The 56,271-nt window shown below is 45.3% G+C and carries 53 protein-coding genes, 1 pseudogene and 1 riboswitch; of the genes and pseudogenes, 1 reads left to right on the top strand and 53 read right to left on the bottom strand.

The annotated features are described in order from the left end of the window. Positions 1-498 (top strand): YDG domain-containing protein (locus tag Q8R38_03765; GenBank protein ID MDP3791144.1); only part of this gene is annotated, 498 nt, incomplete at its 5' end. A gap of 47 nt (positions 499-545) precedes the next feature. On the opposite strand, the gene Q8R38_03760 is transcribed toward Q8R38_03765, so the two are convergent. The 53 genes and pseudogenes from Q8R38_03760 to Q8R38_03500 form a co-directional block, all read right to left on the bottom strand. Continuing rightward, positions 546-1,352 (bottom strand): hypothetical protein, encoded by an 807-nt coding sequence (locus Q8R38_03760; GenBank protein MDP3791143.1) that lies wholly within the window; start codon positions 1,350-1,352, stop codon positions 546-548. A 63-nt stretch (positions 1,353-1,415) separates the two neighbouring features. Next, complete coding sequence (locus Q8R38_03755; GenBank protein ID MDP3791142.1) at positions 1,416-3,533, bottom strand: ShlB/FhaC/HecB family hemolysin secretion/activation protein; 2,118 nt, start codon at positions 3,531-3,533, stop codon at positions 1,416-1,418. Between the two features lie 76 nt (positions 3,534-3,609). Further along, positions 3,610-4,200, bottom strand: coding sequence for a MarC family protein (locus Q8R38_03750; GenBank protein MDP3791141.1), 591 nt, complete (start codon positions 4,198-4,200; stop codon positions 3,610-3,612). Between the two features lie 100 nt (positions 4,201-4,300). Next, a complete protein-coding gene (locus tag Q8R38_03745; protein MDP3791140.1) occupies positions 4,301-4,489 on the bottom strand; it encodes a DUF2934 domain-containing protein in 189 nt (62 codons plus the stop codon). A 53-nt stretch (positions 4,490-4,542) separates the two neighbouring features. Continuing rightward, positions 4,543-6,216: a glycoside hydrolase family 57 protein gene (locus Q8R38_03740; protein ID MDP3791139.1), complete on the bottom strand. Its 1,674-nt coding sequence runs from the start codon at positions 6,214-6,216 to the stop codon at positions 4,543-4,545. After that, entirely contained in the window at positions 6,206-7,795 is a 1,590-nt protein-coding gene (locus tag Q8R38_03735) for a DUF1957 domain-containing protein (protein MDP3791138.1), read from the bottom strand. The genes Q8R38_03740 and Q8R38_03735 overlap by 11 nt, the downstream gene beginning before the upstream one ends. A 6-nt stretch (positions 7,796-7,801) precedes the next feature. After that, positions 7,802-8,626: a DUF4912 domain-containing protein gene (locus tag Q8R38_03730; GenBank protein MDP3791137.1), complete on the bottom strand. Its 825-nt coding sequence runs from the start codon at positions 8,624-8,626 to the stop codon at positions 7,802-7,804. A gap of 17 nt (positions 8,627-8,643) precedes the next feature. Next, complete coding sequence (locus tag Q8R38_03725) at positions 8,644-9,090, bottom strand: hypothetical protein (protein MDP3791136.1); 447 nt, start codon at positions 9,088-9,090, stop codon at positions 8,644-8,646. A gap of 60 nt (positions 9,091-9,150) precedes the next feature. Beyond that, entirely contained in the window at positions 9,151-9,912 is a 762-nt protein-coding gene (locus tag Q8R38_03720; GenBank protein MDP3791135.1) for a glycosyltransferase family 2 protein, read from the bottom strand. A gap of 77 nt (positions 9,913-9,989) precedes the next feature. Continuing rightward, the gene (locus Q8R38_03715) at positions 9,990-10,349 is read right to left on the bottom strand and encodes a hypothetical protein (protein ID MDP3791134.1); all 360 of its coding nucleotides are present in this window, start codon (positions 10,347-10,349) and stop codon (positions 9,990-9,992) included. Between the two features lie 17 nt (positions 10,350-10,366). Continuing rightward, positions 10,367-10,822, bottom strand: a complete 456-nt coding sequence (locus Q8R38_03710) for a peptidoglycan-binding domain-containing protein (GenBank protein MDP3791133.1) — start codon at positions 10,820-10,822, stop codon at positions 10,367-10,369. Between the two features lie 75 nt (positions 10,823-10,897). Further along, the gene (locus Q8R38_03705) at positions 10,898-11,518 is read right to left on the bottom strand and encodes an N-glycosylase/DNA lyase (GenBank protein MDP3791132.1); all 621 of its coding nucleotides are present in this window, start codon (positions 11,516-11,518) and stop codon (positions 10,898-10,900) included. A gap of 26 nt (positions 11,519-11,544) precedes the next feature. Next, a complete protein-coding gene (locus Q8R38_03700; protein ID MDP3791131.1) occupies positions 11,545-12,447 on the bottom strand; it encodes an FAD-dependent oxidoreductase in 903 nt (300 codons plus the stop codon). Between the two features lie 38 nt (positions 12,448-12,485). After that, positions 12,486-12,722 (bottom strand): glutaredoxin domain-containing protein, encoded by a 237-nt coding sequence (locus Q8R38_03695; GenBank protein MDP3791130.1) that lies wholly within the window; start codon positions 12,720-12,722, stop codon positions 12,486-12,488. A gap of 15 nt (positions 12,723-12,737) precedes the next feature. Beyond that, a complete protein-coding gene (locus tag Q8R38_03690) occupies positions 12,738-13,133 on the bottom strand; it encodes a class II SORL domain-containing protein (protein MDP3791129.1) in 396 nt (131 codons plus the stop codon). 41 nt (positions 13,134-13,174) lie between these two features. Further along, positions 13,175-13,651: a ferritin-like domain-containing protein gene (locus tag Q8R38_03685; GenBank protein ID MDP3791128.1), complete on the bottom strand. Its 477-nt coding sequence runs from the start codon at positions 13,649-13,651 to the stop codon at positions 13,175-13,177. Positions 13,652-13,675: 24 nt separating this feature from the next. Then, positions 13,676-14,860 carry a flavodoxin domain-containing protein gene (locus tag Q8R38_03680; protein ID MDP3791127.1) on the bottom strand — a complete coding sequence of 395 codons (1,185 nt, stop codon included), beginning with the start codon at positions 14,858-14,860 and terminating at the stop codon, positions 13,676-13,678. Beyond that, on the bottom strand, positions 14,860-15,348 hold the full coding sequence (locus tag Q8R38_03675) for a flavin reductase family protein (GenBank protein ID MDP3791126.1): 489 nt from the start codon (positions 15,346-15,348) through the stop codon (positions 14,860-14,862). Before Q8R38_03675 ends, Q8R38_03680 begins: the two co-directional genes overlap by 1 nt. 37 nt (positions 15,349-15,385) lie before the next feature. Continuing rightward, positions 15,386-16,231, bottom strand: a complete 846-nt coding sequence (locus Q8R38_03670) for a thiamine pyrophosphate-dependent enzyme (GenBank protein ID MDP3791125.1) — start codon at positions 16,229-16,231, stop codon at positions 15,386-15,388. Continuing rightward, positions 16,228-17,901 carry a 2-oxoacid:acceptor oxidoreductase subunit alpha gene (locus tag Q8R38_03665; protein ID MDP3791124.1) on the bottom strand — a complete coding sequence of 558 codons (1,674 nt, stop codon included), beginning with the start codon at positions 17,899-17,901 and terminating at the stop codon, positions 16,228-16,230. Before Q8R38_03665 ends, Q8R38_03670 begins: the two co-directional genes overlap by 4 nt. Next, positions 17,901-18,086 carry a ferredoxin gene (locus Q8R38_03660; GenBank protein ID MDP3791123.1) on the bottom strand — a complete coding sequence of 62 codons (186 nt, stop codon included), beginning with the start codon at positions 18,084-18,086 and terminating at the stop codon, positions 17,901-17,903. Before Q8R38_03660 ends, Q8R38_03665 begins: the two co-directional genes overlap by 1 nt. 29 nt (positions 18,087-18,115) lie before the next feature. After that, the gene (locus Q8R38_03655; protein ID MDP3791122.1) at positions 18,116-18,274 is read right to left on the bottom strand and encodes a rubredoxin; all 159 of its coding nucleotides are present in this window, start codon (positions 18,272-18,274) and stop codon (positions 18,116-18,118) included. 81 nt (positions 18,275-18,355) lie between these two features. Next, positions 18,356-18,685 carry a 4a-hydroxytetrahydrobiopterin dehydratase gene (locus Q8R38_03650; GenBank protein ID MDP3791121.1) on the bottom strand — a complete coding sequence of 110 codons (330 nt, stop codon included), beginning with the start codon at positions 18,683-18,685 and terminating at the stop codon, positions 18,356-18,358. A gap of 15 nt (positions 18,686-18,700) precedes the next feature. Further along, positions 18,701-19,204: pseudogene (gene tpx, locus Q8R38_03645) on the bottom strand (thiol peroxidase). Positions 19,205-19,225: 21 nt separating this feature from the next. Then, the gene (locus tag Q8R38_03640) at positions 19,226-19,447 is read right to left on the bottom strand and encodes a NifU family protein (GenBank protein MDP3791120.1); all 222 of its coding nucleotides are present in this window, start codon (positions 19,445-19,447) and stop codon (positions 19,226-19,228) included. Between the two features lie 61 nt (positions 19,448-19,508). After that, entirely contained in the window at positions 19,509-20,798 is a 1,290-nt protein-coding gene (hcp, locus tag Q8R38_03635) for a hydroxylamine reductase (protein ID MDP3791119.1), read from the bottom strand. A gap of 1 nt (position 20,799) precedes the next feature. Next, a complete protein-coding gene (locus Q8R38_03630) occupies positions 20,800-21,048 on the bottom strand; it encodes a hypothetical protein (protein MDP3791118.1) in 249 nt (82 codons plus the stop codon). Next, on the bottom strand, positions 21,045-21,881 hold the full coding sequence (locus tag Q8R38_03625; protein ID MDP3791117.1) for a 4Fe-4S binding protein: 837 nt from the start codon (positions 21,879-21,881) through the stop codon (positions 21,045-21,047). Before Q8R38_03625 ends, Q8R38_03630 begins: the two co-directional genes overlap by 4 nt. 3 nt (positions 21,882-21,884) lie before the next feature. Further along, on the bottom strand, positions 21,885-22,289 hold the full coding sequence (locus tag Q8R38_03620; GenBank protein ID MDP3791116.1) for an Rrf2 family transcriptional regulator: 405 nt from the start codon (positions 22,287-22,289) through the stop codon (positions 21,885-21,887). A 144-nt stretch (positions 22,290-22,433) separates the two neighbouring features. After that, positions 22,434-25,331, bottom strand: a complete 2,898-nt coding sequence (locus Q8R38_03615; GenBank protein ID MDP3791115.1) for a hypothetical protein — start codon at positions 25,329-25,331, stop codon at positions 22,434-22,436. Positions 25,332-25,498: 167 nt separating this feature from the next. Then, the gene (gene gspG, locus Q8R38_03610; GenBank protein ID MDP3791114.1) at positions 25,499-25,906 is read right to left on the bottom strand and encodes a type II secretion system major pseudopilin GspG; all 408 of its coding nucleotides are present in this window, start codon (positions 25,904-25,906) and stop codon (positions 25,499-25,501) included. Between the two features lies 1 nt (position 25,907). Beyond that, positions 25,908-26,765 carry a helix-hairpin-helix domain-containing protein gene (locus Q8R38_03605; GenBank protein MDP3791113.1) on the bottom strand — a complete coding sequence of 286 codons (858 nt, stop codon included), beginning with the start codon at positions 26,763-26,765 and terminating at the stop codon, positions 25,908-25,910. Then, positions 26,722-27,276, bottom strand: coding sequence for a type II secretion system protein (locus Q8R38_03600; GenBank protein MDP3791112.1), 555 nt, complete (start codon positions 27,274-27,276; stop codon positions 26,722-26,724). The genes Q8R38_03605 and Q8R38_03600 overlap by 44 nt, the downstream gene beginning before the upstream one ends. Position 27,277: 1 nt before the next feature. Beyond that, positions 27,278-27,670, bottom strand: coding sequence for a type II secretion system protein (locus Q8R38_03595; GenBank protein ID MDP3791111.1), 393 nt, complete (start codon positions 27,668-27,670; stop codon positions 27,278-27,280). 46 nt (positions 27,671-27,716) lie between these two features. Continuing rightward, positions 27,717-28,250, bottom strand: a complete 534-nt coding sequence (locus Q8R38_03590; GenBank protein ID MDP3791110.1) for a hypothetical protein — start codon at positions 28,248-28,250, stop codon at positions 27,717-27,719. Next, positions 28,247-29,677, bottom strand: a complete 1,431-nt coding sequence (pilM, locus tag Q8R38_03585; GenBank protein ID MDP3791109.1) for a pilus assembly protein PilM — start codon at positions 29,675-29,677, stop codon at positions 28,247-28,249. Before pilM ends, Q8R38_03590 begins: the two co-directional genes overlap by 4 nt. Before the next feature lie 2 nt (positions 29,678-29,679). Next, entirely contained in the window at positions 29,680-30,906 is a 1,227-nt protein-coding gene (locus tag Q8R38_03580; GenBank protein ID MDP3791108.1) for a type II secretion system F family protein, read from the bottom strand. 6 nt (positions 30,907-30,912) lie between these two features. Next, positions 30,913-32,583, bottom strand: coding sequence for a GspE/PulE family protein (locus Q8R38_03575; protein MDP3791107.1), 1,671 nt, complete (start codon positions 32,581-32,583; stop codon positions 30,913-30,915). Further along, on the bottom strand, positions 32,584-33,975 hold the full coding sequence (gene atpD / locus Q8R38_03570) for a F0F1 ATP synthase subunit beta (GenBank protein ID MDP3791106.1): 1,392 nt from the start codon (positions 33,973-33,975) through the stop codon (positions 32,584-32,586). Further along, positions 33,972-34,844, bottom strand: a complete 873-nt coding sequence (locus tag Q8R38_03565; protein MDP3791105.1) for a F0F1 ATP synthase subunit gamma — start codon at positions 34,842-34,844, stop codon at positions 33,972-33,974. The genes atpD and Q8R38_03565 overlap by 4 nt, the downstream gene beginning before the upstream one ends. A 27-nt stretch (positions 34,845-34,871) precedes the next feature. Further along, complete coding sequence (locus Q8R38_03560) at positions 34,872-36,365, bottom strand: F0F1 ATP synthase subunit alpha (GenBank protein ID MDP3791104.1); 1,494 nt, start codon at positions 36,363-36,365, stop codon at positions 34,872-34,874. Positions 36,366-36,399: 34 nt separating this feature from the next. Next, complete coding sequence (locus Q8R38_03555) at positions 36,400-37,119, bottom strand: F0F1 ATP synthase subunit delta (GenBank protein ID MDP3791103.1); 720 nt, start codon at positions 37,117-37,119, stop codon at positions 36,400-36,402. A gap of 14 nt (positions 37,120-37,133) precedes the next feature. After that, complete coding sequence (locus Q8R38_03550) at positions 37,134-37,346, bottom strand: ATP synthase F0 subunit C (protein ID MDP3791102.1); 213 nt, start codon at positions 37,344-37,346, stop codon at positions 37,134-37,136. A 4-nt stretch (positions 37,347-37,350) separates the two neighbouring features. After that, positions 37,351-37,587: a hypothetical protein gene (locus Q8R38_03545; protein MDP3791101.1), complete on the bottom strand. Its 237-nt coding sequence runs from the start codon at positions 37,585-37,587 to the stop codon at positions 37,351-37,353. Beyond that, positions 37,588-38,361: a peptidase MA family metallohydrolase gene (locus Q8R38_03540; protein MDP3791100.1), complete on the bottom strand. Its 774-nt coding sequence runs from the start codon at positions 38,359-38,361 to the stop codon at positions 37,588-37,590. It lies immediately after the preceding gene. A gap of 38 nt (positions 38,362-38,399) precedes the next feature. Continuing rightward, a complete protein-coding gene (locus Q8R38_03535; protein ID MDP3791099.1) occupies positions 38,400-39,194 on the bottom strand; it encodes a hypothetical protein in 795 nt (264 codons plus the stop codon). Positions 39,195-39,269: 75 nt separating this feature from the next. Beyond that, complete coding sequence (locus Q8R38_03530) at positions 39,270-51,596, bottom strand: DUF2341 domain-containing protein (protein ID MDP3791098.1); 12,327 nt, start codon at positions 51,594-51,596, stop codon at positions 39,270-39,272. A 24-nt stretch (positions 51,597-51,620) separates the two neighbouring features. Further along, a complete protein-coding gene (locus Q8R38_03525; GenBank protein ID MDP3791097.1) occupies positions 51,621-52,589 on the bottom strand; it encodes a transposase in 969 nt (322 codons plus the stop codon). A gap of 104 nt (positions 52,590-52,693) precedes the next feature. Beyond that, positions 52,694-52,772, bottom strand: a riboswitch (cyclic di-GMP riboswitch). 62 nt (positions 52,773-52,834) lie between these two features. Beyond that, on the bottom strand, positions 52,835-53,119 hold the full coding sequence (locus tag Q8R38_03520) for a hypothetical protein (protein ID MDP3791096.1): 285 nt from the start codon (positions 53,117-53,119) through the stop codon (positions 52,835-52,837). Next, entirely contained in the window at positions 53,116-53,826 is a 711-nt protein-coding gene (locus Q8R38_03515) for a tetratricopeptide repeat protein (protein MDP3791095.1), read from the bottom strand. Before Q8R38_03515 ends, Q8R38_03520 begins: the two co-directional genes overlap by 4 nt. After that, positions 53,823-54,431 (bottom strand): tetratricopeptide repeat protein, encoded by a 609-nt coding sequence (locus Q8R38_03510; GenBank protein MDP3791094.1) that lies wholly within the window; start codon positions 54,429-54,431, stop codon positions 53,823-53,825. Before Q8R38_03510 ends, Q8R38_03515 begins: the two co-directional genes overlap by 4 nt. Positions 54,432-54,441: 10 nt before the next feature. Then, positions 54,442-54,849, bottom strand: coding sequence for a tetratricopeptide repeat protein (locus Q8R38_03505; protein ID MDP3791093.1), 408 nt, complete (start codon positions 54,847-54,849; stop codon positions 54,442-54,444). Further along, a partial coding sequence (locus Q8R38_03500; GenBank protein ID MDP3791092.1) for a secretin N-terminal domain-containing protein occupies positions 54,846-56,271 on the bottom strand: 1,426 nt, incomplete at its 5' end. The genes Q8R38_03500 and Q8R38_03505, both read right to left, overlap by 4 nt.

Below are 56,271 nucleotides of genomic sequence, written 5' to 3'. Positions count from 1 at the left end.
ATTACCGCTAACAATAAGACATACGACGGCACAACAGCCGCTACCCTTAATACGACACTGGCAGCCTTAAGCGGTGTAGTAGCCGGTGATACAGTTACCCTTGATACTACAGCCGCTACAGGCGCATTTGCAAGTAAAGATGTTGGCACTGATAAACTGGTCACTATATCAGGCCTTACGATTAGTGGAGGCAGTTCAGCCAATTACTCGCTTACGCAGCCCACTACTACAGCTAATATCACGGCTGCGCCTGCACCTAACCCTACACCTACGCCTACCCAGAGCAATGTGAGCCACGCCACCAATGAGAGCAATGTCGTGATAAGTGACTCCATTACAGAGGCTTATTCTACGTTAAGTGTTAATGAGGCAAGGATGGAAAGTGTCCAGACGAGAATAGGTGCCTATGTAACGGCATTACAGAAGATTATGTCTCCCGCATCAGCTACTGGTCTAAGAGTAATGGTTGATGGAGAGAGGGTATATATAGGGCGGTAAAAGCATAAGGGGGCTAAAAAGGTAAATAAGGGCACTGGTTAAAAGTGTTACTTGGATTCTTGCTTGGCTTCTTCTTTTGCCTTGGCCTCTTCTCTTACCTTCTTGTCGGCCTCTATCCTTGCCTGGCGCTCGGATTCTTTTTTGGCCTTTTCTTCCGCTCGTTTGCGCTCACGCTGTTCGGCTTCTTGTTTTCTTTGAGCTTCACGCTCGAGTCTGGCTTGCTCTCTTGCCTTTTCATCAGCTTGGCGCTGTGCTTCGCGCTGTAAACGGGCTTGTTCTCTTTTTTCAGCTTCGAGGCGATCCTGCTGTTCTTCGGCTTTTCTTTCGGCTTCGAGCTTTGCTTTACGCTCGGCTTCTTTTTTGCTTAGCTCTTCCTGGCGTGCTTTTTCTTTTGCTTGGCGTTTGGCCTGATCTTCTTGACGGGCTTTTTTATCGGCCTGGTCGATATAACTGCGCATCTCCGGATCTTTAGTTATATTAAGCGCGTTCTGCCATGCTTCTTTCGCGCCTTTTAAGTCACCTTCTTTATGCAGGGCATTACCCTTATCAAAAAATTCCTTTACCTTTGCCTCGCGTTCCTGATTGCGAACCCTGATCTCTTCTTCCGCCAGCTCCTTATCTATCCTTTTAATACCCTCCTGTGCCTGCTGTATAATATCTTTTAACCGCATACTGTAGGACGGGGCCGCTTTCTCTATAGCCTCTGAAGTAACTACTGCCTTGTCCTTGGTGGTTTCATCTTGTATGGAGGGCTGGGCTATCTCTTCTTTGGATACATCTTCATCGGCAAATACAAACGGGACTGAATATAGGAACAACATCGCTAGTAAAATATAATACTTACGTATGCGCATATTAAAAATCCCTTTCTCTTATATATAAGTATAGTTTACAACACTCACAAAAAATTGCAATGATTAAAATTCAAATTCAAGCGGACGGACCTGTGCCTGGCTTTCAACGTCCCGCCATATCTTTTTAGCCTCTTCAAGCTTTCCCTGTTTATACAGGGCAAGCGCTTCATCGTTCTTCTTATTAAGTTCAGCCTCCAGCGCAACGCGTTGGCTCATATATTCCTGGGCTTGCGTATGCACGGCCCTGCCGATATTTATAACCATAGCGTACATCTTCTTTGATTCTTTCAACTTTCCCTGCTTATACAAATCGTCTCCCATCGAAAGACAGTAAAACAGCTTTTCCTTAAGCGGACTATCGGGCATCGAAAGCGCCTCATTAATAATCGAGCGCAGCTCTTTCTGCTTCTTCTCTTCTCTCATCTCATTCATAATACGCTCTATCTCGCTGGGCAGCTTGTCTTCTATATTCAACGATATATGAAAACGGCCTTTTGTGCTTCCCTCTGTTAAGGCAGGCTGTCCGAATAGCTTAAAGGGAATACCCCATTCCAATCTCAATGATACCTGATTATAAAAATTCATCCTAAGGCCCGCTCCGACAGATGAAAGCCTGCGCGGCTTAGGGTCGCCTTTGTGTTCTCCATAACCATAGTCAAGAAATATCAGGCCGGTTAGCTGGTCCACTAAAGGTTTTTCCGCGTAAGGAAGCTTCCAGCCCTTTGGAAGAAAAAATAGAGGGCTGATCATCTCGGCGTTTACGAGTATCATCTTGTCAGCCAGATAGTCGCTTGGCGGATAGCCTCTCACTGTATCTATGCCGCCGATACCATATTGCTCCTGCGAAAATAATTTTTCCGACGCAAGCTGCGTCCTGAACCTCAAACTCTGTTGAAGCTTAAAGGGCAGGCTGGTCCTGTTCTGGGCGGTGAATAAAAACTTTGTGTAGGTTGGCGTAGCGCCGGCTCTTGAGGCAAGAGGGTTATTCTTTTTACTCGCTCCAAAAACATTCAGGCCCTGGTCTATCTCGGGCGATATATAAGTTACGCTATTTGTACCGCGTATCACAAAATTCCCGGCCAAGTTAATGGGCCTTATTCTGTCTCTGTTTAAAGTGCCCGTACCGCTCGAATACCAAGTGACTTTATCCTTCGCGTCAAAACCTATGGAGACCTCTCCGAGGTACTCATCTTTTTTATATATGTCCTGACGTATCGAGACCGTGGTATTATTCGCTTCAGACTTCAGCGAATAAACATCAAAATCCTTCTTGGGGGTGGACTTGCTGTAACTGTAACCGTAGAGTAATGACGCGCCGTTACCGCTGATGGGTATGCTATGATAGATGTATTCGCCGATAAAGTTTTTCCCGTATGATAACCCCGTAATAAGGGTGTCGTCATAACCAAGCATATTATTGTTTCGTATACCAAAACCATTCCTTTCACGGCCGGTTGTCATTATACCTTCTCTATCGAAAGTGTATTGGCCATGTATCGGAAAACGCGTCTTTGAGGTCAATATAACATTGGTGGTTCCGGGCTTGGCTCCAGCGTGTAAAGACGCCCTCACCTCCCGATCGGGATTCTTATTCATCATCTGAAGGCTCTTCGATATCCTGTCGTAGCGGAGTATCTCGCCTTCTTTGACGCTCCAGTAATATCTAAGCATCTTCTTTCTGAAATGCGGCGACTTTTGAATTTCAAGCTCGCCCATTCTGGACTCCACAACCTGCATCGTGATCGTATTATCTTTTACTTCCTGAGGCGGCAGAAATACCGCGGCTATTATGCCTTTTTTCAGATATTCAGCGGCTATTTCCCTGGCGAGATTATTTAAGTCGGTGAGAGTCTCATCCCTATTCTCATATTTTTCCAAAAGAAAAGCAAAATCTTCAGGCAGAAAAGTTTCGCAGCCAGCAAGGTTTACCTTCTTCACAAAAAACTTCTGTTCGCCTGCTTTTGGTTTTTCTTCTTCTACGGCGGGGGTGGTGGGTTTTTGTGGGATCCTTCTTAACTCTCTTTCTACACGCTTCTCTGTGTCACGGCCGAAGCGATCAGACTCCCTCGTCGCCCTGGACGCGTCCGGCGTCGCGGGCGGCTGGGCATGCGAAAGAGACACAAACGCAATAAAAAGAGATGCTATCCCTATATTCGATATTAGTATACGATGATTGCTCATAATTATATTATATAATCAAATATACCTAACAAAAGTCAGTTTGTCAACGGTTGATTCAATACATTTTGTCGGACATTTATTTGGAAAGTGACGCTGCTATGGTATCGACGAGCCCTTTACGCATCATCATTATGGCTATTGCGGCAAGCAGCAAAGCGGCTATCTTTGAAACTGCTTTCGATCCCGCTTTACCGAGAAAGTTTGATATCGCGCCCGCGTAATAAAACGTTATCCAGGTTATTGCCAGGTTGGTAATAAAAGACAACACTGTCATATATGGACCGTAGGTATCCAAAAGTATTATTATTGTCGTAAGGACTGCCGGGCCGACGACCAGCGGAGTGCCGATAGGCATCGCTCCCATCGTTTCACTGGAAAGCTTGCGATTTTTTTCGTACTGCAAGATATCCTTCAGAGAGATTGCCAGAAGCACCGCGCCGCCCGCTATCTTAAAATCAGATACCTGAACGCCCAATATGCCGAATATCCACTTGCCAAGGAAGAGAAATACTATTCCTATAAGAAAGGCTGTTATTATCGACTGGTTTATTATTCTCTGTTTTTCTTTTTTCTTGAGATGTTCGGTAAAGCCGATGAACATTGGAAGGATACCTATAGCATCCATCGCTACAAATATAGGTATAAATGAAAGCAGAAATATTTTCATAATTATTTGTGATTATACCACGAGTGACAGACTTAAAACAATAAAAAAGGCAGGGTATACCACCCTGCCTTTAAACTTTTAAGATCGCTTAAGAAACCTTTTACTTACAACCGCACTTCCCCTTTACGATCCTCTCCGCTTCTAACCAGTCATCCATTGAATGACCGGACTTGCGGCCCCTCTTTTCGTAAAGCTCATAAGCTTTTTTAGCTACCAACTTGTTCAAATCTTCAGTCGACATAGATGGGTTAGAAGATCTGCCAAGTTTTATGGTCGATGTTCTTGCCATAACTTTCCCCCCCTTCGTTTTTCAGGAAATATTATTATACCCTTTTTGGTGTTTTATGCAATAGAAATCTTTAAAAAGTCCGGCACGGGCTTTTTGAGAAACTTATATATATTCTTAAGATGCGTCCGGTACAATTTATCAAATGGATTATCGGATCCCGAGTGCGCCCTGCCGCCATACCACCAGTTCCAATCACTGCCTTCCGCTATATAAAATTCCCTCCACGCTTTTTCAAGGGCATCTTCATTACCGGGATTTTTTTTCATCTGTTTGGTGAATTTAACAAGATCTTTTCTCACAGCCGAAAGATAGTCCCAAGACAGATTGTCCTGTTCTTCGCCTATCCATATTCTGAAATTATGATTTATCCATGACGCTGGGAATATTGTATCGAGCGACTTGTCAGGCGGCTCTATTCCAAGGTGGCCGCTTATTGTAGTGGCCTCCAGGTCTTTGTCATTATCAAGGCTGGAGTATAGCGCTTGGAAGAACTCTCTTCCGTTATCATGGAAATATTCCCATGCGTTCTCTCCATCCATAGCTATCACTACCATTCTTCTTTGAGTTTCATTGGCCAGTGACGCGGAAATATTTTTAAAGTGCCCGATGAGATCGGCCGCCGCCTCCGATTGGTCCCACGCGTTATAATTAAAACTTATGATATCGGAGAGATTCTTGTCTCTAAAAACTACCGACAACGACTTTGATCCCTTGCTGAATTTATACGGCTGGTATATTATGCGGCGGTCCGCGTGGTGGTGAGCTTTTTGCTTCTTATCCGACATCGCTATGCTTCTGAACAAAATGTCTTCATCGGTTGCCGCCCATTTTATACCGTTTGCCGCCATTATCCCGAGAGCCTCATCCGATACGCTCCCTTCTGAGGGCCACATACCGCGCGGCGGGGTTCCGAATATATCGGCATGATAGCTTATCGCTTCTTTTATATGCCATGCGGCGTCTTCCGGATGCTGAAATCTATTTTTAGGAAGCGGGGCGCCCGGCATTGAAATTTTGGCTATCGATGTATCACATATAAGAGGCGTGATAGGATGGTAAAACGGGGTTGCCGATATTTCTATCCTGCCGGCATCCTGAAGTTTTTTGTATAGGGGTATGATATTGCCTATGATCTCTTTTTGTTTTAATATCACGTAGGCCTTGTCGTCTTCGGTATAAGCACCGCATTTTTTAGACAGGTCTTTTAAATTTTTATCTTTATCTATACTTATAGAGTGAAACCACGCCATATTAAAAAATACCTGCAGGTCCAGAAAATCCTGCGCGGAGAACTTAGCCGCTATCTTTTTCATCGCGCGGTCAGAAACATTCGCAAGGCCCTTCTTCATAAGAAGCTCCGAGTAGCGTTCATTCGGCTCTATGAAATTCTTAAAATTTACCCTGAAGAAATTTTCCAGTATATCCAGCTTATCATCCTCGGTAAGTGAGGACGCCTTCTTTCTCGTAAGGTCCAAAAGCGCGTCGGTAGCATCATTGTGGGCATAATCATGTATCTGCTCCAAAAGGGACGGAACAAGGTTGAATGTCATTCTTATATTATCGAAATCTTCCAATAGCGCGGCCATCGGAAAATAATCTTTGATGGCATGAAACCTTGCCCATGGCATGTAGTATCTGCCTGTTATGGTGTCTTTGTAACAGGGCTGATGCATGTGCCACAGAAAAGCGATCGATAATTTTTTAGCGGGTTTTACATCAGGTGGCATAGACGGAATAATCTATATCCGGAAAGATATTATATTTATATTCGCACTCTTTTATATATGTTTCATCGACAGAATTTTCTTTTACCTCTTCATATAGCTCATTAAAATGCTCGGCATGCTCCCTTAAGCGTTCGACCGCGTAAGGTACGTGAGAACCCGTCTTCATGATAAACGCCCAGTCGCTTGATTGCGCCAGCAACAGCTCCCTGGCCATCTGGTTTAAGGCTCTGCGCACCAAGCCCTTCGCGTTTTTGTAAGTATTCGCGACTTCTACCATACGTTCGGCCATTTTGTGGACATGCCTGTATACCCAGTCATTGGAACCCTCCAGCCACATCTCGGAATAACCCTTCCAGCCCCAGCTGGAAAACGCGGGCGCAAGCACCTGAAATTTCTTGTGCATCTTAAGATAATCGCCGGGCGTGGCTAAAGCTATATTTTTCTGGTCATAATGCATCTTGCGGATAAGAAAATCGAGCCACATAGGGCCTTCATACCACCAGTGACCATAAAGCTCGGCGTCATATGGAGAGACGAGAAGCGGGAGCCTGTCGCCCATCTGGCCCTGCAAATATTCAACCTGCTTTTCCCTGTTGAACATAAAATTTCCGGCATGGCTTGCGGCCGTCTCGCGGGCAATTTCCGGCGAATACGGCTCTTTTGCGTTTGACGTCCCTGTTATTCTGTAATATTTTATACCGGTATTTATTCTGACTCCGTCAGGATTTATATAGGGCTTTATATATTCGTAGTCCAGATCAAAACCTATATCTCTGTAGAATTCCCTGTAGTTACAATCTCCCGGGTAACCCTCTACCGCGCTCCACACGGCTTTGGACGACTCCATGTCGCGCCCTAAAACAGCGACGCCATTTTTACATAGATAAGGATTAAATACTCCAAATCTTGGCCGGGGGTTACCGAATAAAACACCGTGCGTATCAACGAAGAAGTATCTTATGCCCTGCTCTTTTAAGATCTCCTCATCGCCCGGATTATACCCGCATTCCGGAAGCCATATTCCAAGGGGCTTTTTTCCATAAACCTTTTGATAAAGATCCGCCGCGACCTTGACCTGCGCCCTGACAGAGGCTTTTCTTTCCACCTCCATCAGAGGAAAATACCCATGAGTGGCACCGCAGGTGATAACTTCCAGCCTTCCCAAATCCTGAAAACGCCTAAAAGCGTTGTTTAGGTCTTTCTTATACTCATCTACGAATATGCGCCGCGCATCGAGAAAAGAATTGTGATACATATGGGCAAGTTTATTGAACCGGTCATCCCATTTTGTCCTCTCTATCTCTTTCCAGGACAATTCTATCAGCTTATTTAAATGTCTTACATACTTATTCTGAAGGTGTTCGTCCATAAACATGGACATGAGAGTAGGAGAGACCGATACGGTAATCCTGAAATCGACCTTATCTCTTATAAGATCGTCGAATACTTTTATCAGCGGGATATACGTTTCTGTGATGGCTTCAAAAAACCAGTCTTCTTCGAGAAAGTCTTCATGTTCCGGATGGCGGATGAAAGGAAGGTGCGCGTGAAGAACTATCGCTAAATATCCTTTGGGCATAATGGGTTATTCCGTCTTCCTTGTGACGACAGGTGTAATTTTGCGCTTGTCTATTCCGTCGCAGGATGTCGCCTCAACGGGTATAACCTGTTTGCCATCGGGCAGTGCGGATCTTAAAGTGAAGCTGCCATCCGGCCTTAAATCTATGGGTTTGCCCTGGATGGTGACTTTTGCGTCCGGTTCTGTGGCTCCATATACGATAAGCTCCGTATTTACAACGAGCCAGAATTTTCTACCCTCGGGCTTCCTGTAAAACGAGGCGCCGCTGGAGATCTGCGCGCTACTTATCTGCTCTTCCAATTTTTTATTGAACATTTCCCGGACTTCAAGAGAGCCTTTGCCTATACCAAAACCGCCCGACAGGCCGAACATCTTCCAGTATTCATCTTCGGGCATCATCCATTCGGCATCCAGCTTATCCGACATACCATAACGCGGCGTTCTGACGGTATTGGACCTTGCTAATAGATAAAATTTACCTTTTTTAGTTATTATGCCTATATCCACCAGCCATGACCTGTCCGGTGAGCCTACATTTATATACCAGGTATTGGCAAGTCCTTTTAGGTCAATATCGAAATAGGAGTGGGCATTAGAGCCTGTGAAGCTTATATCGGTAACATCGTAGACACGTAGGATGGATTTTAAGACTTCGTCGTCTTCGGACTTTATCCTTTTTATGATGGCATCTTCTTTGCCGCGTTGAATCTCCCAATAGGCGAATATCCACCATGGGTCTCTTACAAGCACTACGATTTTATTATCGCCGTAACCTGAAGGAAACCTGAACTGCTTTCTCTCCCTGATGTGCGGAGCGGAGCTTTTTGCCATAAGAAAAAACCTCCCTGTTAATCTTCGACTTCCGGAGCGTTTTCATCCTGAATGGGCTCTTCTTTTTCCACGCTTATGACTTTCGCGATATTCTTACCGGCGCTTACTATATAGGTGACGTCTACCCAATCGCCCTTCTTTATATCCGCTATGGTCTTGGCATTTTCCAGTTTTGAGGATCCGTCAAGAGTGATCTCTGTGGATTTTTCTTCGTCGTTATCGTAGTCGTAATACTGCACCATCATGGAGAGGGCCTGTACATTAACCGTCTGTACCTCGCCGTATATGGAAAGTTCGCTTAATTTTGGTGCCTCTTCTTTTGCGGGTGTCGCGGCAGCGCTCGTCTGTGCTACTTCTTCCTTTGCGGCAGCCTGGGTATCTTCACTCTGAGCGAAGACCGGCCCCGCCGCGGCAAATGTCATGATTGCGGATATCAGTACTGCATATACCAAATACTTTCTCATCCCACACCTCCTTAAGTAATTTTAAATGTTATCATACCGGCCACATAAAAGTCAATATCTTTAAGCAACTATTTTAGCGCCTCTAATATCGAATATAGGAAATGAACTCAGAGACTTTTTCTGAAGCTTATATTGCAAGGCTCCTCTTAATACACCTATGCCGTACTTAACACTGCGAAAAAAATTTATAGATGATGACTCTTTGGTATATTGCGCCGGACACGCTATCTCTCCTATCCTATACCCGAAATAAAGCGTTTGTAATATTATCTGGCTATCGAATACAAAATCATCTGAATTTTCCAGTATAGGGATATTTAAAAGCACCTCCTTCGAAAATGCCCTGTATCCTGTATGGTATTCCGATAATCTTTCGCCTACAATATTATTTTCCAGAAAAGTGAGCACCCTATTGGCCGCGTATTTATATACCGGCATACCGCTTTTCACGGCCTTACTGCCAAGTACACGCGAGCCCAGCACTACATCGAACATGCCTTCTGATATCAGTCCCGCCATCTGTGTTATGAGTCTGGCAGGGTACTGGTAGTCAGGGTGAAGCATTACTACTATGTCCGCCCCTAATTTAAGCGCTTCCCGATAACATGTCTTCTGATTGCCGCCATAGCCTAAATTCCTGTCGTGAACGATAGTTCTCAAACCAAGTGTTTTTGCGATGCTTACGGTGTTATCGTTTGAGTGATCGTCGGTAAGAATAATATCATCGACCACGCCCCTCGGTATCTCATGGTACGTCTTTTCCAAAGTCTTTGCCGCGTTATACGCCGGCATTACTACGACTATTTTCTTGCCGTTTAACATACTGTTATTCTACCATAAAAAACAAACTGCGGCGGTGTTAGTTACACCGCCGCAGTAAAATAACGCTTACAAATAATCTATTTTTTTGGCGCGGACTTTACCTGGAAATCTTTCGCTGCCTGGGCCGCCATCTTATCATAAGAAGCTTTTAACGCGACTTTTTCGTCAAGCAGCTTATCATATTCGCTCTTCAACGCGCTCTTTTCATTCGCGGCCGTCTCCAGCCCAGCCGCCAAATCCATCTTTTCCTTCAGTAAATTCTCATACTCCGACCTTAAGCCGTCTCTGGACTTGGTAAGTATATTCAATTTTTCCTCAAGCGCGATTTTTTCGTTCAGGAGCGCCTCATACTTATTCTTCGATACTCCGCATCCTGCGACAGAACCCGCGACAAGGGCAACTAAAATGATCAAAGCCGTTATTTTAAAAAACTTCATAGAAATCCATTCTCCCTCTACTGCTTTAAATACTTCTCAAGCTCCGCCCACGTCTTCGGGCCAACTTTACCGTCGGCCTTTAAGCCCCTGGCCTTCTGGAATTCTACTATCGCCCTCTTTGTCTTCGGACCGATCTTACCATCGATATTGCCTGCATACAACCCGGCTGCCTGCAAAGCCGTCTGTATCTGCTTGTTGTGCTCTATCTTATCTGTTGCCGCCGCCTGGCCCATCTCTTGGGATGGAGGAACCGCCGCAGTAGGAGGTATCGTCTCCTGACTTACCATCTGCGCCGGTGCCGGCTCAGTCACGGGAGTTTGCGACACAACAACCTCTTCTGTCATTACCACCGCTTCGGTGGGCTCTGTCTTCACCATATCACCCTCTGTCTGCACTTTGCCTTTACAGCCAAAAACAGCGAGAGGCAGTATTATAAGGCCCGCTACAAAAACCACCATTAAACCTTTTTTCATCTATACCTCCTTCCAGATATATTTTCTTTTTGAATTATAAACCTTTGTTCATTTTATTGTCAAGGAATATCTGGCCTATTTAAATATCTGGCCTGTTTCTTTTTGCCAGAACAAAAGATCGAGTTCGGCAAGCGGTATCTTTATACGTTTCGCGAACGCTTTCGCGCGCTCTTCTATATTAAGGTATAGCCTCGGGGTAAGAGAGGCTGGAATATTATCTATAGCGCCGTATCGCTTTAAATTTTTTAATATGTGCCTGTCTAGGATAGCTATGTCCTGCCCCATGCCAATATTGCGCAGGAAATGGCTGGCTTCCTTATACCCCAGGCCTTTTATTTGGCTTACAAGAAGATCCCGTATCTTTATAGCGTTGCCGCATTCAAAAATACTTTTATCGAAACACGCCCTCGCGCCGACTATATATTCGGCTTTCTTATTATGGAACCTGGCTTTCCCTTTAAGTATATTACGTATAGACGCGGCATTACCTTTAAGAAGAAGGCCTCTTTCTTTTAGTTCCTGTATAGCCTTATCGCAGTGGCGGGCATTTGACTGCGGAGTGAGAAGACAAAAACAAAGCTCGGAAAATATTTCATCTTTTTTCTTTTTACCTATATTCTTAAATTCTTCTAAACGTTCCTTGATGGCCGTTTTTTTGTTTCTATATTCCTCAGTTAATCTTTTATACCTTGACATCGTTCTTATATTCTGCGGCTTAAAATTTATTTACGCTGGTTAAGGTAACGAAAAACTCCCAGCGACGCTTTAGAGCCTTCGCCTGCCGCGATTATTATCTGCTTTTCCGGAACATCGGTCACATCTCCCGCCGCGAATATTCCCGGAACATTTGTATGATTAAAAGAGTCCACCCTTATTTCGCCCAATGAATTTTTAGCTATGTCAGGAGCGAAATGCGAATTCGGTATAAGGCCTATCTCCACAAAAACTCCTTCGACCGGCAGCTCCCGCGCCTTGCCTTCACTCTCTACCTTTATACCCGTAACCATCTTGGCGCCTGTTACACCTAAAACTTTAGTGCTATTCATGATAGATACAACTTTTGATTCCTGGACTTTTTCTATCATTACAGGGTCGCCCGTAAGACGGGCAACTATATTTATAAGATAAACACGGCGCGCGATCTTTATCAACTGCAAAGCCGCGTCCAGCGCGGAATTTCCTCCGCCTATGACGGCGACATCTTTACCGGCAAATAACGGGCCGTCGCATGTCGCGCAGTAGGTAAGGCCCCTGTTCTTAAATTCCTTCTCGCCCGGGATATTCAGCTCTCTCGATCTCTTGCCGGAAGCGATTATGACGGCCTTTGACTCATATGTACCCTTGTCGGTCTTTACAACAATCTTATCGTCTGACTTCCTAACGTCGACAACATCCTCTGTCTCTTTCATTGGGATGTTATACTTGCGCATATGCTCTTCGAATTTTAAGGTAAGCTCGGGCCCCGTGACAAACTGGTAGCCTGTGTAGTTTTCTATGTCGCCCGACCAGGCAGCCTGCCCGCCGATATCCTTACTTATTACAAGCAGGCTTATTCTTTTGCGGATGGCGTAGATAGCGGCTGTAATACCGGCCGGCCCTGCGCCGATTATAATGAGATCATACATAATATTAGGGGGCAAGGGTCAAGAAATATGCGACAAATTTAAAGGCCCAGGCTCTTCTTTATTTTTTCCCTGTCAAATCCGACGATAAGCTCTCCATCGATGTCTACCACGGGAACACCCATTTGGCCGGACATCTTTATCATCTCCTGTGCCGCGTCCTGGTCCCTGGAAACATCTATATCCTCAAAACTGACAGCGCTCTCTTTTAAAAACTGCTTTACCCTTACGCAATACGGGCATGTGGGCGTAGAATAAACTTTCACTTTTTTTGCCACGAGCTCCTCCTGATTTCAAGCAACTTCCAATTTCTTCGAACTCTGCCACAGGCCGTGTATGTTGCAATAAGATGACACGAGGATCATGCCCGGCTTATCGGTCTTGAATACCGCAATACCCTCCGGGTGGGTATAGACGGTGCTCATATTGGGTCCGGCCGCGGATTCGCCGTGCGCGTCAAATTCAAACCTACCTATCTGATACGGGAACTTCTCACCGTCGGGTAAAAAGAATAAGGCTATCCACCTTATATGATGTTCGGTGGTATTAGGATGCGCTATTTCCTTACCTACGGCTAAAGATGCTTTTACCCATTCGCCCTTTTTGCACTTATCGGGCGCGTCGATAACCGGGACGTGTTTCTCCTTCTTCCAGTCCGCGGCCTGAAACAACTCTTTCAACTCTGCCATAAATCACCTCTCTTGTCTACACCGGCCCGGTGTAAATATATCTATCCGAGCAGATCCTCGAATTTTTCTTCGTGACCGACTTCTTCCGCGAGAATGTGGCAGACCAGCTGATAAGTAACGTGGTCTTTGCCTTTTGTCTTTTCAGCTATCTTCTGATAAACGTCTATCGCGCCGGCTTCCGCGTCTGTGACAACTTTTATCATACCTTTATAATCTGATGTGCTCTTGGGCGGCTTCGGATAAGGCGCGTTGCCATGCTTTTCGATATCCGAGAAGTTGGCCAACGGCAATCCGCCGAGCTCCTGAATTCTATTGGCTAGTTCTCCCGCATGCTCCGCTTCGTCTTTCGCTATCTCCTCCATAAATTCACTCATATCCTCATACGCCATGCCTGTGCATGTTCTCGCCATATACAGATACGAATAATGAGCCAGCCATTCATCGGCATAAGCTCTGTTTAAATCATTGATCAACTCCTTAACGTTAACCCCCGCTATCTTCGTTCCTTCTTTACCCATTTTACTACCCTCCCTTTCTATTTTTTACAGTTTACCCGCAAACTCTTTACCATAATCATAACACTTTTTCAGATCATTTTCATCAGGCATATACTTAAAAGAGATCGGCGGCATCACCACATCTATTCCCAACTCCTTCACGCTCTTTTCCATCGACGCTATAGCGCCACCTGCCCAACCATACGAACCAAACAGCCCCGCAACCCTGCCTTTCGGTTTCAGGCCTTTTATAAGCTCCAGGAACCCCGCTATCGATGGGAGCATGTCGTTATCGTGAGTCGATGAGCCGAATAGATACCCTTTAGCGTCAAGCATCTGGCCTATAACTTCGGTCCTATCCGACGATGTAACGTCAGCGAGTTTCACCGATACTCCCGCATCTGATATCCCTTCAATAATTTTGCGAGCCATCTTTTCTGTAGCGCCCCACATAGTCTCATAAACTACAACCACCTTCTTCTTCGTATCGTTCCTTGCCCATGATACATACGCGTTGATAATCTTCGCCGGATCCTTGCGCCATATTATACCGTGGCTCGGCGCTATCATAGTGATAGGGATGTTCATCTTCTCTACTTCTTCTATCTTCTTCGATACAAGGGAGCTTAGCGGCCACAGAATATTCCCGTAATATTTTGTCGCTTCATCCATAAGCTCGGCCTGATCGACTTCATCGTCAAATCTTTCGCTGGTCGCGTAATGCTGCCCAAAAGCGTCGTTTGGCATCAGGAGTTTCTCTTCGGGACAATATGTGAACATGCTGTCGGGCCAGTGGATCATCGGCGCTTCTATAAACTGAAGGGTCCGCTTGCCCAAAGAGAGTTTGTCTGCCGTCTTTACAATCTGAAAATCCCAGTTCTCATAATAATATCTGTAGAGGCCTTCTTTACATTTTGCGGTGCCGAATACTTTTGCCTTAGGACACAGTTTCATAAGTGCCGGCATAGCGCCCGAATGGTCCGTCTCAACGTGATTCGCTATCACGTAATCTATCTTTTCAGGCGGTACAATAGCGCGTATCTTTTCTATCAATTCACCGGCAAATGGCCCGTAGACAGTATCGATAAGGGCTATTTTGTCGTCTACTATAAGATATGAATTATATGTAGTGCCTCTTTGGGTATTATAGGTATGGCCGTGAAACGTCTTTACGTTCCAATCGACCACGCCGACCCAGTAAATCCCTTTTTTAATTTCTAATGGCTTCACTATTTAACCTCTCTCGATTCTCCTCTTATGAACGTCGGTGCCTTAGACGGAGTAGTTCCTTTTTTGACATTGTGGTAGTAGTCGTATGTCATGACTTTACCCTGTTTTAATATCGCCGATTCTTTTACGCATCCCAAAAAAAGCCCATGAGTGCCGCAATCAAAATGATTTATAACATCCGCTTCCAGATAGGCAACGGAATAATCTGTGACCACGGGACAGCCTGATTCGAGCAATTTAAAGCTCGTATCCTTAAATTTATCCTCCTGCCTCCCGGATTTGAAACCGAACTTTCCTATAAAGGCAAGCGGCGTATCTTCTTCCAGCATAGAGACCGCAAAATGTTTACTGGCCTCTATATGCTCATAAGTAAGATTTTTCTTATTTATGCTTATAGCTATCGTTACGGGCACGCTCGTTATCTGGAATACGGTATTGGCTATCTGCCCATTAAGCGCCTTATCCTTATGGGACGATACTACGAACATGCCATAACTTATACTATGTAACGCGTTGGGATCCATATTATATGCAATTATTTTTTAGATATTCTTTTATCTTAGCACATCTATCGAATGTCTTAGTTTCTATACCAAACTGCTCATCGAATGTCGGCTTCTCTTTCTTGTATATGATACCAAGGGGGATCTTGCCGTCATTATTATAATCCCATTCGCGTATCTTTATAAGCGAATCCTGATAATTTGAAGAATCGTGATCCTTAAGTTCATAAACTCTTTTTTCATAGTATTCATAAAGGTTGCTGTATGTGACGCATACCTGCAGGACATCGACAAGAGAAAACCCTTTGTGCAGTATCGCTTCCTTGAATATTTTTTTCAATAATTCTATACCGTGCGAGGTGCCGCGCGCCAAATACGTCGCGCCGCTTGAGAGCATTACCTCTAAAGGATTTATGGGCATCTCCTTAGTGCCAAACGGGGTGGACCTGCCCTTAAATCCTAAAGGTGAAGTCGGTGTATACTGGCCGGTCGTAAGGCCATAAACGCGGTTATTATGTATTATCATCGTTATATCTATATTTCTCTTCGCGGCAAATATCAGATGCTCTATGCCTTCGCCGTAAGTATCGCCGTCACCGGCGAATCCTATGACTTTGAGGCCTGGCCTGGCGAGCTTTATGCCCTCGGCCGCCGGAGCGACCCTGCCATGTATGGAATAAAAACTGTTGGTATTTATATAATCGACTATCTTCGCGTGGCAGCCTATGCCTGATACCAATACCACATTTTCCAAACCCAATCCTTCTTCGGACAAAGACTGTAAAACGGTCTTTATAGCGCCGAGTATCGCGAAATTGCCGCAGCCTATGCACCATGTATTTGGAGCCTGGGTACCTAAATTTATCATAATGTCTTCTTTAACTTACCTTCCAGCTCATCGACCGAGAATGGCCTGCCGTCATACTTTAGTATCTGGGCATCTATATTTATGCCATAACGGTTCAAGAACGTCCTTAACTGCCCTGTAGCGCTATTTTCCACGAGAATTATCTTCTTAGCGCCTTCTATGGCCTTTTTGAATACTTCTATAGGGAAGGGCGACAGCACGACCGGCTGCACGACCTTTAAATTCAATCTTTGCGCGGCCTCTATACACACTCCTTTATTCGAACCCCAGCATAATACCACCGTAGATGAATTTTGGTTGCCGTATGTTTTAATCGTCTCATGCCGCTGAACTTCTTCCAGTAAAAATTTTATTTTCAATAATCTCTTATCCTGCATCCTTGTCGTAATTTCCGGATCTTCGGTAGTCAGCCCATATTCATCATGTTCATAACTATTTACCTTTATCACAGCGTCTTTATCCGGCACTATCGCGAGCGGCGACACGCCCGTATCGGTAATCTGGTATCTTTTGTAAGGCGGCTTGCCTTCCCACAATTCCGAGGAGCCAATATCAAGCTTGTCTACGGAATCCACATCGATATTATATACCCCTTCTCCCATGGTCTTATCCGTAAGTATTATAGAGGGTATTTGAAATCTTCTGGACATATCCATGCTTACCGCGGACCAGAAATACGCTTCTTCCGCGTCGCCGGGCGCGACAATAAACCGGACAAACTCTCCCTGGCCGGCGTGAAGAGCAAAATGAAGTTCTGTCTGTGATGAATAGGTCGGAAGTCCTGTGCTCGGGCCGGGCCTTTGCCCCATAACAATTACGACAGGCAATTCAGCCATTCCCGAAAAACTCAAGCCCTCCGTCATAAGACAAAATCCGCCGCCTGATGTGCCAACAGCAACAGATTCCGCGCAGTAGGAAAAACCGAGCGCCATCAATATCACCGCTATTTCGCTTTCCGGGTGCAGCACTTTAAGATTGAACTCATTTGCGGTATTTGCCAGAAAATGAAGTATTGGAGACGAAGGCGTCATCGGATAAGCTATATATGTCTTCAGTCCGCCCTTTATCAATCCTAAGCCTACTGCCTCGTTGCCCGTTACCAATGGCAGAGGCTTTCTATCCAGAGGTTTTATCGAAGCTAAAGCGTTTACGCTATCGTAACCGCGGCGGGCAACTTTTAAGTTTATTTCTATATCCTTGGTAATCTCTTTTTTCAGGACCTGTTCAACGACATTCCACTCTATGCCGATGGCCTTGGCAAAACCACCGATGGCGCAGGTATTGCGCATTATCTCAGACGCTCCCTCTTCCTTCAATATCTTGCCTACCGGCAAACCTATGGCGTTTTTTACGGGGCAGATGAGCCCGTCGCACTTTACAGTATCGGCGTCATATATTATTATGGAATTTGCCTTCAATTTCGAGGTATGAAAACTGACGGCGTCCTGATTAAGGGCAAGGAGATAATCTATGCCGTTCTCGTGCGCCCATATCCTCTCGGACGAGGCACGAACGATGGAGAATGTGTGACCACCTCTTATCACTGACGGATAGTCGCGATAAATATAAACGCTGTAACCGAGCCTGTTTATCATATAGGATATGATAGAGCCCGACTTATCGATACCGAATCCGGCCGTTCCTGCGACAAGAATGGAAAAGTTTTCCATTAGTCGATAAATATCGCGGTTACGGGACACTCATCAGTAGCTTTCCTGCAAGTGTCTTCCACATTTTTTGGGACTACAGAACCTATTACAACCGCTTTGTCGCCCTGCATCTCGAAAACTTCCGGACATGTCGACACACACAACCCACAGCCTATGCAAATATCAGCATCTACTCTTGCCTTCACTTTTATCTTCCTCCTTAGTTTTTTAAAGACTATACTTTCTCAAACTCACTTTTTCCAGCACCGCATTCGGGACATACCCAGTTATCCGGCAGTGCCGAAAAAGGGGTTCCGGCCTTAACACCATTGTCGGGATCCCCTATCGCGGGATCATAGATATAACCGCATACGGTACATCTGTATTTGTCCATTGCATTCCTCCTTATTCTATAAATTACTTCTTAGGCTTCTTCTTTCCGCATTTTCCGCAACTCATCCCACTCACCCCCTTTTTAACCTATTTCATCGATAATTTTTGCCATTATAAAATCATTTTCTGTCAAGCCGCCCGCCGAGTGGGTCGTAAGCGCTATCCTCACTTTATTATACACTATGGTCATCGTTGGATGGTGGCCCTGATCTTCGGCAATGACGGATACAAGATCGAGAAAATATTTCGCTTCCACGAAATCTTTGAACTTGAACTCTTTGGATATCTTCTTGTCTTCAACCAGTTGCCATCCCCTGGATTGGGCAAGAAGCTTATCGATAACCTCTTTTGGCAGGCTGGGAATACCGCCTTCACAGGGTTTGCAATGGGAAGGGAGCTCATCTTTTGCCAAGCTTTCCGGACTCTTCAGAACATCCTTAAGATTATTAAGAACATCGTTATAATCAGGCGGCGTGGTCAATTCATCCACCACCTGAACGTATCTTATGGCGTCTTTTTTATCGACTATTATCACAGACCGCGCCAATAAATTTAACTCTTTTATCAGCAATCCGTAATTTATACCAAATGAGGAAAATCTATAATCGGATAGGACAGAAATGTTTTTAATCTCGTTATCCTGGCAGAATCTTGCCTGGGCAAAAGGCAGGTCTTTGCTTATCCCGACGATAGCAACATCCCCGGAGAGGCCCGCCGCCTTTTTATTAAATTCTTTCACCTGAAGATCGCAAACCGGAGTATCGAGCGATGGGAACGACGTCAGAATCTTTATCTTGCCACTAAAAGCGGCGAGAGAAATTTCTTTGAGGTCCTGCGATATAACCCTGAAATCCGGAGCCAAGACACCGGCCTTGGCGGGCCTTCCAACAAGTGTAAGCGGACTGCCTTTAAAACGTATTTGCCTAACCATTAGTTACACCCAGCTTTTTGGTTATGCCGCGACCACTTCTTTTATACCGGGCACTTCTTTTTTCAGTCTCTGCTCTACGGCGTTCTTCAGAGTCATCTGGCTCATCGGACAACAGCCGCATGCGCCGGTAAGTTTTACTTTGACAACTCCGTCTTTTGTGACATCGACAAGTTCTATATCGCCACCGTCTGCCTGAAGCATCGGACGTATCTTCTTTAGTGCAGCTTCCACTTTGTCTTTCATTACATTTCTCCTTATATTGAGTCTATCATTCTAACACATAACTAACTTTTAATAAAGAATATTACTTCTTCAGTATTTCTTTCAGATCTTCTTCCGGCGTCTTGATCAATTTAAGGTCAAACTTCTCCTGCAGCACCTTGAATACATTGGGCGTTATAAAGGCCGGGGGCGTAGGGCCTATCCTGATGCCTTTTATCCCTAAAGATAAAAGCGTTAAGAGAATTGCCACCGCTTTCTGCTCAAACCACGAAAGAACAAAAGATAACGGCAGGTCATTCACGTCGCAATTAAAGACTTTCGCAAGCGCCAGCGCTACCTGAACACCTGAATATGCATCATTGCACTGACCTAAATCTATAAGCCTTGGCACTCCCTCGATATTGCCGAAATCTAATTTATTGAAACGGTACTTGCCGCAGGCAACTGTAAGTATTACACAATCCATCGGGACCCTTTCGGCAAATTCTGTGTAATAATTTCTTCCCGGCTTCGCTCCGTCGCATCCGCCTATTAAGAAGAACCTCTTTATCTTACCCGACTTTACCAACCCCACAATCTTATCGGCAAGGCCAAGAATAGCCGTATAGTGGAATCCGGTCAATATCTTCTTGCCCGGCGCTGCCGCAAGCACCGGAAGCTCTTTTGCCTTTTTTATTACGACGGAGAAATCATGACCCTCTATATGCTTGGCGCCCGGCACTCCCGGTATCCCTACGGTAAAGAGCCTGTCAAGATATGAATTAGGCGGGGGTATCATTACGCAATTGGTATTTACTATTACAGGGCCTGAAAAGGCGGCAAATTCCTTCCTCTGATCCTGCCACGCGCCGCCATAGTTTCCCGCAAGATGCTTAAATTTCTTTAACTCGGGATAACCGTGCGCGGGAAGCATCTCTCCGTGGGTATAAATATTTATGCCGGTACCTTCCGTCTGCTCAAGAAGGTCGGACAGCATAAGAAGATCATGTCCTGTAACAAGTATGCCGTGGCCGGCTCTTGTACCAGTATCGACTTCGGTAGGAGTAGGGTTGCCAAATCTATCTGTATGCGCTTTGTCGAGAACTTCCATTATCTTCAAATTCATCTGGCCGCACTTCAATACCATCGCCAGGTGCTGATTAAGATCGAAACTCACGTTTGTAATCGTCTTAAAAAGCGCTTCGTGCATAAACGCGTCGACATCTTCATTGCGCGCGTCCAGCTCTCTGGCATGGTACGCGTAAGCCGCTATCCCTTTTAACCCATACAGAAGCGTATCCTGAAGGCTCTGTATATCCTCATTCTTTCCGCAAACCCCTATCTTAGTGCATCCTGTACCGCCAGCTGCTTGTTCACACTGATAACAAAACATCTTACCCCTCCCTTTCTTTTTTATCACTTGTATACTTATTATAAACATCCTTGCCAATACATTCCTTGGCGTATTTACACCACATAAAACAGCCCTGCTCTATATTTTTAGAGATAATAGCCCCGCAGCTAAAGCAGGTGGTCTTTATCTCATCGCTCCAGATCTCGGCCTCTTGGCCGCATGCGCTGCATCTTATCGCTTCCGGATAAGGCTGCTTAAACCTGCCTGAACCGGGACACTGAAAGATCATTTTAACCTCTCACCTTTTATACTTATTGTAACGTCTTCAAACGGCACCTTTTTACCGGACTCGGCTATCGCGTCTTTTATTGCCGGGAGAAGTCCGAAACAACACGGAACTTCCATGTGCGCGTATGTTATGGACTTTATGTCATTATTGCTTATTATTTGGGTTATCTTCTCCTTATAATATACGACATCATCCAATTTCGGACACCCAACGAGCAAAATCCTGCCCTTCAATAAGTCTTCATGAAAATCGGGATAGGCGAATCCCACGCAATCTGCCGCTATAAGGATATCGGCTCCGTTTAAAAATGGCGCAAAAGCCGGCACTAACTTTAATTGCACCGGCCATGTCTCCAGTTGCGACTGATTTTTTTGGACAGCCGCTTTATCTTTTTTTGAAGCTTCCTTCCTTCTTGAATCAATAACTTTCGATCCGGGACACCCGCCCCTGGAAGGATGAATTGTATTCATAAGATCACCTGGCCTCATTTTTATGCCCTTTGCCACAAGAAAATCCATAGCCTCTTTCAAATAACCGAATTCGTTGTGCTCCTTAAGATGGCTTAAGTGCGCTATTATTGTATTTTTACCCTGCTTTACGATATTCTCCATTACCCTCTTTTCATCATACTTCTGGGCCTCTCTTTCCTCTATATTAATAGCGCCCTGCGGGCAATGGCCGATGCAGGCACCCAGTCCGTCACAAAATAGATCACTTATCAGCCGCGCCTTACCGTCTATTATCTGCAGCGCTCCTTCAGGGCAGTTCGGAATACACAACCCGCAGCCGTTGCATTTTTCTTCATCGATCTTTATTATCTTTCTCTTTGCCATTGTTTATTGCCCCTCCATTATTGACGCTATTGTTATGGTCTTTAATTCCGAAAACATATGATCTTCTATAGTATCTATCTTGTGCTTAAGAAAGCAGGCCCTTCTATTTGGGCATAACTCTTTTTTGAAAAAACATTCGTTCAGCTTGAACGGACCCTGGAAAGCCTCCATAATATCTGTCAAATATAATTTCTTTGGATCTTTCGACAATATAAACCCGCCGCCCGCGCCTTTATGAGATTCGAGAATGCCTTTCTTATTAAGCGTCTGTAATATCTTCCTTAAGAATGGGTGCGGTATCTTTAATGTCCTGACCAACTCGGTCACCGACACTATCGCATTCTTCTCCTGCGCCATATGGCATATTGCCCTGACAGCGTAGTCCGTATTTCTCGATATCAATTTCATATAATAGGCTCTTTTCTATCCATGCGTAAATGATACCATATTAGTCTCATTTGTCAAGAAAAAAATGGAGACGTCTTCCGATCGCATCGGGAAGCTGTCCCCCATGAGGGGCAGCTTCCCGATTAACTTGGAAAGCGTCTCCAGTTATACGGATTGCATGAGCTGACGGTTCGCTTTGTGCCATTCATCGAATGATTTAAAGTCCGCGGGTTTTATTTCCAGCAAATGCCCGGCAAATATCATGCCCAATATTTCATCTATATTTTTGTCGTCAAAATCTGTTCCATTTTTTATCGACAACTTAAGAAGCGCGATGAAGCTATTTTTTAAATCCTCTGGGGGCGTCTTTTCATCCCCATAATCTCCATTGACATACCTGGCGCATTCGAGCATTCCCATATCGGCAAAAAATTCTATTGCGGGGTTGGTCTGCTTACCCTGTTCAATTTGGACCTGCACTAATTTTATTCTATCTCTTATATCTTTCATTCTTTCCTGATACCCTAATTTTGTCAGGACATCTCCTATCATTTGCTCCACGTCCTCACGCGTGTCCTTGCCCTCTCTTATTCTTATCTCCATAAGCGGGGCGCGCTTCAGCAGATCATTTTCAACAAAGTTCTTTAACTCTATTTCCAATAATTCTCTTAATTTCGGCATCCAAACACCCTTGTCTGCGTTATCCACATAGCTACTCAAATGAATATCGGGCCCAACAAGGTTTCGCGCTATCTGACCGAATCTTCCCACTAAAGCCTCATCTCCATCAGACGCAACAAGGCTTATTATGCGAGTGGCCGTATCCTTAAGAGAGCTTGCCACTCCTACAGCCGGCTCTACGGCAGCTTCGTATATTGGTTGACCAATCGGTTTTGCGACGGCTGTAGCCTGTTCAGCGGGAAGTATCAGCCGTGGCTGACCTCCGACAATTTCGGCGAATGGTCCAACTACGGGTATCCCGCCTATAGTTGCGGAAGGCGCCTGAACAGTCGGCGTCACAGGCATAGCTTCTTCGGCCTTTACCTGGCCTTGAGGTGAAATCAAATTAAATATGAAAGCGTCTCGGCTGACCTCCGTTAATATGGCGTTGGCCCGCGCGATAACATCAGCGCCCGCATCACGAGCGTATTTTATGGTGGGGCTGACGCCTTTGGCAAGCTCCGCTTCCGTGAAGGTAATTACCTTGTCTTCGCCATCCTCCATTCCCTTTATAGGAACTTTCTTGTCTATTATCAGGGTAAAATCCTGCCCTCTCATTATCATTGAGATAATAGCAACCGCGAGCCTGAATTTCGCCAGGTTAGCCGGACCTTCAACCCTGACGGCAAGTACTGTATTCAGGAAATTTACCACCTGTAAATTCAATACTGCCGGGATCGCGGTATCGATAACATTTTCCAACGCTGTCCTTTGTCCGGCCAATCTACTTAAGTACGGGCTTTCATAACCCGCAGGGTTGGTAAACTTAGGCATTACGGAAATATAGGAGACGTTTTCTTTTCCGAACAATTCCCGTAAGTTCTGGGCATGAAAACCTCCGGTAATTATTATGGAATTCGGCCTGGCATGGTCGGTGAATTTTATATTTTTAACAAAAGCTTTATCCCTTTCCAGGGAGCACTCATAAAACGCTTCCATCTTTTCGCGGTACACATCCAGCCTGCCTATGCCGCTATCGAGCTTAGCCTGTATCTTGTAAAGAGGCGCTTTCGCGTCGATAAAGCGCGTGAAGTTCTCCACGCTGAAACTGGCGCGATGCTCCTGATAATAGGCATAATCTTCCCGAGTAAACGAAATATTGAACATATTCTTTTCCAGTATAATATTTTTGGATAAAATACCGAGCTCTCTTTGCGTATCATTTTCATACAAAGATTCCTGTATCTTGTCTTCCAGCGCATCCATCTCTTTAGCGACTTTCGTCCTGTCTATAGCGCTGTATATTGAAATGTATATTATATATTTTTCCAGTTCCGGGTAATTTTTCAGCTCCAACTTTATAGATTTGGCCTTTCTTGCAAGATAAGCGTAAAAGTCTGCTTGAGATATGCGCTCTATCTTCATCTGTCCGACCTTTGCCAATAGTTCCTCAATTTCATTTTTAGACAGGACCTTCTTTAATTTATCGACCACCTCATCTTTTTCGTTGTTGGCGCGTTTAAAATTTATCTTATCCTCTTCCTCAAGAGTCTGGTTTAAAAGATATATATTAGGAAAAGATTTTATATTGATCATGCTTTCCCCAGCTGCCGCTATGAGGCATTTTATGTAATCTTTAAATCCAATCTTGCCGTCTTTGTATTTCATATAATTATTATCAAAATCCAGCAGCTGCGGCGAATAGATATGCCTTTTAAGGTTATCAAGTATATACGCTATGGATTTTATATACCTGCCTGCCTCGCTTTTGTAAGTAAGAGATTCCCTGTAAACTTTTAAATTTTTCATATAAAGGCCCGCGTCTTCCACTCCCCAAAGATCTACATTTTGAGGATTGTTGACCGCGAAAAACTCGGCCGCGCTCACAACACCTTCCTTCACAAAATAATCTGATGTCTTTTCGCGTATATCTTTTTCCGGTATGTCCGTAAATACGGACAGGTCGTAGCCTTCGGAGCCGCCTTCGCAATTCACAGCGTTTACGCCGTATTCCTTAGTCAGGTAATCCAATATTCCTGCTATAGACTTCTGCGCCGCGTAATTACAATGCGCGTCCTGTATATGTATTACTGTTTTGGAAGAGTTGGGCATATTCACGGCTTCCTGGATGTAGCCGAGTTCCTGTGGTATTGTAAACGTGCCGGCGCTAAGCTCTTTCAGAGGCGCTGGGCCGCCCGCATTTTCAGGGCCGACGCTAGTAAGCCCTGCTATGCTTTCGGCAGCCCAAGATTTACCTAACAGTAAATCGCCCCCTACTGAATTAACTATAAAGACAAGGGCGGTGAATAAAATAAAAAAGGGCTTCAAGAAAGATAGTCTGTTTCTCATCTTCCTTAAGCCCAACAACACCAAGCCTGGCGTATTAGATCTAGCGTCTAACATGAAACTCACCTCTAATACTACATAACTTTATAAATTTTTTTATAAAGTGTAACAAAAAAATGCACCTCTTCTATTCTTCACTATAAAGTATACCACATAATCATGATGTTGGATAGCTTACTTTTTTATGTGCTAACCGTATTTACCCACCGGGTGGGTAAGACGGTTTATTGCTTCTGCCAATTGCCAATAACGTCCGCGCCTTCAACCCCGCTTTTGCCATTTGACCACAGATCGTAATCGTGAGTCCTATGCGTGCCGGGGCTTTTATATTGATATGGATTATTCCATGGGTCCAACGGCTTCTTATCCAGATAAGGCCCTTTCCAATTCTTAGCCGAAGGAGGCGCTGAAAGCAATGCCTGCAGCCCTTCATCAGTCGTAGGGAACGCGCCATTATCGATCTCATAAAGTTTCAACGCTGTCGCGATATTCAGGTCAACATCGGCCTGCGCAACGGCGATGCGGGCCTGTTCGGATCTGCCGGCCATACGAGGAACTATCATAGCAACGAGAATGCCTATTATTATAACAACGAGCATAAGCTCAATGAGCGTAAAACCTTTTTTAAGCATATTAAAGTTCCTCCCAGCGTTTAATCTTATCTTTATCCACAACAATATTATACCTCATCATTGCCTTTTCGAGAATAGTAGTTTCAATATTCAATGTAAAAGCCTGGGATGATGTGACAAGCGCGTTCTGGCTTATCAGCTGGACAAGCTTCGCCTCCTGGGCCTCGAATAATGATGAATAAGAGCGCAGATTATTGATTATTTCGGTTGTACTTGCGAATATACCGTCATCTGCCGTGCCTTCTTTACCGTCGGGTCCCGCCCTGAAACTTTTTATCAAATCTATCAGGCTCGTATCTAACCCCAAAACTTGTAATACTTGCGTATCAGCGGTATTTATATTGACGCCGCCGGAGCCATAAACCGTTATGATATCTTTACAGCTGTTGAAAGCTTCCTCGCTTACGCCTTCTATCAAAAGCAATCCCTCTTTAACATTGAATGGCTTAAGTTTCGATTCATACACTTCTTCCGCTAATTCCTTATCAAAACCCGGGAGCCTTGAAATCACATCCATAGAAGCTGTATTTATATTTATATTGCTCTCTTCGTCGGTCAGCGTATAGGTAAATTTCCACCTGCCAAATTCATGGACCTGCTTTTCCTGTAATTTCGATATGGTGTCGAGAGGCTCCTTTCCCGACGCTTGCTTGGCCTTGAACCAGACACACGCGGCTTTGGCCAGGTATTGGCCCGTCACCCTGCCCTCAAGAACCTGGGCAACCTTTAAGCGCGATGAGACTATGCCGTATAGGCCGACGCTTAAGATAGAGAACGCGACCAGTACCCAGACAGACACCACAAGGATACTGCCTTTATTGCGCGATAGGTATGAATATTGTCTTTTGAAATTCTTCATTATGCGATTTGCCTTTAAACCTTACCGCGATAAATATGCCGTCTTCTTTCTTCCACTCATCTTTCCACTCAAGGCTTTTAGAATCCTTGTCCATCTTTAAATACTGGGCCGAAAATTCATCCAAAGGAAAAGCGTTTTTTTCTACGGATTCGACCTTCATTTTTTCCTCGATAATATCTTTTATCATCGTCTCGCTTCTTTTGATAGCTTTCGCGGCCGCGTCAAAAGAGTAGGAGACCTTCACAATTTTGTTTCCCGATAATCCCGGAAAAGAAAAACTTTTTATATCGCCTTCGAAGCCTATAGCGGGCACATCGAGGCTCTGACGCAGTTCTTTGGAAACGGTTTCGAAGTTCAATACCATATCATTTATCCAAAGTCCGGAGGTCGTGGCGCGATCCCATAGCTTGATGCCTGAAAAAAAGCTCATCGCTATGCCCAGCCCTATAAAAGCAAATATCGTCATCGCAAGAAGCGTCTCTATGAGGGTGAATGCTCGTTTGTTATGCATATTATTCTTTCCTGCCAAAATCGATATACGTCGCGACGACCTCATCGTAGGACTTTGTGCCCTCCAGCCACTGCGCGCTCAATACTATACTATTGATATTCTCCTTGCTGTCTTCGTCTATCTTTATCAGGCTTATATCAGACCTGACGGTAAACGCCTTAAAATTGATGGTGATATTCTCGTTGATATCATCGAGCTTATCTATTCCTTTAAGCGCCTGCTCTTCAATACCGCTCATCTTTTCTCCGAGAAGATTCAAAGCAAGTATCCTGTGCTCACCGTTATTTATGGCGCTGGACGCCGAGAGGAAAGAGCGTGCTATCATAATGATGCCGATTGCCAGCACCGACACCGCTACCATGAGTTCTATCAGCGAAAACGCTCTGTTCTTCACCCCGCACATTCTCCTACTAGCCCGCACATTGAAGAATGTGCGGGGTTCATTTGGGGACAACCAGGCTTATAATGGCCTCTATCTTTATAAGAAGAGCCTGCTCATCCTTGGAGGACATACTCATCTTATCGAGTTTTATAAGGAGGGTGTTATTCTGGATCTTGTTAATAAAGTTGAATATTTGGGATAGGCTCCCTTCGGCGCGAAACTCGGCATCATATTTTTTATAATCGCTTGTGTCCTCTACCTCGCTGTGCGGTGAAAGATTAATTGTGGACACACCCGCGTCTTGAGCGGTCTTTTCCACTTCTTTTAAGAATTTAGCGAATATCTCCTGCTCCGATATGCCCGCGACCTTCTCGATATAGGGCTTCATCTCCTTGCATTCAGCCGCTATCTTGTCTTTTCTTTTCTGGATATCGAGCCCGGATTTCAGCCTCGCCTCCTCAATTTTTATCTGTTGAACTGTTGAATTGGCCTTACCGCGTAACCCTGAAAACAGGAAGCGCTCTATCAAAAAGAAGAAGATAAGGGCCCCTATAACATATATAAGCGTCTTTTCTCTTTTACCTATCTTCATCCCACCGCCGTCTGTTTCTTCGAAAGCGAAACGATAAAGGTTATTTCAAAATCTGTCAGTTCGCGGTCCTTGACTTTTTTGGTCCTGGTATATTTGGTGGCTACATCCTGAAAATATTTTGAGTTTTCAAGCGTGGTCACAAATTTAAATACATCGGAAAGCTTAACGCCCTGACCTCTAAGCGTAATGGAATTACCCTGCTCTATAGAGATATAATTTATTATTATTTCCGAGGGCACCAACTTCTCTATTTCATTAAGCAGTAAGAGGGGAATATTGCGTTGGTATATAAAATTTTTCACAAAACCTATCTTCTTGTACTGGTCCACGAGGTTGCCTATATCAAGCTCTATAAGCTTATTCCGCTGGACCAGCCGCTTAAGATAGAACTGACGGTTATACTGGCCTGCCCAGATAAAAGCCATTATTATCGTAAATATATAGAATAACGTAATGCCCAGCATGGTAAGGTCTTTCGTCTTCTCTTTAAGCGACTTTTTAACTATCATTTCAGGCAGGGCAAAGGAGAGCCGCTTACCCTTATCCTCAACGGCAAAATTCGCGACAGCCGTAAGCGAAAGATCCGGCGGTATTTCAAGCCTTTTTAACTTTCCTGAGTCCGATATAGGATTCGGAATAGCGCTCACCGAGACATCGAATTCTTTCTTTATGGCGTCTGCTATATTTCCTTCCGAGATGCCCGAAATAAATATAGCGGAGGGTTTTTTATTTATGGATTCGTTCTTATGGAATATCAAGAGAGACTGCTTTATCTCGCCTATAAATTTGTTCAATTCGCTGTTGGCAATGACATCCTTTACTTCAAACGCAAGCGTTCGGCTAAAAAGTATGTTTTCCCTGTCAAAAATTATAAAATCCGTATAAGCGGAATCTATATCGAGAAGAAGGTACAGATCATTCGCGCTTATTTGGGATTTAAACTTATTGGAAGCCCACTGCCATACACCGTAAGAACTTAAAAAGACGTTCTCCATCTCTATACCCGCCGCGTCCAATATCCTCTGGTACCTCTTCAATACATCCTTATGGACTATCGCGAGCATCTGCGCGGTATAGCCTAAAGAGTCCGTCCGGAGAGACAGATGGTCAAATACTATCTCCTCCTTTTTATAGGGCACTATCCTTCCCACATGCAGGTCTATCATCTGGGAGATCTCATCAGGGTCCTGGCTAGGCAGGTGCAGGTTTCTCATGGTAACAAGGTTTCTGGGCAGATTAACAACGACCGAATTTATCTTACGGCCCGCTTTGCTCAACATCTCCTTGATAATCTTGGTGATCTCTTCATCCTTGAGGCCCTGCGACGATTTCACAAAACAGTCCAGGGGGACTTCCCGCTCGGCCGTCCTGGCTATCACAAGTTTAATATATCTGTCGCCTATCTCAAGCGCTGTGGGGGTTCTCATAATTAATGCACTATCTGGGTTACCTGGAACGTGGGCAAAAGTATAGAAAGCACTATAGTGCCTAAAATAATTCCAAGGGCTAATATTAAAACGGGCTCTATAAGAGAGGAGATTATGGCTATATCGGCTTCTATCTGCTGTGTATATGACCTCGACAATTCATCTAATACTTCCGAAAGCCTGCCGGATTCCTCGCCTACGGCTATCATCTTTACAAAAAACGACGGCAAGTTCGTAGAGGCCCCCATGCTTTGCGCTATCGATTGTCCCGAAGCGACATCGCGGCAAACCGATCTTATCTCTTCTTTTAAGGCATCATTCTCTATACCGGGAGTTATTATTTCCAACGACCTTAACGCGGGCACGCCGCTTTTCAACAAAAGTCCCAGAGAACGCGACAGATGCGCCAGCTCCTGATTCTTGCTTAGATTTTTTATAACGGGAAGGTGCGACTTTATCTTTCTTGTTATGTTCTTAAAATAAGGCGCGCCCTTCTGATAATATATAAATATCACTGTGGCGGCGATCGCTAAAAGCACCACCCACCATATCTTATTGGATATAACGCTTATATTAAGTATTATCTTTGTTATCGCCGGAAGTTCTTTCGCGCCGACATTTTCAAATATAGGTTTAAGTTTGGGAATAACAAAATTTATTAGCACAAATATACTGGTAAGGCCCACTATAAGCAGAAGCGCCGGATACGCGAGGGCCGTAAGCACTTTTGACTTCAAGCTCTCTTCGCGGCTCATAAATTCGCTTATCTGATCGAGGCCCGCATCAAGATGACCGCTTGCCTCGCCGGCCCTGATTATATTTATATACAGGGACGGGAAAATTTCGGGATAGCGGGCAAGGCTTTCGGAAAAATGAGTGCCTTCCTTTGTGCCATTATAGAGTTCCAGTATTATGGATTTAAATTTTTCGTTTTCGGTCTGTTCATACAGGATCTTAAGGCTTGGTAACAACTCTACCTTTGCCCTTGTAAGGGTAGCGAGCTTTCTGGTAAAGACCAATATCTCGCCGGCGCCTATTCTACTGCCGCCCAGTTTTAATTGAAATTTTTTTGTCTGCTTTTTTTCTTTAGGGGCGGATTCCGTTATGCTTACGGGGAAGAGTCCCCTGGCCATGAGCCTCTTGAGGGCTTCGTCCTGATTTGACGCTTCTATCTCACCTTCGAACGTCTCGTCAAGGCCGTGTTTTGCTTTATACAAAAATTTCGGCATTTAATATTAATCTTCCAATTCCGTGGCGCGCAAAACCTCTTCCGGCGTGGTAACACCCATCTTTATCTTCACTATGCCGGAATCGCGCAGTGTCTTAAAACCCAGATCCTTCGCCTTTTTCGCTATCTGGGCGGACGACGCGCGCTGTAGTATAAGATCCTGAATCTCTTCGGTAACGAGTAATATTTCATATATCGCGGTACGGCCTTTATAACCTATAAATTTACATGACTCACACCCTTTGCCATGATAAACTTTTACATTTTTAAGGAAAGAAGGCAGCGTTTCTTTATTCTTCATCTCTTCCTTGCAGTCCGGGCATATCACCCTGACGAGCCTTTGCGATATAAACGCGTTCACGCTCGACGCTACCAGGTACGGCTCTATACCTATATCCATAAGTCTTGTCGCGCCGCTGGCGGAATCATTTGTATGCAGAGTGGAAAATATCAGATGTCCCGTAAGGGCTGTCCTGATGGCAAGTTCGGCCGTTTCAAGGTCTCTTATTTCTCCTACCATCATTACATCAGGGTCATGCCTTAATATGCTGCGAAGAGCGTTCGCGAATGTCAGCCCTATCTCCGGCCTGACCTGTATCTGCGTAACGCCGGGAAGCTCGTATTCTACAGGATCCTCTATAGTTATTATCTTAACCTCGTCGGTATTTAATTTTGTAAGGCATGTATAAAGAGTTGTAGTTTTTCCACTGCCGGTAGGGCCGGTCAATAGTATTATGCCGTGCGGCTTCTCCATCAGCGCTTCTATAGCCTTTCTCTCTTCGGGGAACAGGCCAAGATCGTCTAAATTAAACAATAGGTGCACCGGAAGTATCCTTATTACTACATTTTCCCCGTAAAGCGACGGTATTATCGAAATTCTCAAGTCGACCTGTTTATCGCGGACCTTTATTATCGCGCGGCCATCCTGCGGCAGGCGGCGCTCGACCACATTCAGGTTTGACAATATCTTTATGCGCGAAACTATCGCCGCGTGAAGATATTTTATCTGTTCCGGCACTCGCATATCATACAGGATGCCGTCTATACGCTGCCTCACGCGGATCCTGTCGCGGTACGCTTCTATATGTATGTCGGTTGCCCTCGCCCCGACAGCTTCGGATAATATCTGATTAACAAGTTTTATGACGGATGCGTCCTGGGCGGTCCTCTCAAGATCCTCCACCTCTTCCCTGGACGCCTTCTTTTCCTCAACTGTTACCGTGTCCTGAGTCATTATCTCTTCGACCGTCTCCGCGCCGATCCCGTAGTACAGTCTTATAGAATTCATAATCTCTTCTTCCGGCGCGAGAACTCTTTCGACATCATACCCGAGATGAAGCTTTAGATCCTCTATCAGCCATACCGCCAGAGGATCGGATACCGCTATAGTAAGCTGATTTCCCTTTATCATCAGCGGCATAAATTTATAGTGAAGGACAAATTTGGCCGGCACCCGCTGAATCAGGTCGGGGGATATGGAAATATCTTTAAGGTTGGGATAATACGGGAGGCAGAGCTGTTCGGCTAATATTTCGAGCAGCTTCTCTTCGGTTATCAGGCCAAGACGCACCAGGGTCTTGCCTAATATATCCCCGGACTTCTGGCTGGCCTTAAGCGCCTTATCAAGCTCGGCCTGCGTTATTAAACCTTTCTGAACAAGTATATCGCCTATCTTCATCTATATAAGGGCTTCCTCTATTTGGCCTATCATGTAAAATTTTTCATCCGGAATGGAATCGAGGCCTCCGGATACTATCTTTTCACAACCCGCTATCGTATTTTCCAGGCTCACATACGCGCCCTTCTGTCCCGTATAGGCTTCCGCGACAAAGAATGACTGCGTTAAAAAATTCTGCAGCTTCCTTGCCCTGTCAAATATGACCCTCTCCTGCTTGGAGAGCTCTTCTTTTCCGACGATAGAGACTATGCGCTGCAATTCATCATGTTTCTGGAAATGCCTTAAAACCTCCTGCGCTATATCAAAGTGACGTTTACCTATTATATAAGGATCGATAAACCCGGAGGATGATTCTAAGGGGTTTATCGCGGGATATATGCCTTTCTGAACGTAAGAACGCGACAGCGTTATTATAGAATCCAGGTGCGTAAATATAGCCACTACGGCCGGGTCGGTCAGGTCATCCGCCGGAACGTAAACGGCTTCCACGGAAGTAATGCTGGCCCCCTCGCGCGAACGTATACGCTCGTGAAACTGGCTTATCTCTGTCGTCAATGTCGGCTGGTATCCTGTCTCGGACGGTATCCTGCCCAAAAGCGCCGACAATTCGCTTCCCGCCTGTGAAAAACGGAATACATTATCCATGAAGAAGAGCACATCCTGGCCCTTGTCCTGCAGCGATTCGGCAAACGTGACACCTGTATTGGCCGCCTCAAACCTCGCGCCGGGGGATTCATTCATCTGCCCGAATATAAGCACCGACCTGTCGAGCAACCCCGTTCTTACAAATTCATAGTACAATTCATTGCCTTCTCTTATACGTTCGCCTATGCCGGCAAAAACGCATGAGCCGCGACGTTTCGTAATGACATTATGTATTATTTCCAGTATCAATACGCTCTTGCCTAACCCCGCGCCTCCTATAATACCTGTTTTCGAGCCCTTCATAAGCGGAAAGAGTATATCTATTATCTTTATTCCCGTCTCCATTATCTCGTATCTTAATTCTATCTTTTTATCGGAGTATAACACCTCGGGTTTGATCTTACGCCTTGTAGAAACGAGAGAATCTCCTTTTATCGGCCCTTTCCCGTCTATCGGCTGGCCCATTACATTCACTATCCGGCCGAATACGTTTTCAGCGTGCGGAACGAGAAGATACTGGCCGGTGGATTTCACGGGAGAATTTCTCTGTATGCCGTACGTCGGGGCAAGCGCGATACAGCGGCATATATTATTTTCTCTGTGCTCTACGACTTCAAGCACGACATCCTTAAGCTCACATGTCTTAAGAGTCATTATTTCATACATCGCCGGCATATCGTCATGGCTTTCGAACTGTACATCGACTATAGGGCCCGAAACAGCTATGACTTTACCCATATTACTCATGATGCCTTTCCTAATCCTATACGAGCGCTCAATATCTCACGTATTGTCCTGTCGGCCAACGCATGCACATGCTTAAAATACTGCAGCGATAATTGCTGTTTCATGCGCCCAAGCTCCTGCTCGCTGCCTTCAAGATGCATGAGCCGCGCTCCAAATTCGGAAAATTTGCTCGACCAGAATATATTATAAAGCACAACATCCAGCCAAAGATTAACCAGCCCTTCCGCAACGCTGTTTATAGAAGGCTCTATCAGAAGATCTTTAAGATCTATATTACTTGTGTTCTGCGCCGTATCGGACATTAGCTGGGCCGGAACTAACGGCAATAGCTGGGTAACGGCAACTTTCCACGATCCCACACTCGTCGATTCCGGATAAACTATCTTTACCTGCCCGATCCTTTTATTTGAATAACGGCTAATTATATGTTTTTTAATGCTCCTTAGTTCCGCAGGTTTTATATCTTCGCTTATACCGGGAAAGGGTATAAACGATTCGCTGCGGTCTTCAAAATAACCCGCCCCTCTTTCACCCAAAACGACAATTTCGTCGTTCTGGCTCTTCCTCTCTTCCAACGCGGCGTTTATAACAGCCGAGTTTAACTCCCCGACAAAACCATCGTCTGATGTAACCAAGATAATGCAGGAAGGGAGTTCTTTATCATAGAAGAATAATGGATGCTTTATCGCGCCTCTCTTAGATATAGCATCGAAGCACTCTTTAAGCATCATGAATAATTTATCCGACGCCCGTCTTTTTGCCTGAAATTCTCTCACCTGTATAGCGCTGCCGGCCTTGAGCGTTTCGATTACGGAGCCCAGGCTTTTATTCAACTCCAGATTCTGCTTTAACTCCGCTATTGGGATCATGCGCCTTTCTTGGTCCTTCGACTTCGCTCAGGACGAACCATGAGCTTTTGTCAAATGGTTCGTATCCTGGAAATAGTTCACTATATTACGGTCCAGCGACGTCGTTATATCGTCGGTAAGCGTCTGCTCTTTTTCTATTTTGTCGACCAGCATCGGTTCTACGTTGCAAAGATACTTGAAGAATTCTCTTTTAAAATTTTTCAGCACATCCGGCTTCAGGATTTCCAGAATGCGTTTTTTGAACGCGTAGAATATCACTATCTCTTCGGCCATGCTCACGGGCTTGCCGTTCTCCTGTATAAGAAGCTCTCTTAAGGTCTCGCCCCGCCTTATCTGATCCATGGCCTCTTTGGACAATTTCGTCCTTAGCCTTGTAAGTCTCTGGAGTTCTCGGTACTGCGCATATTGGAGCCTTAAGCCTCCGCTTACATTACGTATAGCGGGAGACTGAACTTTGCTTCCTATACGCGAAACGGACAAGCCAAGATCTATCGCCGGCTTAAACCCTTCATAGAATAAGGCGGAACTTAAATATATCTGCCCGTCGGTCATTGAAACCAGGTTCGACTGTATATAACCTGTGATATCGCCCTGCAGCGTGGATGCTATAGGTAAAAATGTCATCGTTCCGCCGCCAAGGCCTGCCTTTAATTTACCGGCGCGTTCCATCAACTGCGAATGGATATAAAATATATCGCCCGGGTAAGCTTCTCTGCCCGGCGGCCGTTCCAACAAAAGCGATAATTGCCTGTATGCCCACGCGTGTTTTGTAAGATCATCGAAGATGAGCAGGACATCCTGGCCATTGAACATGAAATATTCGCCCAGACACGCGGCTACATATGGCGCAAGGTATTGTTCGGCAGGCGTACTCGATGCGGTAGCGCATAAAACAATTGTGTATGGCGACGCGGCTTTTTCATTTAAAAGGCTCATCGTTTTTTTAAGCGCGGACTGGCTGCCGCCTATATAGCAGTATATGCAGATAACATTTTTGCCTTTTTGATTCAGGATAGCGTCGAGCGCGATAGATGTCTTCCCCGTCTGCCGGTCGCCGATTACAAGTTCTCTCTGGCCCTTGCCTATCGGGATCACCATATCAAGTATCTTTGTTCCCGTCTCTAGCGGCGCTGTCACCGGCTCGCGCTCCATAACTCCGAGCGCCTCGCGGAAGACCGGATAATTATCGGCCGCCTTTATGTCGCCTCTGGCATCTATAGGCCTGGCAAGACAGTCCACGACACGCCCGACAAACCCCGGCCCGACGGGAACCGTCAATAACTCAGAACGGCTCGTTACGGTATCACCTGTATTAATACTGGAATCGTCGCCGAGCACGATGACAAGGACTTCGTACTGATTGAACCCCATCACCATACCCTTTTGGCCGTGGCCAAAATCGACCAGCTGGCCAAATATGCAGGAAGGAAGTCCCGATACTTTTACTATGCCCTGTTTTACTTCTTTTACAGCGCCTACCTCGCGTATATCGAGGCTCGAAATAACTGTACTCTTTTGCATATTTAACCTTATCTACACCGCCCCCGGTGTAGGCTTATTGCTTTTTTAAAAGCGGCAGCGCCTTGCGCAGCCTGTTCTTCAAACTGCCGTCTATCTCCAAAGCATCGAGCTGTATAATTAAACCTGTTATCAATTCCGGTGTTATCTTTTCTGTTATTGTAACGGCTAAACCCATCTTTTCGGACAGGACCTTCTTGAGCTTCTCCTTCTCTTTATCGGTCAATGGAAAACTCGTTAATATATGCGCCTTGTTTGTCTTTACAGAAAATTTGTTCTTCTCCAGATCGGCTATCTCGTCTATGAGCTCGGCTATGAATTGCCGCTGAAGATCTTCCTTGCCCTTATGGCTGAAGGTGTAAGAGATAAGATCTACCGCCAGCTGCAATGATCTACCCTCCATATCCGACTCCATCTTTGCCTTTATCTTCTCAAGCTCTTCCTGACCGTGCGCGAAGATATTTTTACCCTGTTGCCTCGCGTCATCCTCGGCCCCAGTCCTGATTGCCTCAACTTCCTTCTTCGCCTGGTCTATAAGAGCTTTGGCTTCTTTTTTCCCTTTCTCTATCTCTTCAAGCCTGTCTTTTTTGGCGCCGTCGAGTTCTTCTTTTAATTGGTTTTCACGCAGCATTGCCTCGTCCTGAAGTGTTTTGAGCCTTTTGAGCGCGGAATTTAGATGGCGGGAAAATAATATCTTTAAAAGAACGGCTATCGCGATAAAAGTGATAACTTGTAACGCTACCAGCTGTAAAAGCATTTATATATGCCTTTCTATTTAAATATATTGAAGACCATAAGTATCGCGAGCACCGCTATGGCTTCAGCGAAGAGAAACGCTATTATCATCGCGGATAATATACGCGCCGAGGCCGATGGATTCCTACCTACCGCCTTAACCGCGGCCGCGCCGACGAGCCCTATGACGAGCGCCGGCCCGAAGGTGCTCAAGAACATTATTATTATAATAGTAAGATTGCGCAGCATCCCGTTAGACCTCCGCCATTATTTTAAGGACATTGCCTTCCATGTGCGCTACACCGTCTACTATGTGAATTATATCTTTTTTTTGGGGAGAAAATACTTTTATGCTGCCTTTTACAAGGCGGCATATTATTGGCTGGTGAAAATCCATTATTGAAAGCTCGCCCTCGTCGCCGGGCAGCACAACTTCTTTGGCTTCGCGGGAATATATCTCGTCAAAAACCGTATTTATATACACCTTCATCTATTGATTGGTATCTATCCTCTTCTCCGATAGGAATTTAAGCCATCCATCATTCATCTCGGAGAGGTCTTTGAATCCATACACCGTCTTGAGAGCCGCTTCCCAATTCTTATTATCTCTTAACACGCGGCAATAATCAACAAATTTTTCCTTGCCGTATTTTTCCAAAAGAAACTCTATCACGCTTGCCGCTTCCGCGTAAAATACACCGGGCATTACAAGCCCTTCTTTTACTATCCTTGTCAATTTTGGAAGAGGTATGAATACATGCGATTTAACCAAAACTTTCGCTATAAGAAGGTGCGACTTCCTGTTCTTCTCTTCCTGAAGGGATGATATTCCTTCATCAAGCCACAAAGGTATATCCGTCTTATATCCTATAAATTCCCTGAATATCAGATGGGCCATTTCATGCGGCAATATGGTCTCGAGAAACTCCTCCCTGCGGACAAAAGTCTTTATCGCTCTTTCCTTTATATATGCGGCCGCTCCCGACCATTCAGGCTGGCCGGTAGAATCATGATACTCCTTAGCTGTCGGATAGATATATATTTTGCATTGTTTTTCCCATGTCCAGAATTCAAATCGGCGGAATCCGAGCTGCTCCGTCATATCCTCATAATATTTTTCCGCGTATTTTAATACCTCGTTTACATAATCGTTGGATTCCGAATCTTTATAATATACCGCGAAATGGTTGCTCTTTTTTACTTCCCATAATGATCCCTCAAAACTTTCCGCACAGGCATAACCACATAAAATAAAAATCGTCATTACGAGCGACCAAAGGGGCCTTGCAATGACGATTTGTCTCACTTTTTGTCTCCGCGCAACAATTTCTCTATATTCTCGGCCGCTTCCAGCTGATCGTCACCGGCTTCCGCCTTTTTATCTTTCGGTTCCGCCTCATCCTCTTTCTTTTTTTCCGACGGAGTAGAGATATCCACTAACTTCATCTGTCTTTGCCATATAAGGTATGAGCCCGTGCCTATTATGCCCAGAAATATTATTATGATAAGAATGAGCCTCCACACAGCGGTTGCGGGAAGGCCCTTGGCCTGCGCGAGCAGGCTTCTTAATACAACGAGGTCCGCTTTAACGGACTCCATAAGCTTAACATTGTCCCTGTAATTCGATATATGGCGTTCGGGGTTCGCGGCGGGAACTCTCTGCCTGTCCTCGATCTCTTTTAGTTTCGATTCTATGCTCTGTTTTAAAAAAGCCATTCTGTCGCGAAAATCCGTATTCTCCAATAATTTAGACGTCTTGTCGGCTTCGCTTCTTATCGACTCTATCTCCTGGGCCGGCACCTGCCAGATATCGTGCATCTCTACATCCCGGTCAAGCGTCTGCCCCGGATCGAGCTGGTACTCGCCGTAAACATAATAAGAGCCCTGCTGATTATCATACGCTATTTCAAGGTCCCCCTTGTCAACGACATCTTCAGGCTTAACTTCTTTTGGAAGATACGCCTTTACGGTAACCGTCTGTTTTTCTGTTTTTGAAGGATTTGCCGCCATGACTTTGAGGACGATACCCGCACAGGAATTTGAAACTAAAATAGATAGACTCAATAAAAAAATCGCCAGGCACAATATCCGCTTCATATCACTCTCCTATAATATCTAACCAGGTTAGATATGGCAGGTTACCTGAGTATCTAACCTGGTTAGATATTTTTCCTATTTATATTCGAACCATGTCTGCGTAACGGGCTTATGAGCTATATTATCCACCATCTTGGTATTAATTTCCATGGCGGCTTTCAATTGCTGCGTTTTATTCTTAAGATATTTGATATCCTGGCTCTTCTCTTTGGAGACCTCGAGCAGTTTACTCAAATTCACATCCTGGTTGGCGCCGAGGGTCTTAAGCTCTTTACCTATATTTACAAGCTGGCTATATACCGATTCGATGTCATTGGCGCTGGACGCGACCTCTTTCACCTTATCCACCAGGTCGGTACTTATTTTGCCGAGCGCCGATTCTATGATACTAAATTGACTGTTTAATGTATCCGCCACGTCTTTAAGGTTGGACAGGCTTGTGGTCGTTCCCATGATTGTGGCTACCTGGCTGGCGACTTCTTCCAAGTCTGTCCTGATCACGGATATAAGCAAGGCATCCATGGTGCCCTTAGTTGGCTCGGAACATACTATCGTATAGTCGCCCACATTCCAACCGTACGCCATTAATATCTCATATTCATAGATACCCGGCGAACCCGCGACTTCAACCATCGGAGCCTGGGATATCACAAGCAAATTATATGGATTATACACGTCCATTACAGGAGCTAACCCGGCATAAGTCCGGTATCGAACCATGAGTTTCTGACCCAGGCGCACCGTGCTTTCCCTATTTAAGATCTCCGACCTTAAAACGGACTCCACTTTTTCCGTGATCTGCGCGGGAATAGTCTGTTCCGTGGCCGTCATTATCCTGGCTGTATCTTTCTTCAGCTCTTCCTTCGTAGCGTCTACCTTCTTCTCTATAGCGCCCGTCGCTTCGGTGATCTTCTGCGGAAGCGTCTGCTCTACCGCGGTCTGTATGGCCGTTGTCTGCGCCTGTATTACTGTTGTCTGGGACTCTATTGTATCGAGCTGTTGGGCCGCTTCCAGTTGTTTCTTTGCCTGTGTTACTTCAAGCGATGAGCCTGAAGTATATGTATTCTCGCCATAGATAAAAGCGGCCTTGACAAAATATGTCTTACCCGCCTGTAAACCGGTATTGTCCCACGTAAATTTGTAAACACCTCTGTCGTCGGGCAGGATAGCCGTAAATTGTTTTAACAGGGTATCTGTATCATAATCATACACAGAAATTGTTACCCCCTTAAAATCGTCCTTTACAATGGTATCGGCCACGCCATCTTCATTTGTATCTATGAATTTTGGTTCCACAAGGCGGCCTCTGCGTTCGAGCCATGTAGACATCTCCATCTTATCCGTTTCCGCCATGTAGGAAGTAGAGAGAAGGACATGCCATTCTATCGTGGCGGAAATCCTGTTCTCCATATCCACAATTACACCTTTCGCGGCGGTAGCGGCATCCGCTTTTACCTCAACTGTCCTTGTAAAATAGTCCGGCACGCCCTGGGCCGTGGGTTTGGTATTCCATGTTGTCAAGAATGTCCCGTAAGGGAATTCGTGCGATATGGGCGAATTTACGGAGAAATCCAGGACTTTCCATTCAGGGAAGTTCTGCGCGGCATCCGCGTTGCATTCTATGGTCAGACTCTTCAGGTTATCATACGTATCCTTGTCGATAATATAGAATTTTATTGTATACCACGATATCTCGAAAGTATTCGAGTCATTCTTGATCAAATCTGAAATATACGGATCCGCGGCAACCCATTCCCCGATCCTTATGATGACTTTTTTGGACGGATCTGCAGGGAGCTCCTGGTCCGTGCGCTCATTCGGTACTTTCCAGAGAAAGACACCTGTATTGTCTATGCCTTCAGGACCGGTTATACGGATAAAGTTAGCGCCGCCGTCTATACTATAGAAGACGCTGACTTTGGGGATACTCCCTCTTGTCTGCCAGCGTATCTCTTTTTCTTCGTTCGTCATCCATACCTCTTCCATGTCTTTTGACGGCGAGCTTATGTCAAAACCGCTTCTGATTGTAAAATAATTATTTGACTCATCACGAACTCCCGCTTCCCTGCCGACCATACTGACCCTTATCTTAACATGGGTGCCTGCGGGCACATTGGGATCATTCATGATATACCAGTTGAAACTCCCGTCGTTAGGAGTCGAATCAACGATAGTATACGCGGTTTCAAAATCATTCGCGGACATCTCTATCTTCACATTATCAACGGTCAATCCTTTTGATTCCCATGTAATCGGGATAGTGTCCTTATCTATAACGTAGTCCTCGGCCCCATCAGGAGAAAGAAGTCTAAGTTCAGGCTTTGTAATAATATTGAATACTGCTGATTCATCGATGACCTTTATGCCGCCATAATCCGCCACAACATCCTCTACTAAAATCTTCGCCTGGCTGCTTACCGGGATATCGGGCATTATCCACCCGGCGTGACTACCGGCATCGGCAAGGTTCGAACCGATTGTTATATCCTGTGTTTCGGTAATAAGCCGGATACGGACGGCATTCTCGTTTATATGTCCATCGGATTGCCACTTAATGACAGGGCTCTCACCATATGCGATATACTGTTCATGGACATTAGAGGAGGCGTTTTTAGCGACTATTACGTTTTCAAAAACGGGCCGGACGAGCGGAAGCACGGTTGATTCAAGCGTAGTCACGTTGGGATTTCCCGACTGCCATGGCGTAGTATCGGATATTTTCACCTGTGCGTTCGCGCATGGCGTAATGCCGATGTCAGGGACTTTCCATAAAAATTCCTTCTGGTTTGGAATAGGAGAAGCGCCTGCAATGTCGCGCCATCCTTCCGCCTGGGTAAAGTAATCGAGTTCCAGGCTATTGCTGAAAGCGCCGTTGTTATCGTCCCATTTTATCTTATACGTGTTACCTATGCGCATCTTATCGACTTCTTCCCCTGTCGCGGGATCACAAATCTTCAAAAACGTAAATTCAGGGATCGCGAATACCGTAAAAAGAGCGGATGAACCTTTTACTCCCCACGGCGAATCCACATCCGTTACTATTAATCGCACCTGACTGCCTACCGCCTCGGGCGGAATGTTAACCCACTGCGCCTCTGTGATATCCGCCGCAAGTCCACTGGCAATCGGAGGGCTCTGGATCTGCTCCACTCCGCCGACAGGCTTCGACCATTCAACTTTTATATTGCCCATCATCTTGCCTTCGGCCGCCCAGGATATGGTTTGCGTATCGGTTTCCGTCCATTTTACGCCGGATGGCGTGGAAACATTTATCCTCGGCGCCTCAACGTAAAACAGGCCTTCTCTTAGGATAGGGTCATCCCATTTTGTGACAATAGGAGGCGTATGTGAATCTTCGAGGATTATATACGATGTTCCGATTGGGATGCTTGTGCCACCGGGATTATCAAAGACATTCCACGAATATGCTGCCCCCGGATTATCAACCTGCCCCAGATAGACCGTAGCGCCTCCACTGGTACGACAAAATACCTTCACGGGATACTGAATACTGCCGAGGTCAGTCCAGCTTATAGTGTGCGGCGTCCCGACTTTCCAGGAAGGCCTCAAAGAAGGCTCATTTATCAGGAAAGAAGGGGCTTTAATATTAAATTCCCCCGTCTTGATAACACCGACTCCATCAGGATCCGTATCGGATATCTCTATAATGGCTTTATTCGCGCCTTTTGAATCAGGGGCATCCGCCGGGACCGTCCAGTTAAGGCTGCCGGCATTGGATGCTATGACAGCCGGATCTGTAACTTCTCCGATAATATATGTATGCGAGGCATCGGCTATGCACCGGACCCTTAATTTCTTTATAGCGCCTGTCTCACCGCCCGTCGTGGTCCAGGAGACCGTACCCTGTACTCCGATTACCCAATAATAGTCCGGGGTAGGCTGTGTTATCATTATTGTTGGGGATATTACATTACCGGTAGATGTATCGGTGACATTGTACCCTTGTCCCACCCAATAGTTATCGGTTATGCGTATCTTAAAGGTAGAGCCGATATTATTGGGGACACGCCATTGATAAGATTTTGCCGCTATCTCGGCCGGCGCCGGAGCGGGCGATACAGTCTGCCAGGCGCCGTTATCTATCGCATATTCAATGACTACGCTGTCATTCTTAATGTCACCTATGGTATTCCATGTTATATCATATGCACCTGTCGCGAACCAGCTCTCTCCGCCAGCAGGCGAAGTCAATTCAATCACAGGCTCACTAACGGTGAAAGCATTCTCGGATTCGGCTACATATAACGGATTGCCTGACGCATCCTTATTATGGCTTTCCACTCTTATCCTGCCATGATTTGTTACGGTAAGCGGAAAAAAGTCCTGGAATGTCCCTATATGCGTAGTTTTATTTACGCCAACCTGGGTAGCACCTTGCAGAGGCTGCCAATTAACAACCTCTGTTGTAGAGTAATATAGGTCATACTTTGCGTCGTCCGCCAGTTTTCCGGTTGTTTCCCAGGTAATATTATATCTAACACCCGCCGTGAGCGCCTCGCCGCCATCTGGCCAAAGTATTTTAATTTTAGGATTAGCCAGAATTTTGAACGCCTCTTGGGAATCGTCATAACGGGTATCTTTGCTATTATCGACTATCCTTATCTTTACCATTGCCTCTGTCTCTCCCGCAGGAATAACTTCGGAAGGTATCGGCCAGAGGAAACTTCCGGAGGCACTTGGGACATCAGGTGTCACGTCACCCGAATTCTCAACCGAATTAAAATCATCACGCGACCATTTTATGCTGAACGAAGTGCCGACAATCCCCTGATTCTGCCATTCTATCATCTTTGAGTCGCCAACAACCCAGACCTCGCCTCCGTTGGGTGCCGTAACAGTTATGGATGGTTCCGCTATCTCGAAACTTTCGGATGGCGGTGATATTACTTTTATATTAGTATCTCTATTGGCCGGGACGGTCTTCTCACTGACCCTCACTTTTACATTAGAAGATACCTCATTAGGGACCGACCAGTTATAGGTTCCTATCAAATCATTATTGGGATTGGCCGGGGTAGCCATGGCTCCTGAATTAACTTCAGCGATGAGATACTGCGCGCCTGCCACCGGATCGACCGTGTAAGGCCATGTAACGCCTCCGTCAACCGAATATTCCAATATGAATATTGGCGCGAATTGCTGGGTATTCGTCTTCCAATTTATTTCATAGCTTAACCCCGCTATCCATTTTTCTCCGCCGGCAGGGCTTTCGATCGTGATTTGAGGATGCGGCACGACCCCAAAGTCCGTTTTTGATTCAGTTATTACCTGCTCGTTCTGCTGGAGCACAATGCGCACCCGGACATTATCGGACTGCAGCGCCGGGGGAATGGCCCACTCAAGAACACCATCATCTTCCTGGTTGCTGGCGATAAGGTTAGACGGCGGATATGTCGCTCCGCTATCAATAGAATATAAGATCCTGAGCAGTGGATTTTCCGGTAACCCGCCGGTGCCAAAAGAGTCCCATGTTATATTATGGGTAGTGGTGCCCGCCTCCCAGATCTCGCCTCCAACAGGAGATGTCATAATCAAGCCTTTTATAATAAATTTCCCCGATGTCCCGCTAATGGCCCCAACATCGTTGGATGTTACCCTGACATAAGATGATAGGTTAGGATCGTCGCTGACAGGCCATGAATATTCACCGTCATTCTCGGCAGCGGCGGCTATCGTTTCCCAATTATTGATTTTATTAGACCAATACTCTATCTTTACCCCGCCTGTCGTATCCTCCAGGCCCGGCGCTGTCCATCTTATCGTCTGCGAACTGCCGATAGGCCACTCTTCGTTCAGAGCGGGAGAAGTGACCGCTATGACCGGTTCGATATAATCTATGGTAACACTGTTTAATACGGGCGTTGTTTTGCCCTGCGAATAGAGTATAGCCTTATACTGCATATACCGGTCATCGCCTACATACTTTGAATGGAGATCGTTTATCTTTTCCATGCCGGACGCGTCGGTATAGTATGTTTCGCCTGTTACCAGACCCACCGCTACCTTGTCCAGAGAAGGCGTGAAGGACCCGTCATCAGAATGTAGCCAGGCGCGATAGGAGAGTTCGCCCGAAGAGAAGCCCTGCATTGTCTGGAACTGCGCCAGATGTAAATTTATTTCGGCGGCGTTATTTGTCTGGCTATAGCCCATATCGGTTTTGCTCCAGGCCGAACCATCCCACCAATACCAGTTATACCCATCCCGTGAAATCTGGTATCTTATGTCTGTAGTGGCCGGCTTGTTAGCGACCTCGCTGAATAGGTTAATGTCGTCATCACTGTCATAGAAGACACCGTATATAGGCTGGACCACTGGGTTGTCCGTGTAGTAATTACCTGCCCCAAAATTATTTGCCGCGACATCAGTATATGGATGGATTACCTTACCCGTAAAATTACGGGGGCTGCCTATGCTATAGTTTTTGATAGTTGTCGTGAGGGTAGCGCTATTACCGTAATAGAAATAAATGGTTTTTATTTCATCGGCAGCAAGTGCCGGGATTTCTATTGTAACTTTCGCTGTCTTTGCTTCGAAATTGTAGTTCTCGGGATCGCAATTAGCGCCCAAAACTGTAACACCATCAGAATTTGTAACCATCATATCTTTTCTCGTGCCTTTTGTATGCGTCCAGTATTCAGACCAACCGTCAAGATTTATATCTATCAGGCTAAGACCCGGCTTGGCTGGCTTGCCGGAATTGTCCAGTATTATAGGCACCCTGTAATAAAAGATATTTCCCGCCCCGGGATAACCGGTTGGGACCGGTTGGTTGACGGACTCTTCTTTTACGACCAAGCCGAACCGGTTCTTGGTATCAGCTCCCACATACAAGTCTTTTATCTCTTTTTCCTGAAAATTTGTTTCAAACACCGAAATAAAATCTATGTCTCCGGTGTAATAATACTGCGGGAAACCAGCACCGTAATCAAGAGGATACACATTACCCACCGTAAGTTTAGTGGTAGAATTAGGATTAATGGGGGGAAGGAATTGGCTCCATGAAGTTACGGCTTGGCTCCATGTATCCGTTACTTGTCCGTCCATATAGACTTTTACAGTCTTGTCAGGGCTTAAGACAAGGGCCACATGATGCCAGGCATTATCAAACGGAAGGGCCTTCGAAGTGCTTCTGCTAAAGACATTGTCAATATCCCCATTACCCACACGGATATTCAGCTTTCCTGTATTCGGGTTTTCGAACATGATTATTATATTATAAGGATTTACAACCGATATGATCCTACCGCCATCAGGATCAGGTTTAGGCCTTATCCAGAAAGATAATGTTTTACTCCCGCCTGTATACGTAAAATTAGGACTAAGATCTGTCACCATATAATCACGCACCCCGTCCAGGCTCACAGCTTTAGATCCGAAAATGCCTGTTGATATCCGTTCCGGGGACACTGTCGGCGGAACCGGTTGAAAGTTTAGTTTATTGTTGACACCGTCCACGGAACCGGTATCGTCCGCATACGTATTGTGGGTGTCATCTTCAAAATCCCACCACGCCCTAAGGGTCGGGTGAGTAGTAAACGAACTATAGTCTCTTAAAGAAACGTCTGATTCCGAGACAGGCTGGCCGTTACCATAAACCATATATATCGTCTTTGAACCGCCGGCTGGCACAGTGGCCCTTATGTTAAACCAGGCGGCCTTGTTCGCGAAATCAAATGAACTTGTTAAATAGCTTATCTTGCTGGCCCCATCGTGAAACCTTACATCTGCGCCGTCAGGGCGGATATGCTGCCAAAAATGCTCATATGAAGAAGGTATGTGGACAGACACTATCTGGTTAGTTAGATCGGTTGCTGTCTTATTATAAAGGGTAAGCGCGTGAGAATAAGGATGGTCCTCGAGATCTTTATAGAGCCTGGCCACACCTGCTGTTTCATCGAGCTTAATATGGTCGTCTTTTTCATAGGATACCGCGCTGTCAAACGGATAATTAAAAACTTGCGTTCCGCCGGGCCCCAGCCAGGGAGGTGTATTAATATCCGTTAAACCGGCTGCGGTAGAAGCCGTCCTCATCTGGAAACGTATGTCAGTGCCTACAGGAAGAGTTTCACTCCACTTTATGGACATAATACGATTATTCGCACGCCCGGAATCGAATACGCGCGAGATAATCTCCTGCGTGGTGTAGCCATATCTTTCATAATCGAAATTTATCGATTGTAATTGCGGGGTCTCGCTTAGTTTGTCGGTAGCTAAAACGACCCTATATTGAAAATACCTGTCCGCAACGCGCATGGAACTTAAGGCATCCAAATCAACGGGATTCTGGATGGACGGCGCCAGACGCCACTCGACGGCGTCGTTAAGATTGGCGTCATTTCCCGACCGGGCCCTTATATCCATCATCTGTAAACCGTTGGCGTCCCAGCTTACATTACCCCAGCCATCATGGTTACCAACCTCCTTCATATCGGATACATATTCGCCTATTGAAAAGGCTTTGTAGCTGGACAACCTGCTATATGGGGACTGAAATATATAGAAATTTGTCCCGTCGGCGCAAGCCAATGCCGCAGGAGTTTTACTGGTAAAAGACGTAGGGATAAGCTCTTCCCATGAATCCGCAGTCATGGAATACCTTAAAAATACGGATGAATCATCGGTAGTAGAAAAAGAAATTCCCTGTAAATAATACATATAATTTCCAAATCCCGGGTAGACCATCTTAGACTGTGCTTCTCTGACATTCACAGGACAGTCCCTGATCTTAACCGAATTTCCAGCTGTACAATGATACTTGTATAAGGTAGGGGTATTGTTGCCCAATAAAATATATGCCCAATCGCCGGAACCGGGATAAACTATACTGCCGCCCGATCCTACTGAAGGCACAGTATATGCTGTTGCATCCCATGTCCCAGTTGCTATATTATATTTCCACAAAACCGTGCCGCCACCCTTGAGCGCATAAATATATCCCCCTACCGCAGTCAAGGCATTGCCGGCGCCAAATGTCCCTGGAGAGCTAAGCGTCGTCCATGTATTGGCAGGGATGTCATATCTATAAAATCCCGTCTGATTTTCGCCGCCTGTCACATATATGGCGCGCTCGCCGCTATAAGTTGATACCGCCATGCTGACTCCACTATTTGAAAATATTTGTGGGGAGGAAGATAACGAATCCCACGCATCACCGGCTATATCATAACGATAAAAAGTACCCGATGCATCTCCGCTAATATAATAAATATAACCGTTGTAACCGCACATCGCGCTGCCGGACCGTGGGGCTGACGGTAAAAACTTCGATGTGTCCCATGTATCTTTTACGGTGTGATAACGTATAAAATTCTCACCCCATGTCGCGTTATACGCGTATAACCAATCTTCCCCTGTATCCACTATGCTGGTAGCCGCTATACTGGTAAACTGCTGTAGGGGCGATGGTATAGCTGGGAGAGACTTAAGCTGGCTCCACGTCTGCGCAGTTGTATCATATCTTAAAAATAAATCGGATGGAGATGACGGTATGCAATACAGGTAATTAGAACCGGACTTATTGAATAAAGCGCAGCCTTCATCCGTAGATACCGGATTTGCGCCCCCTATTTTCCCCTTCGGTTCCCAGCTGGTTCCATCGAAAGCGTAAAGATCCCCGGTCCCCAATGCTATCACATAAATCTTACCGTTTACATACGCCATAACATTAGATTGCTTGGTAGAAACCTGCAACCCTGTAATAAGCGATGTCCAGCTATCCGCATCCGGAGAATACATATATAGGGTATTGCCACTCGGTCCTCCTACGGCATATACTGCCTCCATAGTGCCGTTCTCTGTATATCCTGCGCATACCTGTGTATTGGCATAAAATCTGTCTCCGGGGTTGCAGTCGCTCCATTGACCCGAGGATACATCATATTTATAAAGCTTGGTTGATCCGGATCCTTTTGTAATAAATAGAGCGTTCTTACCCTGTAGATAGGCAGCCTTTGTGCCTTTGGCTATCCAGAAAGGACACCTCATCAGACCTGTCCAGCGCCTTAAAGACGGTGAATAGACCCATATATGCCAGGCATCCATACCTGTGTTATACCAGGTGTACCCATATGCGAAATATATATTCTTATCCTTATCACTTACGGCATTACCTGCGATAGAGCCATGTCTGCTTACCACAGGTTCATTCCATGATTGGCCGGCCAGATCAAATCTGGCGAACCCGCCATCGCTATAACCATAAAGAGCATAGATGCTTGTCTCATCTGAAGTAAGCGCGCTGATACCATCATAAAATGGAAGGGGCTCTTTAAGTTCCCAGATATTTGTATCGATGTAATAGACAAGATTTTGAGAGGTACCACTTTTAAGAGAAGCGCGTATCTTTCCTTCGCCTACATAATATAAGTGGGCTCCTATACCCATAAATCCGGCTCCATTCCCAAACAGAGTCGGCGCTCTCGCCTGCCATTGGCCTATAACGCCATCCCCATTTCCATCCACGTCCTCCTCTATAGGCCCATATCTATAGAAGTTGCCGCTACCACCATCTGACGAGGCATATATATAGGTATAGCCATCTGATTCCTGATAACCCGGATATACCATACCGTTCCCACTAAACACATTCAGCGCATTTGCCATTGGTTCCCATGCCTGGCTGGTAACACCATACCTATAAAAAGTATTGGTACCGCTTGCGCGCAAGGCGTATATATAATCATTGCCCCCCGATCTGACACCGACTATTCCGGATCCGCCGCCCGCTGTAAGAGGAAAGGGAGGAAGGGATATGTCCCAGCTATCAGCTCCAGGAGCTTGACTGACATCGTAACGCCAGAAACCACTATTGTTATTTCCCTGCAAGCAATATACATATCCGTTGAGATACGTGATACGGTTTCCGGCAGAGCCGATATTATCCGGCAAAGACTTCAACTCTTCCCATCTATTACGGGAGATCGTGTAGCGGAAAAAATTATTAGTTGTATCTGCCGGCACATAATAGAGATAGTCGCTGCCGGGGCCTGGAGAGATCAATGCCATGCCATTTTTCCTAAGAGGCGCCTGTGAAAGGGTATTCCATTTACTATTTGTAACGCTGTATTCCCACGGACGTGTATAATTTTTCCCTGAAACGAGATGCAGCCGCGTGCCTTCACTCGCGGTGCCAATATCAGGATCGTATATCACGAAACCATATTCTGAAAGCTGGGCGGGTAAGTCATCCAGACGTGTCCAGGCCGGCGTCCCGGTAATAGGGCCAAATCTATAAAATCCGCGGTTTGTTTTTGTCGTGTAGTAAGGGCCCACATAAGTCTCTGAAATGCCGCATGCATATAAATATTCGCCGGAGCCGGGATAATATATCCTGGCGCCTCTCGTAAAACTCGGCGAATGGCCTGCGGTATCCACAGGCAATGGAGGCATATTCGTTGCCCAGACATTATCGGTAATTGTATATTTCCTAATGTTATTCGTATTCGGTATCGAAGCATAGATATAATTATCGCCTGGCTTGACGGACAAACTTGCTCCGCTATTAACCAAAATACCGGTCAGCCCGGCGCGGCCTCCCCATAGATTACTAAGAATGCCGTTGGGGTCATACCGGGAGTATATACTTGAATCTCCCCCGCTCAATACATATAGATAACCGTTTTTTGTAGACAGAGGACTACCTGTATGCGCAATATCCGCTCCAACATTGGCAGCCTGTGTAAGACGAATTGTATCGGTACCAAATTTCTTCCACTCGCCCGGACCGGGAGAGAGGAATGGAAATTTGGTATCACCTGGATCCGGGTCGGTAATTTCCGGAGGAAGGTAGAAATAAACCTCTTTTGAACCGCTGCCGCGCAATACATATATATACTCACCGTCATTAGTAACGGCGGTGCCTGCCGATACCCCCACAGGCAGGGGCTCCAAAAACTCCCATTTCGGAAATTTTGCGGGATCCGACATATCACTTATCTTTATCCTGCCGAATTGCCTGCCGTCTCCAGAGGCAAATATGCAATATATATAATCGCCCATCCTCATATAACGCGTGTAGACGCCCGGGGCAGGTATAGACGGCAACTCGCCCCATTGCCCGAGAGTGGCGGGAAAAGGATCCACTGTGGGCGCAAGTTCAAGGCTGGCATCGGGACTTCCAGCTATCATTACATTAGGACCCTTCGTACCTTTTAAAAAATCGCTCGCGGCACTATCTGTAACAGGCACGACTTCGGGATCAATCTTAAGTCCCGGACCGGACGTATTTATAGCGGCGGTTTTGTATACATAAGTGCTTGTAGGGGCCCAGTTCGAGTCGGTCCATTGGGAATAGGCGGCCCATATATACAAGGAGGAGAAGAGCATAAAACATGTCACCACGAAACCTGAAAACGCCCTCTTTGCAATTAAATTTGTCTTCATGGTAATCATCTTCTTTCTGATTTTTTAAGGCTGTTGGGATTTAAGCTGCTCTTCCAGCTCCCCGGCCTTTTGCTTCTCCATCTCAAGACGTTTTGTCATCGCCTCAAAAGAGACCATATCCGCGCGATATTTTCCTTCAAGATCTTTCTTAAGATCGTCTTTAGCTTTTAATAACCGGCCGCTGAATTCGGATTCCTTATTCTTAAGGTTGTCCTTGAATGCCGATGCCCTTGAATAAAGATAAAATGTCAATGCCCCGAGCAGGACAATTGCCACACCCGATGCCGCGAGAAATTTCCTGCCGGACATAATACCGAACATGGAGCCGGAGAGCGAACCTTCCGCGACCCTTAATTTATCGCTCTCGATTTTATTCTTTACCTTTTCCACAAATTCATCGGATCCTATTATGGGTCTTTTTGACAGCTCTTTGCCGAGATCCTGCAAAAAGCCAAGCGCTATGCCGGAAATAAAATCTTCATATTTTTTTCCGCTAAGATACCCCGATATCTCTCTTACCTCTCCTCCTATATTTATAATGGCCGTCTTCGCGTTCAGGTAAGCGGGGTAACTCGAATAGGGGTAATCCTTAATTTCAGCGGCTATGCCCAGGGCCTTAGGATTTAAATGTATATAAGCGGTAACATTCAACAGATTCGGGGATTTTTCAATAAGCGCCATCTTGTATCTTTCCTGAAACAGATGGCCGCTCTTTGAATATTTGCCATTGAAGTATTTTGTATAATTCGAATTAAGGCCATGCATAACCTGGGATATGGCGCCCTCATCATCCGGCTCTATGAGCAGGTGCAGGTGGTTTGGAAGGAGGCAAAACGCGAATAACTTGAACCTGTATTGCTCTTTAGCCTTTTTTAATAACTCCAGATACATTTGATAGTCACCACCCTCTCTAAAGATGACCTCATCATGGTCGCCCCGGGATGTAACGTAGCAAATGGAGTTTTCTATGTATATGCGTGGCACTCTGGGCATTGCTATCTCCTTTTTGTCATTTAAAACACCATTTCAGCGTGGCACTTTTCAAAATTTTGAAAAAAAATCCCAGGCTGCCTTGCCTGGGAAACAATATTTGCAATTTTGGCAGCCTGCCGTTCCGCACTTGGCGGACGCACTGCTTTGCGTCACCGTATTACTACGGGTTTGCCTTTTCCTAATTACTAACTTTCCTTACTTCTACTATAAGTATACCACCGGTTTTTCGTTTTGGCAAATTTATTTTATTTAACTTTTTTATCGCTTAAAATTTTCTCCATTTCCCGTCTTCTATTTTTTTCCTTTTCCAATTCTTTATATCTCTCAAAAAAAACTGCCATATCTTCTTTGTGTATTCGCTCTATCCGTTCTTTAATCAACTTCTGATCTTCGTTTACTTTATGTATAAGCTCTTTTGACTTGGCCTCTATAGCCTTCTTTAACATCTGGCTATCTATAAAAATGTACGCATCTATAAATATCAGCAAAATTATCAGAAGGGCAACAAGCCCGGTGACAATATGTCTCATTTACTCAGCCTGTTTATGCGGCCGGCTACCTCATCAATATCTTCAGCCCGCGGATTAATTTCGAGATATTTTTTATAGTGGGACATCGCGCGTTCGGCATCACTGGTAATCGTCTCATACAATATACCTAAATTATAATGAGCGTCCGCGTTGTCACTGTCAAATTCCAACGACTTTTCATATTCCTCTATCGCTTCATCATAAAGCTTGGCTTGCGCGTACGCCACGCCTAAGTTGTAATGATAAAGCGCTCTCTCTTTTTTTATGGCTGCCGATGTAGCGATTATCTTCTTCTCTAAAGACCTCTTCTCTCTTGCCAGCTTGTCATCTTTGGCTTTTTTAGCCGTAACGGCTTCTTTCTCTATGTCCTTGAGCCTTTGTTGCGACCTCTGCAGATCCGCCTCTTTTGCTTCTATAATTTTCTGCGCGCCCTCCAGTTTCTTATTCAACTGATCTTTTTCTTCAGCCAGCTTTGTATTTATCGCTAAGTATGAAACGGCATCGGAGGAGAGTTTTTCGCTCTTGCGCGCTATCTCTTCTTTTTCCTCGCGCACGCGGCCAAGTTCGGACTCTATCTTACCTATAATACTATTGCTCTGGGCAACTTTATTTTTCAAATTATAGGTATTAAGAACAAAAACAGCGCATAATATACTTAAAACTATTATTATCCCGGCCGCTACTATTAAAAAAGTTTTATCTTTCATGGCATTGACCTCTCAAGCGTCTTTATTCTTTCCTTTACAGTCTGCGCGTATAACCCCTTAGGGGATATTTCCATATATTTTTTATAGCATTCGAGGGCCTTCTTAGGATCATCTTTGTAGGCTGAATAGAGCAATCCAAGATTGTAATAACTGTAACCGGAACTCGGATCCAGCTTGATCGCCTCTTCGAAAGCATCCAGGGCAAGCGCGAAGTCCGCGTTTATAGTATGGGCCAGCCCCAGATTATAATACAACAGGGCCGTAAGAGACTTGTCCTTCTTTGCGCCCTTCATAGTATTTATCCTGTCATTAAACATGCGGGCCGTCTGATCAACCTGATCTTTAAGCACATATCTCCATTTAAGATAGGACGCGGCGTCATTCTCGGCTTTAGTCCTGCCTTTTTCGGATAAAAGACATTGCTGCAGGTTCTCATTTAATGAAATTATGTTCTTTTCCAGCGCGGCCTCATGACTTTTGAGCCGTATGTTCTGCACATAGAAAGCCGAAAGCCCGATAAAGAATATTATCGAAAGCGCCGCGGATATTCCGGCAATAAGGTAAAAAACGGCCTGATCTTTTTTATTTATCTTCTTTTTTGGCATCTTATCCCCTCTATCTTTTATTCTGCACCATCTCTATCAAATACCTTACCTCATCCTTATTCTTGGCGTCAGGATTAAGGTAAAGATATCTTTTAAAATGGGAGACGGCCTTTTCCACGTCTTTTCTTGTCTTTTGGTAAAGAAGCCCCAAATAATAGTGTATTTGGGCATTATTGGGATTATAAAATAACGACTTCTTATAAGCGTCTATCGCTTCATCCAGAAGGCCTGCTTTAGTATACGCTATGCCTAATTCTTCGTACATGCCGGCCCGCTCAGAGCTTAAGAGCGCGTTCTCCTCTTTCAGCTTTACCACCTCTTTTTCAAGCGATGCCTTATCGGCGGCGAACAAATTTACACTCCCCAGCATAAAGAAAAAAATTACAAAACATATAAATCTAAATGCTTTATTTCTCATTTTTTTATCCCTTTCATCTTTGAAGCGATGTCTTCTTTTTTGCTATTTGCATTCTGTCTATCTTTTTTGGCTCCTATTTCTCCAACTTTTTTATCTATAAGGTCTTCTTTGAGCGGCCTGGGGAGAACGTCTGCCGGATAGAGATCCTCCATAGTATGGTCATCCACGGGAGCTTCACCCGTTATTATATGAGGCGTGATGAATATTATAAGTTCGGTATTCTTCCTCTGGGTGGATCTATTACCAAAAGCCGCGTCCAGAACTTTGACCTTTGATAGATAAGGCCAGCCCTGTATATCATCTACGTTCTCTTCTTTCATCAGCCCCGCTATCATTATCATGGTGCCATCTTTTACTTTTACCACCGTTTCGGCCTCCGATGTCGCGATGATGGGTATCTGGCTCTTTAAGTATGTCGTGAGGATACTTTCCACTGTACTGACTTCCGGCTTTATCTTCATTACTATGAAGCCATCGCTCGATATGGAGGGTACCACATTTAACTTTACCCCTACATCCACGAACTGTACGCTTTCCGAGGTTACCGTGGTTGTTTGTGCCTGGCTTAAGGTCTGGCTCACATACGCGTCTCTTTTGCCTACCATTATCTTCGCTTCCTGATTATCCACTACGGCAAGACGCGGGCGGGATAATGTCTTGGTGTTGCCGTATGTCTGTAAAAATTTAAGAACGCCCGTATACTTATTGGCATCAAGGGTGCCTACTGTAACTTTCTGAAAAGCGCCGTCTATAAAAGTGCCCGTGGCCGGGAAAAGCCCTACCAGGGTCAGCCCTGTCAACTTGGCCCACTTTATCCATTCTTCATCGCCAAATATCTTCTTCCAGTCTACGCCCCGCTGAAACTGATCATTGAGCACAAGCTGCACTATCTCGGCTTCTATGAATACCTGCAGCGGGGCCGCATCGAAGGCCCTGATCACGTTTCTTATCTTCGCTATCTTGTCCGGCATATCCGATACCACTATCTTTCCCGATTTTTCATCGACAAAGACCTCGCCTAACCCGGGCGTAATGGCGCTTGATAGATGGGCCTTAATATCGGCCGGCTTCGCGTATTTAAGGTCAAAGACGGCGGTATCAAGAGGCTGATCGAGCCTGTTAAAGGCTTCTTCAAGCACTTTTAATCTTTCAGGTATATCTATAAGTATAACTGTCCCGCTCGACTCATCCACTATTATCTTGCCCACATCCGATTTTAACTGCCCCAACGCGTTAAAGACGACTGATGGCTTCGCGTAATTTAGCTTTAGACGTTTAATCCTTCTCTTATCGGTATATTTCTTGCCGTAAAGTTTCTCATACTCCAAAGATGTCATTACGTTTATTATGTCGCCTCTCCTGTCCGCGGCAAGGTCCTGGCTAAGTAATATTATATTAAAGGCGTCGTCGAATGAGAGGTTA

This window comes from Candidatus Omnitrophota bacterium, from assembly GCA_030695905.1.
Lineage (GTDB): Bacteria > Omnitrophota > Gorgyraeia > 2-01-FULL-45-10 > 2-01-FULL-45-10 > CAZHPY01.
Note: the sequence above shows the minus strand (reverse complement) of the source record. Positions and strands in the feature narration are given on the sequence as shown.

Coding starts and splice junctions, on each gene's coding strand:
- Q8R38_03760 (MDP3791143.1), bottom strand. CDS start 1,352: ATGCGCATACGTAAGTATTATATTTTACTAGCGATGTTGTTCCTATAT.
- Q8R38_03755 (MDP3791142.1), bottom strand. CDS start 3,533: ATGAGCAATCATCGTATACTAATATCGAATATAGGGATAGCATCTCTT.
- Q8R38_03750 (MDP3791141.1), bottom strand. CDS start 4,200: ATGAAAATATTTCTGCTTTCATTTATACCTATATTTGTAGCGATGGAT.
- Q8R38_03745 (MDP3791140.1), bottom strand. CDS start 4,489: ATGGCAAGAACATCGACCATAAAACTTGGCAGATCTTCTAACCCATCT.
- Q8R38_03740 (MDP3791139.1), bottom strand. CDS start 6,216: ATGCCACCTGATGTAAAACCCGCTAAAAAATTATCGATCGCTTTTCTG.
- Q8R38_03735 (MDP3791138.1), bottom strand. CDS start 7,795: ATGCCCAAAGGATATTTAGCGATAGTTCTTCACGCGCACCTTCCTTTC.
- Q8R38_03730 (MDP3791137.1), bottom strand. CDS start 8,626: ATGGCAAAAAGCTCCGCTCCGCACATCAGGGAGAGAAAGCAGTTCAGG.
- Q8R38_03725 (MDP3791136.1), bottom strand. CDS start 9,090: ATGAGAAAGTATTTGGTATATGCAGTACTGATATCCGCAATCATGACA.
- Q8R38_03720 (MDP3791135.1), bottom strand. CDS start 9,912: ATGTTAAACGGCAAGAAAATAGTCGTAGTAATGCCGGCGTATAACGCG.
- Q8R38_03715 (MDP3791134.1), bottom strand. CDS start 10,349: ATGAAGTTTTTTAAAATAACGGCTTTGATCATTTTAGTTGCCCTTGTC.
- Q8R38_03710 (MDP3791133.1), bottom strand. CDS start 10,822: ATGAAAAAAGGTTTAATGGTGGTTTTTGTAGCGGGCCTTATAATACTG.
- Q8R38_03705 (MDP3791132.1), bottom strand. CDS start 11,518: ATGTCAAGGTATAAAAGATTAACTGAGGAATATAGAAACAAAAAAACG.
- Q8R38_03700 (MDP3791131.1), bottom strand. CDS start 12,447: ATGTATGATCTCATTATAATCGGCGCAGGGCCGGCCGGTATTACAGCC.
- Q8R38_03690 (MDP3791129.1), bottom strand. CDS start 13,133: ATGGCAGAGTTGAAAGAGTTGTTTCAGGCCGCGGACTGGAAGAAGGAG.
- Q8R38_03685 (MDP3791128.1), bottom strand. CDS start 13,651: ATGGGTAAAGAAGGAACGAAGATAGCGGGGGTTAACGTTAAGGAGTTG.
- Q8R38_03675 (MDP3791126.1), bottom strand. CDS start 15,348: ATGTTCGTAGTATCGTCCCATAAGGATAAGGCGCTTAATGGGCAGATA.
- Q8R38_03670 (MDP3791125.1), bottom strand. CDS start 16,231: ATGATAAATTTAGGTACCCAGGCTCCAAATACATGGTGCATAGGCTGC.
- Q8R38_03665 (MDP3791124.1), bottom strand. CDS start 17,901: ATGGAAAACTTTTCCATTCTTGTCGCAGGAACGGCCGGATTCGGTATC.
- Q8R38_03655 (MDP3791122.1), bottom strand. CDS start 18,274: ATGGACAAATACAGATGTACCGTATGCGGTTATATCTATGATCCCGCG.
- Q8R38_03640 (MDP3791120.1), bottom strand. CDS start 19,447: ATGAAAGACAAAGTGGAAGCTGCACTAAAGAAGATACGTCCGATGCTT.
- hcp (MDP3791119.1), bottom strand. CDS start 20,798: ATGTTTTGTTATCAGTGTGAACAAGCAGCTGGCGGTACAGGATGCACT.
- Q8R38_03630 (MDP3791118.1), bottom strand. CDS start 21,048: ATGATCTTTCAGTGTCCCGGTTCAGGCAGGTTTAAGCAGCCTTATCCG.
- Q8R38_03625 (MDP3791117.1), bottom strand. CDS start 21,881: ATGGCAAAGAGAAAGATAATAAAGATCGATGAAGAAAAATGCAACGGC.
- Q8R38_03620 (MDP3791116.1), bottom strand. CDS start 22,289: ATGAAATTGATATCGAGAAATACGGACTACGCTGTCAGGGCAATATGC.
- Q8R38_03615 (MDP3791115.1), bottom strand. CDS start 25,331: ATGTTAGACGCTAGATCTAATACGCCAGGCTTGGTGTTGTTGGGCTTA.
- gspG (MDP3791114.1), bottom strand. CDS start 25,906: ATGCTTAAAAAAGGTTTTACGCTCATTGAGCTTATGCTCGTTGTTATA.
- Q8R38_03605 (MDP3791113.1), bottom strand. CDS start 26,765: ATGAAGAATTTCAAAAGACAATATTCATACCTATCGCGCAATAAAGGC.
- Q8R38_03600 (MDP3791112.1), bottom strand. CDS start 27,276: ATGCATAACAAACGAGCATTCACCCTCATAGAGACGCTTCTTGCGATG.
- Q8R38_03590 (MDP3791110.1), bottom strand. CDS start 28,250: ATGAAGATAGGTAAAAGAGAAAAGACGCTTATATATGTTATAGGGGCC.
- pilM (MDP3791109.1), bottom strand. CDS start 29,677: ATGAGAACCCCCACAGCGCTTGAGATAGGCGACAGATATATTAAACTT.
- Q8R38_03580 (MDP3791108.1), bottom strand. CDS start 30,906: ATGCCGAAATTTTTGTATAAAGCAAAACACGGCCTTGACGAGACGTTC.
- Q8R38_03575 (MDP3791107.1), bottom strand. CDS start 32,583: ATGAAGATAGGCGATATACTTGTTCAGAAAGGTTTAATAACGCAGGCC.
- atpD (MDP3791106.1), bottom strand. CDS start 33,975: ATGAGTAATATGGGTAAAGTCATAGCTGTTTCGGGCCCTATAGTCGAT.
- Q8R38_03565 (MDP3791105.1), bottom strand. CDS start 34,844: ATGATCCCAATAGCGGAGTTAAAGCAGAATCTGGAGTTGAATAAAAGC.
- Q8R38_03560 (MDP3791104.1), bottom strand. CDS start 36,365: ATGCAAAAGAGTACAGTTATTTCGAGCCTCGATATACGCGAGGTAGGC.
- Q8R38_03555 (MDP3791103.1), bottom strand. CDS start 37,119: ATGCTTTTACAGCTGGTAGCGTTACAAGTTATCACTTTTATCGCGATA.
- Q8R38_03550 (MDP3791102.1), bottom strand. CDS start 37,346: ATGCTGCGCAATCTTACTATTATAATAATAATGTTCTTGAGCACCTTC.
- Q8R38_03545 (MDP3791101.1), bottom strand. CDS start 37,587: ATGAAGGTGTATATAAATACGGTTTTTGACGAGATATATTCCCGCGAA.
- Q8R38_03540 (MDP3791100.1), bottom strand. CDS start 38,361: ATGACGATTTTTATTTTATGTGGTTATGCCTGTGCGGAAAGTTTTGAG.
- Q8R38_03535 (MDP3791099.1), bottom strand. CDS start 39,194: ATGAAGCGGATATTGTGCCTGGCGATTTTTTTATTGAGTCTATCTATT.
- Q8R38_03530 (MDP3791098.1), bottom strand. CDS start 51,596: ATGAAGACAAATTTAATTGCAAAGAGGGCGTTTTCAGGTTTCGTGGTG.
- Q8R38_03525 (MDP3791097.1), bottom strand. CDS start 52,589: ATGCCCAGAGTGCCACGCATATACATAGAAAACTCCATTTGCTACGTT.
- Q8R38_03520 (MDP3791096.1), bottom strand. CDS start 53,119: ATGAGACATATTGTCACCGGGCTTGTTGCCCTTCTGATAATTTTGCTG.
- Q8R38_03515 (MDP3791095.1), bottom strand. CDS start 53,826: ATGAAAGATAAAACTTTTTTAATAGTAGCGGCCGGGATAATAATAGTT.
- Q8R38_03510 (MDP3791094.1), bottom strand. CDS start 54,431: ATGCCAAAAAAGAAGATAAATAAAAAAGATCAGGCCGTTTTTTACCTT.
- Q8R38_03505 (MDP3791093.1), bottom strand. CDS start 54,849: ATGAGAAATAAAGCATTTAGATTTATATGTTTTGTAATTTTTTTCTTT.